Origin of the sequence: Streptomyces sp. NPDC004327, assembly GCF_042873935.1 — a bacterium.
Lineage (GTDB): Bacteria > Actinomycetota > Actinomycetes > Streptomycetales > Streptomycetaceae > Streptomyces.
On the sequence record NZ_JBIAME010000008.1, the window covers coordinates 1 to 56,031 of the forward strand.

Below are 56,031 nucleotides of genomic sequence, written 5' to 3' on the forward strand. Positions count from 1 at the left end.
TGTACCGACCCTCGCGGGCTTTCCTCCGGGCGCTTCCTTCGTTTCCGACTCTATCAGATCTTTCCGATCCGATTTCCTCGGTGCTTTCCGGTCCCGATTCCTGGCATTTGCCTTTCGGGCCCTTCGGCGGGGTCAAACACTACCAGGCTTTTTCGCTCCCCCCGACCACGTCCTCCGCGAGCATGCAGAGGTGTAGACCACTGGGGTTAGGATCTGGCTTGATAGGTGCTGCCGACCCACGACTCAAAGCCGCGTTGGGGTCAGGCAGGAGTACGACAGTACATCCCACCGCCAGTAGAGGCAAATCGTTTCGGGTAGTCCCCAGGTCCGCGAACTGGTACGTCTCATGCGGAACCTGGACTTCCTATGACATAGGCTTCTGAACCAGTACGCCGTCCAGGACAGGTAGTGACGGCGCAACACATCTCCGCCCCTGGGAGGCATCCCATGACCACTGTGACGTCGCCACTCGCTGGACGCGCCATCGGTCTCGCCGCAGTACCCGACCCCGTCTTCTCCGGCGCGATGGTCGGTCCCGGCACCGCCATCGACCCCGTCCGTGAGCCCGGCGAGGCGGTCTCGCCCGTCGACGGCGTCATCGTCTCTCTGCACCCGCACGCGTTCGTCGTCGTGGACGACGAGGGCCACGGTGTGCTGACGCACCTCGGCATCGACACCGTTCAGCTCAATGGGGAGGGCTTCGAGCTCCTCGTCAACAAGGGCGACACCGTGACCCGCGGACAGGCGGTCGTGCGGTGGAACCCGGCCGCGGTCGAGGAGGCCGGCAAGTCCCCCATCTGTCCCGTCGTGGCACTCGAGGCCACTGCCGACTCCCTCGGTTCGGTCCGTGAGGACGGCGACGTGAAGGCCGGCGACGAGCTCTTCAGCTGGCAGTGACCGCCGGCTCGTTCTTCCGACGAGCGCGCACGGGACATTGAACGACGCGGCGGCCCGGCCGCCGCTCTATCGGAGACGGTGAGATGGAGACAACGCTGCGAGGCGTCGGTGTCAGCCATGGGGTGGCCATCGGCGAGGTCCGGCACATGGGCACGGCGGTCCTGGAACCGCCGGCCAAGCAGATTCCGGCCGATGAGGCGGAGCGCGAACAGGGGCGCGCCCGTCAGGCCGTGGAGGCTGTGGCGGCCGACCTGATCGCTCGGGGCAACCTGGCCGGTGGCGAGGCCCAGGCAGTGCTCGAGGCCCAGGCGATGATCGCCCAGGACCCGGAGCTGATCGCCGACGTCGACCGCAGGATCGCGGTCGGCAGCACCGCCGAGCGCGGTATCTACGACGCGTTCTCGCACTACCGGGAACTGCTCGCGGGCGCCGGCGAGTACATGGCCGGCCGGGTGGCCGACCTGGACGACGTGCGGAACCGGATCGTGGCGCGCCTGCTCGGCGTGCCGATGCCGGGTGTGCCGGACAGCGACGAGCCGTACGTGCTGATCGCCCGGGACCTGGCGCCGGCCGACACCGCGCTCCTCGACCCGGCGCTCGTGCTCGGTTTCGTGACCGAGGAGGGCGGGCCGACCAGCCACAGCGCGATCCTCGCGCGAGCCCTTGGCGTACCGGCCGTGGTGGCGCTGCCGGGTGCGGGCGAGCTGGCCGAGGGCACGGTCATCGCGGTGGACGGTTCCACCGGCGAGATCTTCGTGGACCCGAGCGAGGAGAAGAAGGACGCGCTGACCCGCGCGGCCGAGGCGCGCAAGGCCGCGCTGGCCTCCTCCAGCGGTCCGGGTGCGACCTCGGACGGGCACAAGGTGCCGCTGCTCGCGAACGTGGGCGGTCCGGCGGACGTTCCGGCGGCGGTCGAGGCCGGTGCCGAGGGCGTGGGCCTGTTCCGTACCGAGTTCCTGTTCCTTGACGACAGCGCGAAGGCGCCGTCCGAGGAGAAGCAGATCGAGGCGTACCGCAAGGTTCTGGAGGCGTTCCCGGAGGGCCGGGTGGTCGTGCGCGTGCTCGACGCGGGCGCGGACAAGCCGCTGGACTTCCTGACCCCGGCGGACGAGCCGAACCCGGCGCTGGGCGTGCGGGGTCTGCGGACGCTGCTCGACCACCCCGAGGTGCTGCGGACGCAGCTGACGGCGCTGGCGAAGGCCGCCGAGGGACTGCCGGTGTACCTGGAGGTCATGGCGCCGATGGTGGCCGACCGCACGGATGCGAAGGCGTTCGCCGACGCGTGCCGTGAGGCGGGACTGCGGGCCAAGTTCGGGGCGATGGTGGAGATTCCGTCCGCCGCGCTGCGGGCGCGCTCGATCCTGCAGGAGGTCGAGTTCCTGTCCCTGGGCACGAACGACCTGGCGCAGTACACCTTCGCCGCCGACCGTCAGGTGGGTGCGGTGTCGCGGCTGCAGGATCCGTGGCAGCCGGCTCTGCTCGATCTGGTGGCGCTGTCCGCGGAGGCCGCCAAGGCCGAGGGCAAGAGCTGTGGTGTGTGTGGTGAGGCCGCGTCGGATCCGCTGCTCGCGTGTGTGCTGACGGGTCTGGGTGTCACCTCCCTGTCGATGGGTGCGGCGTCGATCCCGTATGTGCGGGCGACGCTGGCGAAGTACACGCTGGCGCAGTGCGAGCGTGCGGCGGCCGCGGCGCGTGCCGCGGACACGGCGCACGACGCGCGGATGGCCGCGCAGGCGGTCCTGTCCGGGGAGTGATCCCCGGCGGACCGTGACCGGTCGTCGAAGGTGAAGGGGCTTCCCGCCACGAGGTGGCGGGGAGCCCCTTCGTCGTCAGTGGGGGTGGTGGGTGGGATCGTCGGGGGTGAGGGGGAAGCCGGCGCGGTAGTCGACGTGGGGTTCGGGGGCGATGGGTTCGCCGGTGCGGGCGTCGGTGCAGTAGGCGTCGAAGACCTCGGCCTCGGTGAGCGGGACGAGCCGGCCGTGGTGGAGGCGCCAGCCGTGGAGACGGTCCGGGGCGCCGCGGGTGCTGGTGCGCAGGACGAGTCCGCCGGGGGCCAGGAGGGCGATGCCGGCGGCGAGGACGGTGACGAACTCGGCGCTTTCGGCGCTGTCGAGGCGGGCCGGGCCGTTGGTGTCGCGGGTGGTGTGGAGGAGGGCGATCAGCTGGTCGCTCTCGGCGGGGACGCTGCAGACGAGGTGGTGCGTGCCGGGCCCCGCCGCGTCGAGGAGGCTCAGCAGGAGCTGGGAGGCGCGGTCGAAGGAGGCGCGGCCGATGTCCTGTCCGCAGTCGGCGCAGCTGCCGGCGTCGGTGAGGAGCAGGGTGGCGTACTCCCAGGTGGCGCGGCGGACGGCGATGTCGACGAGGAGGGGGACGAGGGCGTCGAGGGACTGCCCGGTATAGGTGACGCGGGGGCCGGTGGCGGCGCGTTCGGCGGTGTAGCGGCTGCGGCTGGTGGGGCGGTCGGGGTCGAGGCCGGTGTCGGCGCAGTAGTCGGCGTAGTCCTCGGGGTCGAAGAGGGCGACGGTGGTGTGGCCGCCCTGGCGGGCGAGGGCTTCGAGGAGTTCTTCGACGTGGGCGAGGTAGCGGCCGTGGTCGTCGAAGGCGAAGGTCTCGTACTGCAGCATGGCGGTGAAGTCCTCCTCGTCGGTGAGGAGGGCGACGGTGCCGGCGGTCTCGCGGCGCAGGGCGCGGCGGAGCGCGGCCGTCGTGGTCCGGGTCCTGCCGGTTGCGCCGGGTGTGCGGTGGTGCTGGTTCATCTCTCCCCCTGGGTGTGAGCACGGTCGATCAGTGCTCACTCACCGTAATCGCCGGCACTGACAGTGACGTCTGCTCGGCGTTCTGGGCGGTCTCGGCGGTCTCGGTCGGCTCGGCCCGTTCGACGCGGTCGCGGATCAGCCGGTACTGGGCGGCCCCGACGCCGACGAGGGCGAGGCCGAGCAGGGGCCAGGCGAGGGCGCCGGCGGTCATGACGCCGGTGATGAGGAGGGGGCCGCCGAAGCGCTGGGTGGACTGGGCGAGTCCGTGCACGCCGAGGTAGGCGCCCTGGGCCTCGGCGGGGGCGAGGGCGACGGAGAGTTCCCAGGAGGAGATCGCGTGGAGGATCTCGGCGAAGGTCAGGGCGATGACGGCGACGGCCAGGGCCGTGATCGCGAGGGCGCGGCCGCCGGCCGCGGAGGCGGCGAGGGCCAGGGTGCCGACGACGAAGAGGACGGCCAGGGGGACGAGCAGGCGGCGGGCGGCGCGGGTGGTAGCGCCGAAGCGGGCGAGCGGGACCTGGAACGCGACGACGAGGACGGTGTTGAGGACCAGGAGCAGCGGGGCGAGGCCGACCGGGGCGGCGGTGGCGTGGACGATCCAGAGGGGGATGGCGACCTGGAGGATCGTGTCGTCGAGGAAGAGGGCGGCCTCGGTGGCGGTGTAGGCGAGGAAGGTGCGGTCGCGCCAGGGGTTGGCGGGGCGGACCTGCTTCGGGCCGTCGGCCGTGGTCGCGGTGGCGGTGGCGGTGGCGGTGGCGACGACGCGGGTGGGGGCCGGGGGTTCGGCGCAGCGCAGGGTGAGGGCGGCGATGACGAGGTAGGTGACGACGTTGCCGACGAGGAGGAGGCCGTAGGCCCGGGTGCTGCCGGTGGCGAGCGCGGCGGCGGCGCCGAGGCCGCCGAGGGACCAGCCGATGTTGACGGTGGTGCGCTGGATGGCCTGGTAGCGGACGCGGTCGGAGCCGGCGAGCCGGGCGGCGTACAGCTTGATGAGCACGCTGCCGGCGCGGTCGGGCAGCGCGCCGAGGGCGGAGTAGAGGGTGAGGAGGAAGAAGTTGTCCGTGGTGAGGAGGGCCAGGAGGGCGGCGCCGCGCATGAGTTGGGCGGCGGCGATGACCCGGACGAGGGGGAAGCGGTCGGCGAGGCGGCCGGCGAGCGGGGCTCCGGCGATGCCGATGCCTCCGGAGACGGTCATGAGGAGGCCGACCTGGCCGAGGCCGAGGCCGGAGACGTAGGTGAAGTAGAGCGCGGTGCAGCCGGCCCAGAGGCCGGTGCCGGTCTTGTCGATGATGCTGACGAGGAGCATGCGGCGGCCGTCGCGGCCTCCGGGTATGCGGTCGAGAGCGGTGCGGTGCCACGCGGTCGGACGGCTCACTCGGTTCCCCCATTGACTTCGAGCTTGTGACGACGAGCTTGACGCGAACTTTGTATTGATACATAGTTCAGTACGTGGCAACACAATATGCGATCACAGGGACGACGGCCAAGGGCATTGCCGCGTCCGTCGAGCGCGGCGTGGCCGAGGGCGAGCTCGCGCCGGGCGACGCGCTGCCTCCCGTACGGCGGCTCGCCGACGAGCTCGGCGTGAGTCCGGGCACGGTGGCGACGGCGTACAAGGAGCTGCGGCAGCGCGGTCTGGTCGTCACGCGCGGCCGGGGCGGCACGGTGGTGGCGGAGGCGCCCTCGGTGGCGTCCCGGCGGCCGCCGCGGGTCCCGCCGGGCCTCGTGGACCTGGCCACCGGCCTGCCCGACCCCGCCTTCCTGCCGGTGCTCCGGCCGCCCGCCGAGGTGCGCCCGGCGTTCGGCTCGCACCGCGCCGCGCCCCGGCTCACGGCCCTCGAGGAGCTGACCCGCGCCTGGTTCGCGCGCGACGGCGTGCCCGCGGAGCGGGTGACGTTCGCGCACGGGGCGCTCGACTGCATCGCCCGGCTGCTGTCCGTGGAGCTGCGACCCGGGGACGCGGTGGCCGTGGAGGATCCCGGCTTCCACCATGTCCTGGACCTGGTGCCGGCCCTGGGCCTGCGCACGGTGCCGGTGAGCGTGGACCGCGAGGGGATGGTGCCCGAGGCGCTGCGGACGGCGCTGCGGGCCGGGGTGCGGGCGGTGGTCGTGACCCCGCGCGCGCAGTGCCCCACCGGGGCGTCCTTCTCCCCCGCCCGGCGGGACGAACTCGTGGCGCTGCTGCGGGAGTACCCCGAGGTGCTCGTCGTCGAGGACGACTACACCGCGGAGATCGAGGGAGCGCCCGCCTCCACGCTGGCCGCCGCCGGTCTGGAGCGGTGGGCCCAGGTGCGGACCGTCTCCAAGCGGCTCGGCGTCGACCTGCGGTGGGCCGGGGTCGCGGGCGATCCGGTGACGCTCGCGCGGCACGACGGCCGGATGGTGATGACGTCCGGCTGGGTCAGCCACATCCTTCAGGAGACGGTCGCCGGGCTGCTGGCCGACCCGGCGGTGACCCGCCTGGTGGCGGCCGGCGAAGCCGCGTACACGGAGCGGCGGCGGGCCCTGACCGGTGCGCTCGGCTCGTACGGCATCCGCGCGCTCGGGGAGAGCGGGCTGAACGTGTGGGTGCCGGTCCGCGACGAGTCGGCGGTCGTGAACGGGCTGCGGACGCACGGCTGGTGGGTGGCGGCGGGCGCCCGGTTCCGGATCGCCGCGCCCACGGCCGTACGGATCACGACGGCGACGCTGCGGCCGGACCAGGCCGAGCGGCTGGCCGCGGACTTCGCGGCGGTGCTCGGCGACGTACAGGCGACGTACGGGGGCTGATGCAGGGGGGGTTGATGGCGGGAGTTGATGCGCGGGAGTTGATGCGCGGGAGTTGATGCGCGGCGGTTGATGCGCCGGGGTTGATCCCGGAGAGCGCGAAGGGCCCCGCGCGGGTGCGCGGGGCCCTTCGGCGGGTGGCTACCGGGCCTTGCGGGTGCGGGCCAGCTCCTCGTAGAAGCTCAGCAGGCCGATATTGTCGACCGAACCCGGGTTGACCGCCTTGGCCATCGGGGTGCCCTGGAGGAGGCGCTTGACCGGGACCTCGATGCGCTTGCCGGTGAGGGTGTGCGGGACGGCCGGGACCTCGATGATGTCGTCGGGCACGTGCCGCGGGGAGAGTTCGCTGCGGATCGTGCTCTTGATGCGGCCGATCAGCTCCTCGTCGAGGGTGGCGCCGTCGGCGAGGTGGACGAAGAGCGGCATCCAGTAGCCGCCGTCCGGCTCCTCCAGGCCGATGACGAGGGACTCGCGGATCTCCGGGAGGCGTTCGACGGCCTCATAGATATCGGCGCTGCCCATCCGGACGCCCTGCCGGTTCAGGGTGGAGTCGGAACGGCCGTGGATGATCACCGAGCCGTGGTCGGTGATCGTGATCCAGTCGCCGTGCCGCCACACGCCCGGGAACATCTCGAAGTAGCTGTCGCGGTAACGGCTGCCGTCGGGGTCGTTCCAGAAGCGGATCGGCATGGACGGCATCGGGTTGGTGACGACGAGCTCGCCGACCTCGCCGACGAGCGGCTTGCCCGAGGGGTCCCAGGACTGCAGGTCGGTGCCGAGGCAGGCGGCCTGGAGCTCGCCGATGTGGACCGGGAGCGTCGGTACGGCTCCGGCGAAGCAGGAGCAGACGTCGGTGCCGCCGCTGACGGAGGCGATCCACAGGTCCTCGCGGACCTCGTCGTGCAGCCAGCGGAAACCGTCGGGCGGCAGCGGGGAGCCGGTGGTGGCCACGCACTTCACCCGGGACAGGTCGAAGTCCCGGCCGGGGTGCACGTCGGCCTTGGCGCAGGCCATCACGTACGCGGCGGAGGTGCCGTACAGGGTCGCGCCGGTGCGCTCGGCGACGCGCCACTGGGCGCCGGTGTCCGGGTAGCCGGGGCTGCCGTCGTACAGGACCACGGTGGTGCCGGTGAGCAGGCCGGAGACGAGGAAGTTCCACATCATCCAGCCGGTGGAGGTGTACCAGAAGAACACGTCGTCCGGGCCGAGGTCGCAGTGCAGGCCCAGCTGCTTGACGTGCTCGGTGAGGATGCCGCCCTGGGACTGCACGATCGCCTTGGGCAGGCCGGTCGTGCCGGAGGAGTACAGCACCCACAGCGGGTGGGAGAACGGGACGTGCTCGAAGACCGGCTCGGTGTCGGCGGCGGTCAGCGCGGACCACTCCAAGGTGCCCTCGGGGGCCGGGGTGCCGAGCAGCGGGATGTGCACGACCGCGCGCAGCGACGGCAGTTCGGCGCGCAGCTCGGCGACGGTGTCGCGGCGGTCGTGCTCCTTGCCGCCGTAGCGGTAGCCGTCGACGGTGAACAGGACGACGGGCTCGACCTGCTGGAAGCGGTCGAGGACGCTGCGGGCGCCGAAGTCGGGGGCGCAGGAGGTCCACACGGCGCCGACGGCGGCGGTGGCGAGGAGGGCGACGACCGCCTCCGGGATGTTGGGCAGGTAGCCGCTGACCCGGTCGCCGGGCCGGACGCCGAGGTCGCGCAGCTCGGCGGCGAGGGAGCCGACCTGGCGGCGCAGCTCGGCCCAGGTGACCGGCGTGGGCTCGTGTGTCTCGTCCACATGGAGCAGGGCCGTGTCGTGGGGGCGCTGCTCGGCGGCGCGCAGGGCGTGCTCGGCGTAGTTGAGGGTGGCGCCGGGGAACCAGTCGGCGCCGGGCATAGCGCGGTCCCCGAGGACGCGCTCGTACGGGGTGGCGAAGCGGAGGTCGAACCACTCGGCGACGGCCGCCCAGAAGGCTTCGAGTTCCTCGACGGACCAGCGGTGCAGGGCCGCGTAGCCGCCGTCGGCGGGCGCTCCGTGGCGCTCGGCCGCCCATGCCTGGAAGCGGGTGACGGCGGCCGCGGCGACGCGGTCCTCGTCGGGCTGCCAAAGCGGCTCGGTCTGCGCTGATGTCATGTGGGTCGGCTCCCTGGCTGTACGCGGGGTCTGCGTGTGTCGCGCGCACGTGCGGGGTGTGCGCGTGACGCGGCTGACAGGGACGATGCCATGTGATCCTCTTTCGCACCAGGGTTCCCCGCCCATGGTCCGGCAGCTGAACATGTGCTCCCACCACGGGTGAACGGCAGTTGAACGGAGCTCGTGCAGCCCATCGCGGGTGGCAGGGTGAGCCGCATGGACGGTCGTGAGCTGGTGCGTTCGGTACGGGGGCTGGGTTCGGTGCAGGGATTGCGGGCGGTGCGGTCGGCGTGGCGGCGGCGCCGTGCGGACGCGCGGGCGCTGCCGCCGCGGGGTGCGGAGCGGGCCCGGGTGCCGGGTGCGGTGGCGGGCGCGGAGCCGCTCGCGGGCGGCGGGATCGTCCGGTTCGCCCGTTCCGAGCTGCGGGTTTCGGTGTCGGCGAGCGGCACCGTGTTCTGGGGCTGGGACGGGGCGGAGCCGCTGCCGTCGTACGCGCTGGCCGGCGAGCCGCCCGAGCCCGACCCGCGGGCCGTCCTGGAGCCGGACACCGACGGCGGCTGGCGGGTGGTGTCGGAGCGGGTGACGGTCGCGGTGTCCCGGCACGGGGCGGTGGAGGTGCGCACGCCGGGCGGGGTGGTGCTGCGCCGCGATCTGCCGCCGCGCTGGTGGGAGCCGGTGCGCGAGGGCTCCATACGGGGCGGGGAGGCGCGCTGGGTGCAGCGCAGCGAGGTGCCGGCGGACGCGCGGTTCTTCGGGCTCGGCGGGCGGGCCGCCGGGCCTCGGCTGCGCGACGGTTCGTACCGGCTGTGGAACACCGACCCCAAGGGCCACTTCTCTCCCGGGGACGACCCGCTGTACATCACGATGCCGGTGCAGCTGGTGGTCGCGGACGCCGGCACGCACCTGGCCTTCTACGACAGCACCTGGGACGGGCGCGTGGTCCTCGCCGAGGGCGAGGAGGGCGCCGGGTCCGGGCACGACCGGCCGGGCACCAGCGAGGTGCGGATGGAGGGCGGCCCGCTGCGCTGCTGGGTGGTGGTGGGGCCGCCGGCACGGGTGCTGCACGGCTGGGCGGCGCTGACCGGTGCGCCCGCGCTGCCGCCGGCGTGGGCGCTCGGGCCGCAGCACGCGCGCTGGGGTTTCGGCAGCGAGCGGGAGGTGCGGCGGGTGGTGGACGGCTACCGGGACCACGGCCTGCCGCTGTCGGTGCTGCACCTGGACATCGACCACTACGACGCCCACCGGGTGTTCACCGTGGACCGGGAGCGGTTTCCCGATCTGCCGGGGCTCGCGGCGGAGCTGCGCGAGCGCGGGGTGCGGCTCGTGTCGATCGTCGACCCGGCGGTGAAGGCGGAGCCGGGCGATCCGGTGTACGACGGCGGGCGGGCCGCCGGGGCGTTCGTCCGGGACGACCGGGGCGACGAGGTGCACGGCGTGGTGTGGCCGGGCGAGTGCGCCTATCCGGACTTCACGGATCCGCAGGCGCGCAAGTGGTGGGGCGCGCTGTACGAGGAGCGGCTGCGGCAGGGCTTCTCCGGGGTGTGGCACGACATGAACGAGCCGGTCTCCTTCGCGCCGTTCGGCGACCAGACGCTGCCCCGCTCCGCCCGGCACAGCCTGGAGGGCCGGGGCGGCGACCACCGCGAGGCGCACAACGTGTACGGGCTGACCATGGCCCGGGCCGGGTACGAGGGGCTGCGCCGGCTGCGGCCGGACGAGCGTCCGTTCCTCTTCTCGCGCTCCGGGTGGGCGGGGATGCAGCGCTACGGCGGCACCTGGTCGGGCGACGTGTCGACGGGCTGGCCGGGGCTGCGGGCCTCGCTGGCGCTCGTCCTGGGGCTAGGGCTCTGCGGAGTGCCGTACTCGGGTCCCGACGTGGGCGGCTTCGACGGCAGCCCGACGCCGGAGCTGTTCCTGCGCTGGTACCAGCTGGGGGCGTGGCTGCCGCTGTTCCGTACGCACGCGGCGATCGGCGCGGGGCGCCGGGAGCCGTGGGAGTTCGGGCCGGAGGTCCTGGAGCACGCCCGCGCGGCACTGGCCGAGCGCGAGCGGATGCGGCCGTACTTCGTCACCCTGGCGCGGCTGGCGCGGATGACGGGCGCGCCGTACGTGCGTCCGGTGTGGTGGGGCACGCCGGAGGACCGGGCGCTGCGGGACTGCGAGGACGCCTTCCTGCTCGGCGACTCGCTCCTCGTCGCCCCGGTGCTGTCGCGGGGCACGGACCGGCGTGCGGTGCGGCTGCCGCGCGGACGCTGGTACGACACGGCGACCGGCCGGTCGTACGAGGGCCCCGGCCAGGTCCTGCTCGACGCGCCGCTGTCCCGGGTGCCCGTCCTCGCCCGGGCCGGCGCGGTGATCCCGGTGCGGGGCGAGGACGAGGAGCTGGTCCTGGAGGTGTGGGCGCCGGCGGCGGGCCGCACGGGCGGCGGCCTCGTGGTGCGGGACACCGGTGACGGCTGGGAGCCGGCGGAGATCGAGCGGTACCAGTCGCGGCTGGTGGACGGGCGGGTCGTGGTGGAGAGGGTGACGGACGAGGGGACAAAGGAGGCGGGGCTGCCGGTACGGGTGCGGGGTCAGTCGTAGACGCCCGCGAAGAAGCGCCGCACCGCCTCCGTGTGCAGCGGGAACGCCAGCTCCTCCGGGCCGTGGAGCAGATGGTGTCCGCTCGTCTCGTTCGTCGCGACCGACGGCGGGAGGGTGGCCGCCGGGCGTGGCGGCAGGAGGCCGAAGAGGAGGAGGTGGCCGGGCGGGGAGCTGAGGGCGTCGGCGAGGCGGACGTCGGCGGCCGCGGCCTCGATGCCGGTCTCCTCCCACAGTTCGCGGGCCACGGCCTCCTGCCAGTGCTCGCCGTGGTCGACGAAGCCGCCGGGCAGGGCGACGCGGCCGATGTGGGGCCTGATCGCGCGCGTGATGACGACGAGGGCGGCGCCGCGCGGGGTGGTGACGGGGAGCAGGGCGATGGCGACCGGGAGCGGGTTGCGGTAGGCGATGGTGCCGCAGGCGGGGCAGGTGCGGGGCCAGGCGGCGTCGGCCGGGTAGCGCGCGCCGCACGCGGAGCAGTGCGAGAGGGGCTGCGGGGATTCGGTCACGGGGCCGACGGTATGCGATCGCCCTTTCCCGGCGCTGCCGGAACTGGTAGACGGGGCGCATGACTCGACTGACCCGATTCGCCTCCGCCGTCCGCGCGCTCGGCGCGCTCGCCGTCGCGGGGCTGCTCGCCGCCACCGCCGCCGTACCGTCCGCGAGTGCCGCGCCCGTCGCGGGGCCGGAGCCCAAGGCTCCGCCGGAGTTCGTGGCGCTGGACCGGGTGGACCGGACGATCGTTCAGGAGATGCGCTACACCACGGCGCACAACTTCGTCGGGGAGCCGGTCGACGGCTACCGGCAGCCGGTGTGCATCCTGACCCGGCCGGCCGCCGAGGCGCTGCACCGGGCGCAGGTGCGGCTGCTGGCCCGTGGCTACACGCTGAAGGTGTACGACTGCTACCGGCCGCAGCGGGCGGTGGACCACTTCGTGCGGTGGGCGAAGGACCTGGCGGACGAGCGGATGAAGCGGGAGTTCTATCCGCTGGTGGACAAGTCGCGGCTGTTCGCGGACGGTTACATCGCCGAGAAGTCCGGGCACAGCCGCGGTTCGACGGTGGACCTGACGATCGTGCGGCTGCCGGCCCTGCCGACGCGCCCCTATGTGCCGGGCGAGCCCCAGGTGGAGTGTTTCAGGCCGCAGGCGGAGCGGTTCCCGGACAACTCGGTGGACATGGGCACCGGATTCGACTGCTTCGACACGCTCTCGCACACCGACGATCCCCGGGTCCAGGGCGCGCAGCGCGCCAACCGGGACCTGCTGCGCGGCGCGCTCACCGAGCAGGGCTTCGTCAATCTGCCCGAGGAGTGGTGGCACTTCACGTTCAAGCCGGAGCCGTTCCCGTCGACGTTCTTCGACTTCCCGGTGGCGCGGCGGTCGGTCGCGGGCCACTGAAGGCACCGACGGCATTGACGGCATTGACGGCATTGACGGCACCGAAGCCACTGATGGCGCCGACGCCTTCCCCCTCCCGTGCGGCCGTGGCAGACTTCTGACGCTTCGTCAGATATCTGATTGCGGGAGGGGTTCCCGGATGGCACGCGAGCGCAGGCCGGTGGTGGCCGGCTGGTTCACCGACGACGGCGTCCCGGACAACGAGTTCCGGCTGCTCGGCACCCGCTGCACCGCCTGCGCGGCGGTGTTCTTCCCGCGCGCGGACGAGTGGTGCCGCAACCCGCGCTGTCCCGGCGGGGGCGAGCTGGTCGAGGCGCCGCTGTCGAGGCGCGGCACGATCTGGTCGTACACCGACGGCCGCTACCGCCCGCCCGCGCCGTACGTCTCGGACCCGGACGCGCCCTGGGTGCCGTACACCCTGATCGCGGTGGAGCTGGCGGCCGAGGCCATGGTGGTGCTCGGGCAGGCGGCGCCGGGCGTGCGGACGGCGGACCTGGCGGTGGGCGCGGAGGTCGAGCTGGTGCCGGGGGTGCTCGACGAGGACGACGAGCACACCTGGACCACCTGGCACTGGCGGCCCGTGGCGGCGGCGGAAGGGGACCGGACGTGAACGACATCGCCGTGCTGGGTGCCGGGATGCACCCGTGGGGCAAGTGGGGGCGGAGCTTCGTCTCGTACGGCACGGCCGCCGCCCGGGCCGCGCTCGCCGACGCCGGTCTCGACTGGTCCGAGGTCGCCTCGGTCGTCGGCGCCGACACCGTGCGCGGCGGCTATCCCGGTTACGTGGCCGGGGCCACCTTCGCGCAGGCGCTCGGCTGGCAGGGCGCGCGGGTGACGAGCGTGTACGCGGCCTGCGCGTCCGGGGCGCAGGCGATCGGCACGGCCCGGGCGCAGATCCTCGCGGGGCTCGCGGACGTGGTGCTCGTGGTGGGCGCGGACGCGGCGCCGAAGGGCTTCTTCGCGCCGGCGGGCGGCGACCGGCCGGACGACCCGGACTGGCTTCGCTTCCGTGTCCTGGGCGCGACGAACCCCGCGTACTTCGCGCTCTACGCCCGGCGTCGGATGGCCCTGTACGGGGACACGCCGGAGGATTTCGCGCTGGTGAAGGTGAAGAACGCGGCGGCGGGCGCGCTCAATCCACTGGCCCGGTACCGCAAGGCGGTGAGCGCGGCGGAAGTGGCGGCGTCGGCGGTGGTCGCCGATCCGCTGCGACTGCTCGACATCTGCGCGACCTCGGACGGCGGCGCCGCGCTGGTCCTGTCGAGCATGGAGTTCGCGCGGCGGCACGGGACGCCGGACCCGGTGCGGATCCGGGCGGTGTCCACGGTGACTCCCACCTATCCGAGGACGGTCCTCGACCTCCCCGACATCGCCACCGACTCGGCCGTGGCCGTCTCCCCCGCGCCGCACGGCTTCCGGGCGTCGATCGCCCGTGCCGCGTACGAGGAGGCGGGGCTCGGCCCGGAGGACCTGTCGCTCGCGGAGGTGTACGACCTGTCCACGGCCCTGGAGCTGGAGTGGTACGAGGACATCGGGCTGTGCGGGGCGGGCGAGGGCGCCAAGCTGGTGCGGGACGGGGTCACCGCGCTCGGCGGGCGCGTCCCGGTCAACGCGAGCGGCGGCCTCGCCTCCTTCGGCGAGGCGGTGCCCGCGCAGGCCATCGCGCAGGTCTGCGAGCTGACCTGGCAGCTGCGGGGCGCGGCCGGCGACCGGCAGGTGCCGGGGGCGCGGGCCGGGATCACCGCGAACCAGGGCCTGTTCGGCCATGGTTCGGCGGTGGTGGCGGTCCGGTAGGACGTACTTGCGGCGGCTGCCTGCCCGGTGGATCAGGGCCGGACGGGCCCTAGCGGGTCCCGGCGGGCGTGGGGTGCTCGGCCAGGACCAGGGCGTGCTCGACGACGGCGACGAGGATGTTCTTGACGGACTCGCGGTCGCGGGCGTCGCACATCACCAGTTCGACCTCGGGGTCGAGGTCCAGGGCGCCGCGGACGGCCTCGGCCGGGAAGCGGCGGGCGCCCTCGAAGCAGTTGACCGCGACGGTGAAGGGGATGCCGCGGCGTTCGAAGTAGTCGATGGCCGCGAAGCTGTCCTCCAGGCGCCGGGTGTCGGCGAGGACGATCGCGCCGAGCGCGCCCTGCGCGAGCTCGTCCCACAGGAACCAGAAGCGGTCCTGGCCGGGCGTGCCGAACAGGTAGAGCACGAGGTCGTCGCGGAGCGTGATCCGGCCGAAGTCCATGGCGACGGTGGTCGTGGACTTGTTCTCGATGCCGTGCAGGTCGTCGACCGGCCGGCCCGCCTCCGTGAGGACCTCCTCGGTCCGCAGCGGCCGGATCTCGCTGACCGCGCCCACCAGCGTGGTCTTGCCGACCCCGAACCCGCCCGCGACGAGGATCTTCAGGGTCGTCGGCTCGACCGGCGGGTGGGTGCGGCTGCTAGAGCGCCCGAAGGCCATTGATCACCTCGCGAAGGATGCTCACGTCCGGCAGTTCGGCCGGCGGAACGGGGCGGGTCACGTGGACGAGCTGGTCGTCCACGAGGTCGCCGACGAGGACCCGTACCACCCCTACGGGGAGGTCGAGCCCGGCGGCGAGTTCGGCGATCGACTGCGGCTGCTCGGAGCAGCGCTCGACGATGTCCACGTGCTCGGGGGAGAGTGTCTGGTCGCGGCCCGGGTCGTCGGCCGCCGGTTCGGGCACCACCAGGGCGATCAGGTCGAGCCGGTGCTGACCCGCGTGGCTGGTGCGCCCGCGGGTCATCGCGTACGGGCGGACCACCGGGCCCGCCTCGTCGTCGTACCAGTGGCCGGCCGGGTCCTCGTGGGACCGGTCCGCGCCTCTCATGCCGTCACTCATGCCGTCCCCCTGACTCATCCTCCGGTGGGCAGCCCGGACCGGGGCGCCGTGGCGAGATGGGCACCGACCCGCTTCACCATGAGGGTCATCTCGTACGCGACCTGGCCGACGTCCGAGTCGGCGTCGGCGAGCACCGCGAGGCAGCTGCCGTCGCCGGCGGCGGTGACGAACAGGAAGGCGTCCTCCAGCTCGACGACGGTCTGCCGGACCCGGCCGGCCTCGAAGTGGCGGCCGACGCCCTTCGCCAGGCTGTGGAAGCCGGAGGCGACGGCGGCGAGGTGCTCGCCGTCCTCGCGCGTGAGGTCGGCGGAGGCGCCGGTGGGCAGTCCGTCGCTGGAGAGCACCAGGGCCTTGCGGATGGAGCCGACGCGCTGGACCAGTTCGTCGAGGAGCCAGTTCAGCTCCCCGTTGCCCTGGGCGGAGCTGTGCGTTGCTGCGGCGTTCGGTGCGGTCATCGACCGTCCCCCTCGGGTGTCGTTCCTGGTGCTGTCGATCCTGGAGCTGTCGGGTCGGGCATCGCCGTCTCGGATGCCGACGGGCAGGCAGGTGTGGCCGGTTCGCCGTTGCGGCGCCGGCCGCGCTGCCAGCCGCTCTGCATGGCGGCCATCCGGCTGCGCACCTCCTCGGCGTCGCGCTCGAAGGAGTCGGGCTCGGCGGGGCCGGCGGCCTGGACCGGGTGCTCGCCGGTCCGCTCGCCGCTCTCGCGCAGCTGGGGCGCGAGGCTGGCCTGCCGGACGCGGCGGGGCAGCCCGGCGAACGGGGCCGGTCCCTCCGGTCCGGGTGCGGATCCGGAGCCCGGGCCGGGTACGGGGACGAGCGTGGGCGCGGGGCGGACGCGGGCCAGCTCCATCGTGTCCTCGGCGCGCGAGCCACCGGAGGGGGCCGGCGTGCCGGAGGCGGCTGTTCCGCGGCCACCGTTGCCGGTGTGGGGGCGGCCGCCCGGCTCGTCGAGGCGGCGGCCGTGGTCGACGACGAGCGTCGGCGGGCGGCGGCGGGGCAGCGGCACGGGGTCGTCGGCCGCGTCGTCCGGGGTCTGCTGGTGCTGCTCACCGCGGCGGCGGTGCTCGCGCGCCCGGAACAGGCCGCCGCGCTCGCTTTCGCTGTCGAGCAGGTCACCCGCCCCGCCGAGCAGCTCGTCGAAGGCGTCGCTACCGAAGGGCGGTTCGAGCTCTACGGGCCCGTCGAGCGCCGGGGCCGGCACCTTGGTGAGCGCGGGACGCCGGCTGGGCAGCGTCTCCGGTCCGGTGCCGTGAGCGCTCTCGGCGTCCGCGGGGTTCTTGTGGTCGAGGTTCTTGCGGTCCAGGCGGAAGCCCGCGCCCTGCGTCTCGGGGGCGTCGGTGAGCAGCGCGGCCGGGATGAAGACGACCGCGGTGGTGCCTCCGTACGGCGAGGGCTGGAGCGAGACGCGGACGTTCTGGCGCTGGGCGAGCCGGCTGACCACGAAGAGGCCGAGGCGGTCGGTGTCGGAGAGCTCGAACTCGGGCGTCTCGGCGAGGCGGAGGTTGGCGTCGAGCAGGGCGTCGGGGTTCATGCCGAGGCCGCGGTCGTGGATCTCCAGGGTGAAGCCGTTGGCGACGCGCTCGCCGAGCACCTGCACGGCGGTGTGCGGGGGCGAGAACACGGTGGCGTTCTCGAGGAGTTCGGCGATGAGGTGGGTGAGGTCGGCGACGGCGGGGCCGCCGACGCCGAGCCGGGGCAGCCGGCGGACCTCGATGCGCTCGTAGTCCTCGACCTCGGCGACGGCGGCGCGGACCACGTCCATCAGCTGGACGGGCTTGCGCCACTGGCGGGAGGGCGCGGCGCCGGAGAGGATCACGAGGCCCTCGGCGTGCCGGCGCATGCGGGTGGTGAGGTGGTCGAGCCGGAACAGGTCGGCGAGCTCGTCGGTGTCCTCGGTGCGCCGTTCCATGGTGTCGAGCAGGGTGAGCTGGCGGTGCAGCAGGACCTGGTTGCGGCGGGCAAGGTTGACGAACACCTCGGAGACGCCGCGGCGCATGTCGGCCTGCTTGACGGCGGCCTCGACGGCGGCGCGCTGGAGGGTGTTGAGGGCCTGGCCGACCTGGCCGACCTCGTCGTCCTCGTAGCGCAGGTGCGGCACCTCGGTCTCGACGTCGACGGGTTCGCCGGCGGCGAGGCGGCGCATGACGCTGGGCAGCCGCACGCCGGAGACCTCCTGGGCCTCCTTGCGCAGCCGGCGCAGGTCGCGGACGAGGTCGCGGCCGATGCGGACGGAGACGATGACGGAGACGAGCAGGGCGACGAAGCCGAGGACGCCGGCGATGCCGACCTTGATCAGCACGTTGTACGCGACGGGCTGGACGCGCTCCTGGTAGCGGTCGCCGGCCGCGGTGTTGGCGCGGGCGAGCTCGTCGAGGACCGGGGTGGCCTGCTGCTGCCAGCGTTCGGCGGTGACGGCGCGCGGGTGGTCGGTGGCGCCGCCCGTGATGAGCGACTCCTCCGCCTTGCGCAGCGGCGCGGTGTCGGCGCCGGCCCAGTACTTCTCGAAGCGGTCGCGCTCGGAGGTCGGCAGGATCTCCAGGTTGGTCTCGTAGAGCACCTTGCGGCCGGCGACGAGGTCGCCGAGGGTGCGGGCCTCTTCGGTGGTGACGCGTTCGGCGATGAGCGCGGAGACGGCGAGGGCGTCCTCGCGGGAGAGGAGTTCGCGGGCGCGGGTGACGCCGACGAGGGCGCGGCCCTGCTTGTCCATCTCCACGTTCTCCAGCGCGTGGAGGCTGAGCAGGAGGCCGTAGCAGGGGTCGACGAGGCGGCTGTAGAAGTCGAGGGCCTGCATCCGGCCGATGCTGCGGTTCTCGACGGAGCGGCGCAGCGCGGAGAGCCCGTCGAGGCCGTCGAGGACGGCGGCCAGCCGCTGGGCGGTGATCGGCTCCATGTCGCCCTGGACGCCGGGTTCGGCGGCGTTGCGGCGGATGAGGGCGATCTGCCGGTCGGTGGCCTCGCGTTGCTCGCGCAGCCGGGTCATGGCCTCGGCGGCGCGGGGGTCGGCGAGGTAGACGAGGGACTGCCGGCGTTCCTTCTGGATGACGCGGGCGGTGTCCTCGATCGGGTAGCCGATCTTCTTGACGATGTACCCGACGTCGAGGAGCTGACGCGCTTCCCGGCCGGTGAGCACCGTCGCGAAGCCCCACAGGCCGGTGAGCGAGACGAGTGGCACGAGCAGCAGTGCCACGATCTTCCGGCGGATGGACTTCCCGCGAAAGCGCATGGCCTCCCCCAGCTCGGCCTCCGCGGCCGCGGAGGCTCCTCACATCGTCGCGACCGGCGTCAACACGTGAGGTCAACACGCGGCGTCAATCTTCGGCTTCAACAAACGGCGGCGCGAGCCTACTACTGCATCACAGCCATCTCGAAGACGCGTCCGGACGATTTTCAGCCGGTCGAGTGAACGTTGATCATGAGATGTCCCGGTATTCGGGGAGTTGGGTTCCGTCAGTGTGGCGGAGGACACCTGACAGTCCGGTGACAGTCCGGCATTTTCCGTCTCCTGACGGATGGCTGGAACTGTTCGTTCCGCTCGTGAGTGTCGCCCGGTTAACAGGGCCCCGACGAAACCTTTTCCCACCCTCGTGCGTCATTCTGTACCGGGGAGGGCTGTCTCCGCGTAAAGCGGCGGAAGACGGGCAGCCACCCTGGAGACGTCGGTGGGTGGGGAGTGACAGCGCGATGGAGCACGAGGCGCGGCCGGTGCGGCAGTTGTGGGTGGACGACGAGAGGGGCCGGCGCCGGATGCCCGACCCCGTGCGGACGGCCGCGGTACGGGCGGTGCTGCTGACGTCGGTGACGCTGATACTGGCGACGGTCGCGTTCCTCTTCTCGGTGACCCGTTCGTGGATCGCGTTCCCGGCGACCGTCGCGGCCGTGGCGAGCACGGTGGTGACGACCTGGGGCGTGCTCGACGTGTGGATCACCCGCCAGGTGTGGCGGCAGCGCAACGGGGTCGTGTCGGAGCCGAGCAGCGCGGAGCGCGGGCCGCGGCGCGAGCGGCGCAAGGCGGAGCGGGCCGCGAAGCAGGCCGGGCGGAGCGAGCAGGCCGGACGGGCCGCCGACGCGGGGGCGCTGTCGGAGGCCGCCTGATCTCGCCTGACGCGGGCGTCGAGCAGGCCGCCGCGGACTCATCTCCCGTCCCGCCCCGGACTCATCTCCCGTCGCGCGCCGGGCCGTTCTCCAGGTACGCGAGGACCGCGCGGACGCGGCGGTTGGTGTTGTCGTCGTCGGTGACGCCGAGCTTGCCGAAGAGCGAGGTCGTGTACTTGCCGACGGATCCCTCACTGAGGAAGAGCCGGCGGGCGATGGCCTGGTTGGACAGGCCCTCGGCCATCAGACCGAGCACGGCGTGCTCGCGCTCGGTCAGCCGCTCCAGGCCCCGGCCCGGCGCGCCGCCGGACAGCAGCTTCGCGATCACGGCCGGGTCCAGGGCGGTCCCGCCGTCCGCGACGCGTTCCAGCGCGCCGATGAACTGGTCGGCGTCGAAGACGCTCTCCTTGAGCAGATAGCCGACGCCGCCGGAGCCGTCGGCGAGCAATTCGCGGGCGTACAGCTGCTCGACGTGCTGGGAGAGGATCAGCACCGGCAGTCCGGGCAGCTCGGCGCGGGCGGTCAGCGCGGCGCGCAGGCCCTCGTCGGTCCGGGTCGGGGGCATGCGGACGTCGATGACGGACACGTCGGGCCGCCGGGTCCGCAGGGCGTCGAGCGTCTCGGGCCCGGTGGCCGCGGTGGCGACCACCTCGTGCCCGAACGCCTCGATCAGGCGGACCAGTCCGTCACGCAGGAGGTAGAGGTCTTCGGCTACGAGTACGCGCATGGCACGGCCATCCTGACACGGGTCGGGCCGCCGGTGGGGCTGGTGATCTCCAGGGTGCCGTCGAAGACCGCGAGGCGGCGGCGCAGTCCGTCGAGCCCGCCGCCGGGCCGCAGGCCGGCGCCGCCGCGGCCGTCGTCCTCGATCTCGGCGACGATGCCCTGGTCGTCCCGGGTCAGGGTGACGCGGGCGCGGGTGGCCCGGCCGTGCTTGACGGCGTTGGTCAGCAGTTCGGCGACGCCGAAGTAGACGGCGGACTCGATCGGCGGCTCCGGGCGCGGTGCGCTCTCCGCGTCCACGGCAGCCGTCTGCGCGGCGGTGACGGTGACGTCGAGGGGCACGTCCAGGGCGAGGGCGCGGACCGCGTCGACGAGTCCCCGCTCGCTCAGGACGGGCGGGCTGATCCCCCGTACCAGCTCGCGCAGTTCGGCGAGCGAGGCGGCGGCGCCGGCCCGCGCGTCCTTCAGCAGCGCCCTGGCCTGCTCGGGACGGGTCTCCATCAGCTTCTCGGCGGTCGCCAGAAAGAGCCCGAGCGCGACGAGCCGGGCCTGGGCGCCGTCGTGCAGGTCCCGCTCGATGCGGCGGAGCTCGGCGGCCTGCGCGACCGTCACGTCGGCGCGCTGGGCGGTCAGTTCGTCGACGCGGTCGGCGAGGGCCATCGCGCGCGAGGGGCGCAGGAAGCGGACCGCGACCGGACGGACGGGCCGCCACGCGTACGGGGCGGAGCCGACGGCGAGCAGCAGGCCGAGCGCCCCGGCGAGCCGGGCCGCGGGCTCCGGCCGGGTCAGAGCGAGGGCGGCCGCGGCGAGTCCGGCGGGCGGGAGGGCGGCGGCCAGGCCCGCGGTGAGGGGCGCGACGGCGGTGAAGCGGAGGTCGCGCCAGAGGGCCGGGTCGCCCAGACGGAGCCGGAGCCGCTGGTCCATGAGGGCGTCGCGGCGGGTGCGCTCGTAGGAGAAGCCGTTCCACCAGTAGCCGGTGGACAGCCGTGTCACCGGCCCCGCCGTCCGGTAACCGGCGGGGACGACGGTGCCGGTCCAGCGGGCGACGAGGAAGCGGACCGCCCGGCACACCGGCCGGGACAGCGCGAAGCTGCCGCCGCACCCGAGGAGCAGCGGCAGCAGCCAGGACCAGGGATTGGCCGCGCCCCAGTGGAGGCCCAGGGCCACCGCGGCGGCCCACACGGCCGGGACGAGCAGCGTCACGACCGCGACGGCCGTGGCCCGTACGAATCCGGTGGCGGCCCGTACCGCCCACCCGCCCAGCCGTCCCGTGAACTCGCCCATGGACTCCCCCGTGCTCTCGTCGGTGCACCCACTGTGCACCGCGCCGAGCCCGCCCGTCGCCCGCCCGCCCGGGGAGTGGGGCCAGACCCACCGGGTCGTGGGTCCAGGCCGATACCGGGGCCGCGGCCCGCTCCGTAGCGTCGCCGGCATGGAAACCCACACGAACAACGTCACCGCCGCGTCCAGCGCCGTGCGCATCGCCGCCGGCTCCCCCGCCGGCACCGCCTTCGCCACCGTCAGGCGCTGCTTCGCGCTCTACGGCGCGCTCGCCGCCGCCGGTCTCGGCACCGTCGTCGTCCTCGCGGGCACCGGTCACCCGGTCAACGCGTTCATGTGGATCAGGGCGGTGCTGCTGCCGCTGGTCGCCGTGGTGCTCCACCGGCAGGCCGTCGCCGCCTCCCGGGGCGCGCGCCGGGCCTACGAGCGGGTGAGCCAGGTCTCCGTGATCCTGCCCGTCGCGATCATCGGCGTGGACCTGATCCCGGGAATCTGCCCGCCCTGGTACGCGGCGACGCAGATCGTCTGCATGCTGCCGGTCACCGCCGTCGCGGTCCTCGCCCGGCGATCCGCGGTGCGTGCCGCCTTCGCCCAGCAGCGCTGAACCCGGGAGAAGCGCCGCGCTCCCGGGAACAGCGGGGCCCGGTCAGTCCTCCGACGCGGTGGCCGCCTCCACCGGAGTACGGCGGAACATCCGGGTCGCCGTGATCTCGCCGTGGATGGTCTCGCCCTCCGCGCTCGGCTGCGGCAGGCCCGGCCGCAGGTGCTCCTCCACGCTGATGTACTTCAGGCCCGCGCGCAGGTCGGCGTCGTTGCGCAGCCGGATGACCAGCGGGAACTCGGCGAGGGCCGTGGTGTCGAACAGGCCGGTCGTGTAGAGCAGCTGGACGCCGAGCGCGTCGGAGACGGCCCGCTGGAGTTCCAGCAGGTACGTGGCGTTGGCGCGGCCGATGGGGTTGTCGAGGAACAGGGTGCCGGCGTGGCGGTGCTTGTCGCGGCCCCGGTCGTTGGAGCGGAGCGCGGCCATCGTGCAGTAGAGCGCGATGGCGGCGGTGAGCAGCTGGCCGCCGGAGAAGACGTCGCCCATCTGGCCGACGGGGACGCGCTCGGCGCGCAGCACCGCGTCCGGCTTGAGGATCTCGACCGCGATGCCGCGCGGTTCGAGCGCCGCCTGGACGCCGCGCAGCAGCAGGGACATGCCGTCGCGGCGCAGGTCGGAGTTCTTCTTCAGGGCGGCGCGGGTTGCCTCGTCGATCACCTCGCCGAGCCGCTCGGTGAGCGTGGCCTGGTCGGGCTCCTCGAAGCGGATGCGCAGGAACTCCTGGCCGGACCACTCGCCGAGGCCCTCGGGCAGCCGGGAGAGCCGCTGGGCGGAGCGGAGCGTGGCGAGCGAGGACTCGACGAGGCCGCGCAGGCGGTCGACGATCGAGTCGCGGTTGCGCTCCAGCTGGGCCAGCTCGTCGGTGAGCACCCGCAGCCGGGGCGCGAACGCCTCGGCCCACTTGGCGGCGTGCTCCGGCAGGGCGGCCGCGGGCAGTTCGCGGATCTGCTGCCGGGCCGGGGTGCGGACCTGCTCGTAGCGGGTGGAGTTGGCGTGCCGGACGAGGATGTCGCCGGCCTCGCGGACGGCGGCGTCGGCGGCCGACAGCTCGGCGGCGCAGCCGCGCAGCGCGCGGCGGGCCTCGGCGGCCGAGTCGCGGGCCTCGGCGAGCGGGCCGGGGTACGGCTCGGGCGCGTCCTGCTCCTCCTCCGCGTGGTCGCGGAGGAGGTCGCGCAGGAGTGCCGCCGCCTCGTCAAAGCCGCCGGCGGCGTCCTCGGCGGCCCGGTGGCCCTGGAGCAGACCGGTGTGCGCGGCGCGCGCGGCCTCCAGGGCGTCGGTGCGGGCGGCGAGTTCGGTGGTGGCCGTGCGGAGCAGGGTCTGGGCGTGCTCGGCGTCGGCCGGGATGAGCTCCTCGGGCAGCTCGGTGTGCGCCTCGGCGTCCTCGGGGGCGAGGCGCTCGGCCTCGCCGCGCAGCCGGCCGAGCTTCTCGCTCGCCTCGGAGGCGCGCGTCTCCAGCTTCTGGACCAGGGCTTCGGCGCGGGCCGCGGCGGCCTGGCGGGACGGGCCGTCGGCGCCGTCGGTGGACTCCAGGAGCTGCTCGGCGCGGGTGCGGACCTTGTTGGTGAGCCGGTCGAGCTCGGCGCGGGCGGCGGACTCGTCGCTCTCGGCGCGGGCCTGCTCGGCGCGCAGGTCGGCGCCGACGCCGACCTTCTCGTACACCTGGGAGGCGGCCCGGTAGGCCTCGCGGAGGGTGGGGAGCGCGGCGCGCGGGGCGGCGGCGTCCTCCTCGGGGAGCTGCTCGGGGGCGCCGGCGATCTCGGCGCGTTCGGCGCGCAGCGCGCGGGCGGTGCGGTGGGCGTCGTCGGCGGCGCGCTGGGCGGCGCGGCGGTCCTCGTCGGCGGCGCGGGCGCGCTCCAGGCAGGTCTGCGCGCGGGCCTCGGACTCGGCGGCCTCGTCGGCGAGTTCGCGCAGCCTGACCTGCCAGGCGGAGCGCTCGCGCAGCCGGAACGCGAGGCCGGCGAGGGCGTCGGCGGCGCGGCGGGCGCGCTGGGCGGCCTCCTGGCGCTCGTCGCGGACGCGGGTGGCGTCGGCGGCGGCCTCGTCGGCCTCCGCCCGTGCCGTACGGGCCTCGGCGAGCGCGGCGACCGCGGCCTCGGCGGCCGTGCGGGCGGTGGCGGCGACGGCCGCGAGCTCGGCGAGCATGCCGAGCGGGCAGTCGGCGCGCCAGGCGCCGATGCGGGCGGAGAGCGAGCGGTCGCCGGTGAGCCGGGTGGCGAGGGCGCGGATCTCCTCGTCACGGGCGACGGCGCGGGCGCGCAGCGTCTGGCGCTCCTCGTCGGCGGCGTGCTCGTCGTGCATGGCCGGGTTCGGCGGGACGAGGAAGACGTCCGCGTCCTGTCCGGTCTCCGGCGCGGGGACGGGCGCGAGCAGGGCGGCGGCGGTGCCGACGGCGACGGTGGAGCGGGGCAGCAGCGCGGCGCCGCTCAGCACCTCGCGAGCGCGGGTGTACGAGACGGGGTCGGTGATGACGACGCCGTCGACGAGCTCGGGGCGGGCGGCGAGGACGGCCGCGTGGTCGGCCGGGTCGACGGCCTGGGCCAGGTAGCGCCAGCCGGGGAGGGCGGGGATGCCGTGCTCGCCGAGGTACTCGACGGTGGCGAGGACGTCGGGGCCGGGCGGCAGCAGGCCGCCGTCGCCGAGGGCGCCGAGGATGCGGTTGTCGTCGGCGGCGGCGGTGCGCAGGTCGAAGAGCTGGCGCTCGGCGGAGGCGATCGACTGGTCGAGCAGGGCGCGCAGTTCGTCGGCGCCGCGGTCGAACTCGGTGACGGTGAGCGGTCCTTCGGCCGCGCCGGCGGCGGGCGCGGTGCCGGCACCGGCCGTGGTGCCGTGCTCCTCGCCGGACGTGCTGGACCGCTGGCCGGGCAGCGCCGAACCGCCCGCCTCCGGGGTGGCGCCCGGCAGGCTCAGGAGTTCGGCGAGGCGCGGTTCGGCGGCCAGGGACTCGGCGGCGCGGCGCTCGGCGTCGTAGGCGTTCTCGGCGGCCTCGGCGGCGTCGGAGGCGCGGGCGGCGGCGAGTTCGGCGCGGGATTCGGCGGCGGCGGCCTCGCGGGCGCGTTCGGTGGCGGTACGGGCGGCCTCGCGGGCCGCGTCCCAGGCGGCGACGGTGGTCTTCTCGGCGTCGCTGGCGGCGAGCGCGGCGCGGGCCGGGTCGGCGTCGGGCGCGGTGTCGTCGAGCCAGCCGGCCCGGACGGCCTCGGCGGTCTCCTGCTCGACCTCGGCGAGCCGCTGGCGCAGATGGCCGGCCTCGCTGCGGGCGCGCTGGGCCTCGGTGGCGGCGGAGGTGGCGTCGCGGTGTGCGGTCTCGCCGGCCTCCTGGAGGGCGGCGGAGCGCTCCTCCTCCTCGGCGGCCTGCCGTTCGCCCTCCTCGGCGGCGCCGGCGAGCGCCCGCACGAGGTCGGCGGCGGCCTTGGCGCGGGCGGCGAGGGCCGGGGCGGCGTCCCGCTCGGCCTCGCGGATGGCGGCGGCGACGCGCGCGGAGCGGTCGCCGGCGGCGCGGTGCCGGAGCACGGACTCGGCGGCCTGCCAGGCGGCGTGCAGGGTGCGGGCGTCGGTGAGCTCGCGGCGCTGGGCGGCGGCGCCCTTCTCGGCGGCGGCGAGGGCCAGCGAGGCGTGCCGGTAGGCGAGTTCGGCGGCGACGAGGGAGGCGCGGCCGCGGGCGGTCTCGGCGTCGGAGACGGCGTGCGCGGCGGAGGTGACCTGCTGGGCGAGTTCGGCGGCGCGGCCGCGTTCCTCGTCGGCGCGGGCGGAGAGCCGGCGGGCGAGCGTGCGGGTGCGGCGCTCGGCGGCGGCGTGCACGTCACGGGCCCGGGCGCGGGTCTCGGCGGACTCGACGATGCGGGTGAGGAGGTCGACGGAGCCGGCGGTGAAGTCGCGTTCGGCGGTGAGCTCGGCGCGCCGGCCGAGCTTGTTGCCGAAGCCGCTGACGAGGTCGGCGAGGCCGTCGGTGTCGCGGGTGTCGGTGACGGCGCGCAGCAGCAGGTCGGTGAAGTCGGAGTCCTTCTTGACCGCGAAGAGGCCGGCGGCCTCGCCCTCGTCGGCGTTCATCTCGCGCTGGTAGCGGAAGAGTTCGGGGTCGAGCCCGAGGTCGCCGAGGTGCTCGTTCCAGCGGTCGTGGATCTCCTCCCAGGAGACCTCCAGGTGCGGGTACGCCTTGCCGGCCTCGGTGAGGGCGTCGCGGAAGCCCTTCATGGTGCGGCGGCGGCCGGAGGCGCCGGAGGCGCCCTCGACGGGCGGCCGGACGGAGGTGGCCTCGGCGACGGGCAGGTTGTCGAGGCTGAGGCCGGGACCGGGGCGGAAGGAGTACCAGGCCTCGGCGAACTTGCGCGGGTCGTTGGAGACCTGGCGGCCGCGCCACTCGCTGACCTTGCCGACGACGACGAGCTCGCCGGTGAGGGTGTGCTGCCACTCCAGGGCGACGTGGCCGCAGTCGTCGGCGAGCAGGAACTTGCGCAGCACGCCGGAGCTGGCGCCGCCGAGGGTGTTGCGGTGACCCGGGAGCATGACCGAGAAGATCAGCTTCAGCAGGACGGACTTGCCGCCGCCGTTCTCCAGGAAGAGCACGCCTGCGGGGGCGGGACGGCGCGGCGGGCCGACCGGTTCCTCCTCGAAGAACTCCGCCTGGGTGGGCGCGGGATGGGGCACGGGCGCGCCGACCCCGCGCAGGTCGAGGACGGTGTCGGCGTAGCGGGCACCGGCCGGGCCGATGGAGTAGAGGCGGACCCGGGACAGCTCGTACATTGCGGCGGACTCTCGTGCTGGGAGTGGTCGGTTACGCGGGGCGGTGACGCGGGGCGCTGTTACGCGTGGAAGGGCAGGCCGGCGTCGGCGGCGAGCTCCAGGTCGTCGCCCTCGGGCGGCGGCAGGAGGGTCGCGGAGCCGTCGCTGACGGGGACCACGCCCAGTTCGAGGAGTTCGGCCATGGCGGCGCTGCCGGCCATGTCGCGGACCTGGAGCTGGTAGCGGGCGGTGGTGCGGTAGGAGCCGCCGGACTCGTCGCCGGTGCGCTGGAGGAAGCCGGAGTCGGTGAGGAAGGCGACGGCCTTGCCGACGATGCCGGTGGTGGAGCCGGCCAGGCGGCGGGCGTCCTTGGTGGCACCGGTGGCGCTGCGCCGGGCGTAGATCCGCCAGGCGGCCTCCAGGCCGGGGGCGTCGGTCTCGGGGTCGGTGTTGTCGCCCTGCTGCTCGGCGCGCTCCTCCAGGCGGCGGCACGCCTGGCGGACGAAGGCGTCGACGCCGTTGACGGTGAGGCGGCCGATGTAGCCGTCGTCGGCGAGGTCCTCGGGGCGCGGGAAGGCCATGGTGGCGACGGCGAGGTGGGCGAGGCCGTGCAGGAACCGGTCGGCGGAGTCGGTGGAGGCGCGGCGGGCGTAGTCGCCCATGCGTACGGCGAAGACGGAGTCCTCGGCGGCGGTGACGGCCATGCCGGCGCGGGTCGACACCTCCAGGACGACGAGGCCGAGGCCGGTCGCGACGGCGTCGGCGAGCCGGGCGAAGCCGGGGTCCTCGCGGTAGCGGCGGAGCAGCTCGCCGTACTCGGCGTCGCGGGCCGGCAGCAGCTTGGGCTGGAGCCCGAACGCCACGAGCCGGGCGGCGTCGGCCGCGTCGGCGGGGGTGAGCGCCGGTGCGGCCGCGGCCGGTGTCTGCGGGGCCTCCGGCTCGCTCCACGCGTCGGTGTGCTCGACGTGGTGTTCGCTCACGGCTGGGGCTCCTCGGTGCGGCGGTTCGGTGACTCGGTGGCGGGGGCGGGCAGGGGCAGTCGTACGGGCGTCACGGTGACGGGCGGCACCGTGGCGGCGGTCTCGTCCGCGGGCCGCTGGTTGCGCGGCAGCGGTACGGGCCGGACGAACGCCCGCGGGGCGGGCGGGGCCGGGGTGCGGACGTCGACGCCGCGCACCCGGGGTCCGTGCTCGGGCAGCGACACCTCGGCCGCGATGCCCGGGCTGGGCCGGGTCACGGCCACATGGGCCACCCGGGGCCCGGGCACCGGGCGGAGCGCGGCGGACGCGCAGCCGCCAGCGGTGGCCTCGCCGTTCCGAGCCTCGTCCTTCGGAGTGGCGTCCTTCGGAGTCTCGCCGTTCGGAGCCTCGTCCTTCGGCGCCTCGTCCTTCGGGGCGGCGTCGTCCGCGGGCGCGTCCGCGGTGCTGTCGTCCGGGCCGGGCGGGGTCACGTGGCCTCCGTGCGGTCGGCGGCCATGCCCACGGCGTCCAGGAGGGCGGTGCCGACGATGAGGTCGGCGCCGCCGAACTCGTGGTCGTCGAGGGTGGTGCCGTCGTCGACGGCGAAGAGGAGGCGCTCCTCGCCCTGGCGGTAGGCGGTGCCGACCGGCGGGCTGGCCGCGTGCACGGCGAGCAGGGCGACGAGGTAGGGCAGGTCGGGGTCGAGCCGGCGGGCGTCGGCGAGCAGGCCGGAGAGCCGGCGCGGGGCGTCGTGCTCCAGGTCGAGCAGCTCCATCGCGGTGGCCAGCTGCTCCTCGCTGAAGCGGCTGTCGTCGGGGGTGGCGATGAGGTCCGGCTCGGGCATCTCGGCGCCGAGGTGCTGGCGCTCCACGGGCGGGGTGAGGAGCAGGTCGACGAGGTCGGTGACGCGCACGGAGGCAGGGGTGCGCAGTCCGGTGCCGTGGGCGAAGAAGGCGTCGGTGACCTTCGTGGCCTGCTCGACCGGGAGCGGCAGGATCGGGGCGACCAGCTGTCCGTACAGGTCGAGCCCGGTGTAGACGGTGGGGGTGGCGAACGCCTGCCGGTCCTGCTCGGCGCGGAAGAGCGGTCCGGCCTCCAGAAGGCGGGACTGGAGCTGCGTGTGGCGCCGGATGCAGTCCTTGACGATGTCGACGAGCTCGGCGGCGCGGCGCTTGTGTTCCTGGTCTTCGGCCTCGTCGCGGGCCTTGCGGATGTTGGTGAGGATCGCGTTCTCGTGGCGGTAGCGGTCGGCCACGTGGTCGAGCGCCTCGGCGATCATGTCGGGCACGGCGTGGAGCCAGTCGACCGCGCGGACGTTGCGCCGGGTGGCCTCCAGGGTGCGGCGGAGGGTCTCCGCGTACTGCACGGTCCGGTAGCGGGCCTGCTCGGCGGCGAGCTGGGCGTCGGCCAGCCGGCCCCGGCTGATCAGCACCTCCAGCTTGACCTCGGCGGCGATCTGGGCGCTGGTGACGTCGGTGTCGAGGGCGCCGACGAGCACGTTGACGGCCTCGTCGGTGGTGCGCAGATAGACCCCGCCGCCGTAGCCCGGGACCTCTTCGACGAGCTTGAAGTCGTAGTCGCGGCGGGTGTAGACACCGTCGGCGCCGAAGGTGCCGTAGACGGCGCGGAAGCCGCGGTCGACGCTGCCGACGTTGATCAGGTTCTCGAGGACCCAGCGGGCGACCCGCTCGTGCTCCGCGGCGGGGCGCTCGGGGGCCTGGGCGGCGACGCGGGGCAGCAGCCGGGCGATGATCTGCTCGTGGTCGGCGCCGGTGTCGAAGTCCATGTTGAGCGTGACCAGGTCGATCGCGGCGAGGGCGACCTCCGCCATCGCGTAGACCGAGTACTCGCCGGCCAGGTTCGCCTTGCGCACGTCGAGGTCGTGCAGCGGGGCCGTGCACGCGAGCGCGCGGAGCCGCCGCGCGAGCCCTTCGTCGGCGGCCGGACCCTGGGCGGGGCGCGGCCCCGCGCTGAGCTGGGGCGGAGCGAGGTCCGTCGAGGCAGGCGAAGTCACGGTGCACAGATTAGGTCCTCGCACTGACAACGGTCGAAACGGCGTTTATACGGCCCCGGTCCGGGCCGCCGTCCCGTCCCGCCGCCGTGGCCGGTCTCACATGCCCGGCGCACCGGCCGCCCTGGCGTACGCGTCGGTGATCCGCGTGCGGGAGTCGTCGAGGTAGCGGGCGAGGAGCCGCTCGGCCCGGTCGCGTTCACCGGCGCGCAGCGCGTCCAGAATCTCCCGGTTTCGTGCGAGATAGGGCTCGTGGAGTCCGCGGGGGTCGTCCACGGTGTGGAAGGCGAGCCGGAGTTCGGCGAGCACGCCCCGCATCAGCTCGTCGGTGCGGGCGCTGCCGGCCAGGGCGACGAGTGCGCGGTGGAAGTGGATGTTGGCGGTGGAGACGCCGGTCCAGTCCCCGGCCGCGGCCGCGCGCTCGCCCTCGGCGACGGCGGCGGCCAGCGGGGCGGCCGGGTACGGCGGCTCGCCGAGCCCGCGGACCACGGCGCACTCGACGAGCCGCCGGACGCGGAAGATGTCCTCGACGTCCTCCGCCGAGAGGAGGCGGACGAAGACGCCCCGGTTGAGCCGGTGGACGAGCAGCCGTTCGTGGGTGAGCAGCCGGAACGCCTCGCGCAGGGTGTTGCGGGAGACGCCGAGGGCGCCGCCGATGCCGTCCTCGGAGAGGCGGGTGCCGGGCGGGAAGAAGCCCTCGGCGATCCGGGTGCGCAGGATGTCGGCGACCCGCTCCGCCGTGCTGGTGCGGCCGAGCAGGGCGCGGTCGTCCGCGAGTTCGCCGAGTGCGTCCATGGTGCCGTTCGTCCCTCCGTCGTTCGCGGCCGAGTCAACCGCAGGAGCCGTCCGGGAACAAGGACGTGCCGACCCGACTCTTGTCGGATTGTTGAACGATCCCTACATTGAACGACACCGCACACCCCTGACCGACCCTCCCTGGGCCTCCCCCTCCCCGGACCTCCTCCTCTCCTTCTGCGAGGTGCAGATGACCCCGGTCTCGATCGACCTCAACGCCGACCTCGGCGAGGGCTTCGGCCGCTGGACGCTCACCGACGACGAACGGCTGCTCTCGGTGGTGACCAGCGCCAACGTGGCCTGCGGCTTCCACGCCGGCGACGCCGCGACCATGCGGCGCGTCTGCGAGCTGGCGGCGGAGCGGGGAGTACGGATCGGGGCCCAGGTCTCCTACCGCGACCTGGCCGGCTTCGGGAGGCGCGCCATGGACGTGCCGGCGGCCGAGCTGGCGGCGGAAGTGGCGTACCAGATCGGCGCCCTGGAGGTGTTCGCCCGCGCGGCCGGCTCCGCGGTGGCCTACGTGAAGCCGCACGGCGCGCTCTACAACCGGGTGGTGCGCGACGAGGAGCAGGCGGCGGCGGTCGTCGACGGCGTGCTGCTCGCCACGCGCGCGTCCCGTGCCCCCGGCTCCGCCGGGCTTCCCGTGCTCGGGCTGCCCGGCTCGCGGCTCCACGAGGCCGCCGTGAGCGCCGGACTGCCGGTCGTCGGCGAGGCGTTCGGCGACCGCGCCTACCGGGCCGACGGCACCCTGCTGCCCCGGGGGCAGGAGGGCGCCGTGCTGCACGACGCGGACCAGGTCGTCGCACGGTCGGTGGCCATGGCCCGGTCCGGGACGGTCACCGCCCACTGCGGGCGGCCCGTCGCCGTCCGGGCCCGCTCGCTGTGCCTGCACGGCGACACGCCCGGCGCCGTAGACCTGGCCCGGCGGGTGCGCTCGGGCCTTGAGTCCGCCGGGGTCCTGGTGGAGGCGTTCGCGTGAACGCGCGCGAGGTGTTCCGGGTCGGCGAACACGGCCTGCTCGTCGAGCTGGTGAGCGGCGAGGCCACGGAGGCGTTCCACGCGGAGCTGCTGCGGCGCCGGGCGGCCGGCGCGCTGGCCGGCGTACGGGAGATCGTGCCGGCCGCGCGGACCGTGCTCCTGGACGGGGTGGCCGCGCCGGAGCGGCTCGCCGCCGAGCTGCGCTCCTGGGAGGTTCCCGAGGGCCGCGCGCGCGTGGCGGCGTCGGTGGAGCTGCCGGTGCGCTACGACGGGCCGGACCTGGCCGAGGTCGCCGCCCTGTGGGGGGTGTCAACGGAGGCGGCGGCGCGGATCCACGCGGCGACCGAGTTCCGGGTCGCCTTCTGCGGGTTCGCGCCGGGTTTCGGCTATCTCACGGGCCTCGGCGCGCGGTACGAGGTGCCGCGCCGGGCCACTCCGCGCACCGCCGTGCCGGCCGGCTCGGTCGCGCTCGCGGGGCCGTACACGGGCGTGTACCCGCGCTCCTCGCCGGGCGGCTGGCAGCTGATCGGCACCACGGACGCGGCCCTGTGGGACACCGCCCGCGAGCCCGCCGCGCTGCTCTCCCCCGGCACCCGGGTGCGCTTCACGGCGGCCGTCCGATGACCGGCCGTGCCGTCGCCGTCGTACGGGCCGGGGCGCTGACCACCGTGCAGGACCTGGGCCGCGCGGGTCACGCCCATCTCGGGGTGCCGCGCTCGGGCGCCCTCGATCCGGGCGCGGTGCGGCTCGTCAACCGGCTGCTCGGCGACGACGAGGGCCGCGCCGTCCTGGAGACCACGCTCACCGGCTGCGCGGTGCGGCCGCTCGACGCGGTGACCGTGGTGGTGGGCGGGGCGCCGTGCCGGGTCACGGTCGACGGGCGAGCCGCCGCCTGGGGCGCGCCGGTACGGGTCGGGGCGGGGCAGCTGCTCGACGTGGGCCCGGCGGAGCGCGGGCTGCGCTCGTACGTGGGCTTCGCCGGCGGGGTCGCCGTCGCCCCGGTGCTCGGCAGCCGCTCCACCGACCTGCTGTCCGGGCTCGGCCCGGCGCCGCTGGCGGACGGGGTGGTGCTGCCACTGGGAGCGCCCACGGCCGTACGGGCGCCGGCCGACGCTCCGCCCTGGCCGGGCCCGCCGGACGAACTCGTCCTGCGCGTCCGGCTCGGTCCGCGCGACGGCTGGTTCACGCCCGCCGCCCTGAACGCGCTCGCCACGCGCGCGTGGCGGGTGTCCCCGGCGAGCAACCGGATCGGGCTGCGCACCGAGGGCCCGGCCCTGGAGCGGGCCGTCTCGGGCGAACTGCCGAGCGAGGGCATGCCCTTGGGCGCGGTGCAGGTGCCGCCGGACGGGCGCCCGGTGGTGTTCCTCGCCGACCATCCGACGACCGGCGGCTATCCGGTGGTCGCGGTGGTGCGGGAGGACGACCTGGCGCGGGCGGCGCAGGCGGTGCCGGGGACGGTGGTGCGGTTCGTGCCGCGGCGCTGACGGCACGGGGCGCCGGGGCGTCGCTCCATGTGCACCCGTTCGCCTAAAGCACGGTTCACAGCGGCGGCGGGCCGTAGCCGCCGCCGCCGGGCGTGCGCACGACGAGGACGTCGCCGGGGCCCACGTCGGTGGTGTCGACGCCGCCGAGGAGGTCGACTGTGCCGTCGGCGCGCTCCACGCTGTTGGCGCCGAGCGCGCCCGGTTCGCCGCCCGCCATGCCGTACGGGGGGACGCGGCGGTGGCCGGTGAGCAGGGCGACCGTCATGGGCTCCAGGAAGCGGATGCGGCGCTCGGTGCCGGCGCCTCCGTGCCAGCGGCCGCGGCCGCCGCTGTCCGCGCGGACGGCGAAGGAGTCGACGCGGACGGGATGGCGCCACTCCAGGATCTCGGGGTCGGTGAGCCGGGAGTTGGTCATGTGGGTCTGGACGGCGTCGGCGCCGTCGAAGCCCTCGCCGGCGCCGGAGCCGCTGGCGACCGTCTCGTAGTACTGCACGCGGTCGTTGCCGAAGGTGACGTTGTTCATGGTGCCGGAGCCCTCCGCCTGGACGCCGAGGGCCGCGTAGAGGGCTCCGGTGACGGCCTGGGAGGTCTCGACGTTTCCGGCGACGGTGGCGGCGGGGTGGGCCGGAGCGAGCATGGAGCCGGGCGGGACGCGGACGTCGAGGGGTTCCAGGCAGCCGCTGTTGAGCGGGATGTCGTCGGCGACCAGGGTGCGGAAGACGTAGAGCACGGCGGCCATGACGACGGAGGTGGGCGCGTTGGCGTTGCCGGGCTGCTGCGGCGAGGTGCCGGCGAAGTCGAGGACGGCGGAGCGCCGTTCGCGGTCGACGCGGACGGCGACCTGGACGACGGCGCCGGCGTCGGTCTCGTACCGGCAGGAGCCGTCGCGGAGCCCGGCGACGATCCGGCGCACGGACTCCTCGGCGTTGGCCCGCACGTGCCGCATGTAGGCGTGGACGACGTCGAGGCCGAACTGGTCGACGGTCTTGCGGAGTTCCTCGATGCCCTTCTCGTTGGCGGCGATCTGGGCGCGCAGGTCGGCGAGGTTGGTGCCGGGGTCGCGCGAGGGGTACGGGGCCTCGGTGAGCAGCGCCCGCGTCTCGGCCTCGCGGAGCTTTCCGTCGCGGACCAGGAGCCAGTTGTCGAAGAGGACGCCCTCCTCGTCGACGGTGCGGCTGAAGGCGGGCATGGAGCCGGGGGTGATGCCGCCGATCTCGGCGTGGTGGCCGCGGGAGGCGACGAGGAAGCGCAGCTCGCCTCCGCCGCTGTCGGCGGTGTCGCCGAAGACGGGGGTGACGACGGTGACGTCGGGGAGGTGGGTGCCGCCGTGGTACGGGTCGTTGATGGCGTACACGTCGCCGGGGCGCAGCGTGCCGTCGTTGCGGCGCAGCACCTCCTTGATGGACTGGCCCATCGAGCCGAGGTGGACGGGGATGTGGGGGGCGTTGGCGATGAGGTTGCCGTCGGGGTCGAAGAGCGCGCAGGAGAAGTCGAGGCGTTCCTTGATGTTGACGGAGTGGGCGGTGTTCTCCAGGCGGACGCCCATCTGCTCGGCGATCGCCATGAAGAGGTTGTTGAAGACCTCCAGGAGGACGGGGTCGACGTCGGTGCCGGCGGCGGTGCGGGCGGGGCGCGGGGTGACGCGGCGCAGCAGCAGGTGGCCGCCCTCGGCCGCGCTGGCGGCCCAGCCGGGGTCGACGACGGTGGTGGCGTCGGCCTCGGCGAGGATCGCGGGGCCGGTGACGGTGTCGCCGGGGCGGAGGTCCTCGCGGCGGTGCAGCGGTGTGCCGGCGGTCGCTCCGCCGCCGTACATGGTGACGGTGGCGCGGGGGGCGAGATCTCCTTCGCGGCTGCCTTCGGGGACGACGACGGGGCCGTGCGGTCCCGCCGTGCCGACCGCCTCCACGGAGACGGCCTCGACGACGACCGGCACGTCCATGGTGAAGGCGTACCGCTCATGGTGCAGGGCTGTGAACCCGGCTTTCATCTCTTCCGCGGGCGCGAGCGGCACCGGGAGGCTCGCGTCGGTTCCGGCGTACCGCAGCAGCACGCGCGCGCGGGTGGTGATCGCCTCGTCGGGCAGTCCGTCGGCGCGCAGCTCCTCGCGAGTGCGGTCGGCGAGTTCGGCGCAGAGCCGGTCGACGCGCTCGGCGGTGCCGGCGTCGTCGAGTCCGGCCTCCACGGACCGCTCGCGCATGGCGGTGGCGTCGGCGAGCCCGATCCCGTACGCGGAGAGGACACCGGCGAGCGGCGGTACGACGACGGTGTCGATGCCGAGCGCGTCCGCGACGGCGCAGGCGTGCTGGCCGCCGGCGCCGCCGAAGCTGGTGAGGGCGTAGCGGGTGACGTCGTGGCCGCGCTGGACGGAGATCTTCTTGACGGCGTTGGCCATGTTGAGGACGGCGATCTCCAGGAAGCCCGCGGCGACCTGTTCGGGCGTGCGGCCGCCGCCGACCTCGGCCGCGAGGGCGGTGAACTTCTCGCGGACGACGTCGGCGTCGAGCGGCTGGTCGCCGTCGTCGCCGAACACGGCGGGGAAGTGGTCGGGCTGGATCCGGCCGAGCATCACGTTGGCGTCGGTGACGGTCAGCGGGCCGCCGCGCCGGTAGCAGGCGGGCCCGGGGACGGCGCCGGCCGAGTCGGGGCCGACCCGGTAGCGGCTGCCGTCGTAGTGCAGGACGGACCCGCCGCCCGCCGCGACGGTGTGGATGCTCATCATCGGGGCGCGCATCCGCACCCCCGCGACCTGTGTGCCGAGTTCCCGCTCGAACTCGCCCGCGTAGTGCGACACGTCGGTGGACGTGCCGCCCATGTCGAAGCCGATGACCCGGCCGAAGTCCGCCTGTTCGGAGGTGCGGGCCATGCCGACGACGCCGCCGGCCGGCCCGGACAGGACGGCGTCCTTGCCGCGGAAGTGGGCGGCTTCCCGGAGGCCGCCGTTGGACTGCATGAACATCAGGCGGATGCCGGCGAGTTCGCGGGCGACCTCGTCGACGTACCGGCGCAGGATCGGCGACAGATAGGCGTCGACGACGGTGGTGTCGCCGCGCGGGACGAGCTTGATGAGCGGGCTGACCTCGTGGGAGCAGCTGACCTGGGTGAAGCCCGCGGCGCGGGCGAGCGCGGCGACGCGGGTCTCGTGGCCGGGGTGCCGGTAGCCGTGGAGCAGGACGACGGCGGCCGAGCGCAGCCCGTCCTGGTGGGCAGCGGCCAGGGCGGCGGTGACGGCGTCCTCGTCGAGCGGGGTGACGGTCCCGCCGTGGGCGTCGACCCGTTCGGGGACCTCGATCACGCGCGCGTACACCGCCTCGGGCAGCACGATGTGCCGGTCGAAGAGGCGCGGGCGGTTCTGGTAGGCGATGCGCAGCGCGTCGCGGAAGCCGCGGGTGATCAGCAGGACGGTGGGTTCGCCGCGGCGTTCCAGGAGGGCGTTGGTGGCGACGGTGGTGCCCATCTTGACGACGGAGACCCGGTCGGCGGGGACGGCCTCGCCGGGGGCGAGGCCGAGCAGCAGCCGGATGCCGGCGACGGCCGCGTCGTCGCGCCGGGCGGGGTCGTGCGAGAGCAGTTTGCGGGTGACGAGCCGCCCGTCGGGGCGCCGGCCCACGACATCGGTGAAGGTGCCGCCGCGGTCGATCCAGAACTCCCAGCGTCCATTCATGTCCCAATTGTCGCGTTCAGGGCTTCGGTGAGGGCGCGGTCGGCGCGCGCGTCGAGGTGGTCGCGGGTGCCGGTGGCGGAGTGCCGGACCTCGGTGGCGGCGAGCATCAGCAGCTGGGGCAGCAGGTCGCCGCAGCGGCGCACCACCCAGGCGGTGCCGGCCGTCGCCAGCCAGAGCGCGGCGTCGGCGCGGGTGGGCGGCGGCTGCTCGGGCTCGCGGGACGGCGGCGTGCCGTGGGCGAGGCCGCGCTCGCGGAGCAGGGCGTGGAAGGCGGCGGCGATGGTGCGGTGGCCGCGCTCGCCGGGGTGCAGCCGGTCGGCGCTCCACAGGGTGCGGTCGTCGGTCCACAGCGGCGCGTCCAGGTGCAGGTGGACGGTGCCGTAGCGGGCGGACAGGTCGTGCACGACGGCGTTGACGGCCCGCTGCCGGCGGGCGAGCGGCCGGGCCAGCGGCGCGGGCAGGCCGAGCATCCGGCCGGGGTCGGGCAGGCAGGCGGTGAGCAGCACGGTGCCGGCCGCGGTCAGCTCGGCGCAGACCCGGTCGAGGCGGCGGGCGAGCAGCCCGATGTCGAAGGTGCGGCGCAGGGTGTCGTTGACGCCGACGACGACGGAGGCGAGCTGGGGCCGCAGGGCGAGCGCCGCGGGCAGCTGGGTCTCGGCGACGTCCCTGCTCTGCGCCCCGCTGGACGAGAGGTTGCTGAAGGCGACCCGGCCGTGCGCGTCGGCGAGCCCTTCGGCGAGCAGCGCGGCCCAGCCGCGCCAGGCGTCCGCGACGCGGTCGCCGACGCCCTCGCTGAGGGAGTCGCCGAGCGCGACGAAGCGGATGGTCCGGGGGGCGTGCTGCGGCGCGGCCCTCTCCGCCAGGTCCGAGAGGGTCATCGCAGGGCCCCCTGGCGGGCGCCGCCGCGTCGGGGGGCCGGGAGGGCGTCGTGGGCGGCGAGGAAGGCGTCGGTGGCGCGGGGCCAGGAGAAGAGTTCGGCGCGGCCGCGGGCGGTGGCCCGGCGGGCGGGTTCGTCGAGGGCGAGCACGGTACGGACGGCGCGGGCGAAGGAGACCGGGTCGTCGGCGGCGCAGGCGCCCGCGTCGGCGACGACCTCGGGGAGCGCGGAGGAGGCGCTGCAGACGACGGGGGTGCCGCAGGCGAGGGCCTCCAGGGCGGCGAGGCCGAACGTCTCGGCGGGGCCGGGGGCCAGGCACACGTCGGCGGCGGCCTGGAGGTCGGCCAGCTGCTCGCGGTCGCCCACGTGGCCGAGGAACCGCACCGGGAGCCGCTGCTGACGGGCCCGCCGCTCCAGGGCGGGGCGCAGCGGCCCGTCGCCGGCCACCACCAGGGCGGCCCGCAGCCCCTGGGCGCGGAGCACGGCGAGCGCGTCGAGGGCGGTTCCGGGGCGCTTCTCCACGGAGAGCCGGGAGCACATCACGAGCAGCACCCGCTCGCCGTCCGCCCACCTCGCGCGCGGGGCGGTGTCGCGCCGACCGGGCCGGCAGCGGTCCAGGTCGACGCCGAGCGGCGCGCGGACGACGTTGCGGGCCCCGATCCGTACGAACTCCCGCTCGGCCCACTCGGTGGTGCAGACGATCCGGGAGTACACCCAGGCGGTACGGCGGTTGAGCCGGTCGGCCGCGCGGGCCGCGACCGGCGCCGGCAGGCCCCAGGTGCGCAGCACGCCGTCGGCGGTCTCGTGGGAGACCATCACGGACGGCACCCGGGCGCGCCGGGCCCACTCCCCCGTCCAGCGCAGGGTGGTGCGGTCGGAGACCTCCAGGCGGTCGGGGGCGAGTTCCTCCAGGAGGCGGCGCAGGCGGCGGCGGTCGGCGAGGACGCGGTAGCCGCCGGTGCCGGGCAGCTCCGGTCCGGGCAGGGTGATCACCCGGCCCTGCGCGGTCTCGCGGTCGTCCGGCCGGTCGCCGGGGACGACGAGGACGGGTTCGTGGCCGGCGGCCAGATAGCCGCGCCCGAGCTGGTCGAGGGCGGTGCGCAGGCCGCCGGAGGTGGGGGTGACGAAGTTCGCGAGGCGCACGATCCTCAAGGGGCGCCGGGTGCGGTTCTCGGTGCCCGTCACGCCGCCACCGCCGTCCGCTCGCGCAGCACCTCCAGGTAGTGGCCGATCAGCTCGTCGCCGATCGCCTCCCAGGTGCGCTGCTCGACCGCGGCGCGCCCGGCCCTGCCGTACGCGGCCCGTAGCACCGGCGCGGCGGCCAGCGAGGCGACGGCCTCGCGCACCGCGCCGGCGTCCTCGGGCGGGACGAGGAGTCCGGTACGGCGGTGGGCGACCAGGTCGAGGGGCCCGCCGGCGGCGGGCGCGACGACCGGGACGCCGCTGGCCATGGCCTCCTGCACGGTCTGGCAGAACGTCTCGTACGGGCCGGTGTGCGCGAACACGTCGAGCGAGGCGAAGATCCGCGCGAGGTCGTCGCCGGTGCGGCGGCCCAGGAAGACGGCGCCGGGCAGCGCCGCGCGCAGTCCCGGCCCGCTCGGGCCGTCCCCGACGACCACGACCCGCACCCCGGGCAGTGCGCACACCCCCGCGAGCAGGTCCACCCGCTTCTCCGCCGCGAGCCGTCCCACGTACCCGACGAGGGTCTCGCCGCCCGGCGCGAGCTCGCGCCGCAGCGCCTCGTCGCGCAGCTCCGGCCGGAAGCGCGCGGTGTCGACCCCGCGCCGCCAGATCCTGATCCGCCCGATCCCGTGCGCCTCCAGGTCGCGCGCGGCGGCCGTCGACGGCGCCAGCGTCCGGTCGGCCGCGCCGTGCACGGCCCGCAGCCGGCGCCAGGCGGCGGACTCGCCACCGCCCACGTACGTGCGCGCGTAGCCGGCGAGATCGGTCTGGTACACGGCGACGGCGGGCAGCCCGAGCCGGGCCGCGGCCGTCATGCCGCGCACGCCGAGCACGAACGGACTGGCCAGGTGCACGAGGTCCGCGCGGTGCGCGGCGATCGTGTGCGCGACCCGGCGGCTGGGCAGCGCCACCCGCACCTGCGGATAGCCGGGCAGCGGCACCGACGGCACCCGTACGACGGGGCACGGCGCGCCCGCGTCCGGATCCGTGGCGGCGGCGGGGACGGCCGGGGCGACCACGAGCGGCTCGTGTCCGCGGCGGACGAGGTGGCGGGCGGTCTGCAGGGCGGTGTGGGCCACGCCGTTGACATCGGGCGGGAAGGACTCGGTGACGATGACGACACGCATACGGGTGTTCTCGTCGCGCTCGGCGTGTCCCCGTCAAAGTGGATCTGGACGGACGGGGAACGTCCCATGAGCGTTTGCCCCGGGAGCGGGGGCCCGGGGGCTGCCGGCGGCACGCGGCGCGGGGGTGGCCGCAGACGGCCACCCCCTGCGTACCGCGGGAAGCGGGGTGCTCGGACCCGTCAGACCTGGCGGTCGAGGTCCGGGCCCGTCCCTATCCGGCTGCGCACGGCCGTCTGTACCTCCGCCTCCTCGGCGGGGTCGGCGGCGAGCCGGCGCAGGCGCTCGGCCACGCGCACGTCACCGGTCTCGGCGTGCAGGGCGGCGACCTCGCGGGTGGTCTCCTCGCAGTCCCAGAGGCACTCGACGGCGAAGCCGGTGGGGAAGCCGGCGTCCGTGGCGGCGAGGGCGCGGGCGGTGCGGCCGCGCAGCTCGGAGGAGGAGGTCTCGCGGTAGACGTGGCGCAGTACGGGCGCGGCGCAGGCGATGCCGAGCCGGCCGGCGCCGTCGACGAGGGGGTAGAGCGCGGGGGCGTCGGGGCCCTGGGAGCGGATCGTCTCGCGGAGGGCACCGAGGACGAGGGGGGAGTCCTCGGAGCCGCCGCGGCAGGCGAGCGTCCCGGCGGCGGCGGCGCCGAGCGCGTCGGGGCGGTGGATCCAGCCGCGGGCGCGGTCGACGGCGGCCTCGCCGGTCATCCGCCGGTACGCGGCGACGGCGGCGTCCGCGACGACGCGCGGGCCGTCGTTGACGGCGAGTTCGACGAGGTCGAGGACGGCGGGGTCCCGGGCCTCGGCGAGGTAGTGCAGGGCGGCGCCGCGGGCGCCGTCGGGGCCGCTGCGGGCCGCGTCGAGGATCGCCGCGCGGTCTTCGGGGGCGGCGACGGCGGCCAGGCAGCGGGCGGCGGGCAGATGCAGTTCGGCGCCGCGCTCGTGGCCCTCCTGGGCCCAGTCGAGGACGGCCCGGACGCTCCAGCCGGGGCGCGGCCCGGTGGGGGTCAGCTGTCGCTGCCAGCGGTCGAAGGAGCCCTGTTCGCGGGCGGCCCGGATGCGGGCGCCGACGGACTCGCGCGGGTCCTCGGCCCACAGCCGCCAGGGCCGCGGCTCGTAGGCGTCGCGGATCGTGGCGCCGAGCTCGGCCTCGCCCTCGGCTGTGGCCGGGAAGCGGGCGAGCACGGGCAGGGCGAGGGCGCGCAGGCCCGCGTCGTCGTCGCGCAGCGCGAGCTCGTCCAGGGCCCAGGCCCAGTTGGTCCCGGTGGCGGCGTAGCGCCGCAGGAGCAACAGGGCGTCCTGGCGCCCGTACGAGGCCAGGTGGCCGAGGACGGACAGCGCGAGCCCGGTCCTGGACTCCTCGTCGTCGAGGTGGTCCTCGGCGCCGAAGAGGTGCGCCTCGATCTCCTCCAGACCTCCGGCGAGGTCCAGGAAGAGCCGGGCGTAGTAGAGGGAGCGGTTCTCGACCCGCCAGTCCTGGCGGGGATCGTCGAGCACGCAGTGGTTGAGGGCCGCGAGGGCCTCGGCACGTGGCGCGGCGAGCGCGTGGAGGGTGCCGTCGCCGCGGCCCCGCTGCAGCAGACCGAGCAGGGTGCCGCTCGGCGCTATGACTGGATCGAACATGGAAGACGCCTCACATCAAGCTGTCGACACGACCGGGGGGTATCCGGGATGAACCGGGTCAGGCTGTTCGCCTAGGCCGTGCGGCAACATGTCGGGCCGCCCGTCGTCCTGCGCTTGCCAGTGATCATCTTCCTCTGCCTCTCGTCGGTGGCCCCGTGCGGGCCCGACGTCATGATGACCCACCCATTTCGCCACCGCGACCACATTTACGGCACCGTCTCACCTGGGGTTCAGCCCGCGTTCACCGGGCTCCGAACAGCTCCAGGAGTTCGGTCTTGCCGAACATCCTCGCGGTGTCCACGGCGGACGGAGTCCCGGCTTCCGGATTCGCCCCGCCGGACAGCAGGGCGCGGACGACGGCGTCCTCGCCCTTGAAGACGGCACCGGCGAGCGGGGTCTGACCGCGGTCGTTGGCGCGGTCGGCGTCGGCGCCGCGGGTCAGCAGGGCGGTGACCGCCGCGGCGTGGCCGTGGTAGGCGGCGAGCATGACGAGCGAGTCGCCCTTCTCGTTGCTGAGGTTGGCCGGAACGCCGGCGTCCAGATAGGCGGCGAGGGTCACCGCGTCCCCGGCGCGCGCGAGGTCGAAGACCTTGGAGGCCAGCTCGACGACCTCGGGGTCCGGGGTCTCGTTCTCGCTCATCGTTCACAACCGCCCTTCGTGCTTGACCTGCGCACGGCAAGCGCGGCCGTACGAGTGAATCGACAGGGTACTGCCCGCGACACGACATGAGGGGGCGCGTCCGTGGCAAGGATGGTCGCGGTCCGCGATGACCGGACGCCTTACCTCAAACGATGCGTTTCGCCACCCGGAAAGGACCCCGATGTCGGCCGGTCAAGTGAAAAGGCGAGCAATTCACCCATTTGCACCTTTAGTCATATAGATACTTGCCGTGAACCTGGAAGGACTCATCGTGACTGTCCCCCTCAACCAGGAGAACCGCTCATGATCCTGTCCTTCTCAGTCGTCGTCCTGCTCGGCATCGTCTCCTTCCTGTTCTTCAAGAAGGACGGCCTCAAGGTCAGCCACGCGCTCGTGTGCTCCCTCTTCGGGTTCTACCTGGCGGGCACCGCCATCGCGCCGAGCATCACCGCCGGCGGCCAGAGCCTCGCCAGCCTCCTCGGCGGGATCAAGTTCTGACGCCTCTCCACCCCTTCCACCACTCCAGGAGTACGACGTGGCCCGGCGACCACTCCCCCGCATTCTGAGCAGCGGCACCGCACAGATCGCTCGCAGCCGAGAGATCGCGCGCACGGCCGCCGACAGCGCCACCGACGTGCTCCATCCGCTGATCACCATCTCGCGTGGTCTGCGGAAGCTGGCCGCGACCGCGCGCGCCAAGTGGGCCGCGACCCCCAAGGAGCGGCGCGGTCCCACGCTGTTCCTGGTCGCGGCCTGCGTCCTGGTCGTCGCCCTCGTGCCGTACGGACCGCTCCTCGCGCTCGTCGCGCTGATGGGCGCGGCCGCCTGGCAGGGACGTGAGCGCCCGATCGTCAAGACCGGGCCGGACGACGCCGAGATCGCCCGGCTCAAGGGCCTCTACGAGGCCCTGGTGCCGTACCTGTCGCTGCCCGAGGACCCCGATCCGCTCTTCTCGCACGGCGGCGACTGGGCCGCCGCGTTCGACGACCACGCCTTCGACGAGGACGGCCGGCTGACCCGGCTGCGCATCTCCTACCCCCCGTACTTCACCGACGGCGAGCCCGCCGCCCGGGCCCGCGTCGAACAGCTGCTGCACGCCAAGTCGGGGCGCGGCCGCGAGTACCTCTTCGACTGGGACGAGGAGGGCAACCGGCTCACCATGCGCGTGCTGCCCGCCCTGCCCACCACGATCGCCGCCCAGCGCTTCGTCACGGTGCCGGGCGAGACCGTGCTCGGCTTCACCGACGCCGACGCCGTGCAGCGGACCGTGCCGGTACGGGCCTTCGACGGCACCGAGGACGCGCCGGCCGTCGTCTGGCGCACCGGCCCCCGCTCCACCGAGCCGCACCTGCTCGCCGTCGGCCAGCCCGGCAGCGGCACCACCTCCCTGCTCCGCTCGATCGCCCTGCAGGCGCTGCCGCACGGCGACGTCCTCGTCATCGAGGGCGGCGGCACCGGCGAGTACGCGTGCCTGGTCGGCCGGGACGGCGTGCTCGCCGTCGAGTGCGGCCTCTCCGGCGCCCTCGCCAGCCTGGAGTGGGCCGCCCACGAGACCGAACGCCGGCTGATCGCCGCCAACCGGGCCCGTCAGTCCGGCCACCCGGCCCCCGAGGACACCCGCCGCCCGCTGTGGCTCCTCCTCGACCGCCCGAGCGTCCTCGGCGACCTCGCCGCCGCCGACGGCCGCCCCGACCCGCAGGAACTGCTCCAGCTGCCGCTCCGGCACGGGCGCGCCGCGCAGGTCACCGTCGTGGTCGCGGAGCAGTTCGACAGCGTGGGCGCGCTCACCGAGACGGTGCGCAGCCACACCCGCGCCCGCGTCGTGCTCGGCCCCGCCGCCCCCGACCAGATCACCGCGGTCCTGGGCACAGGCCCGCACACCACCCCGGTCCCCGACGTCCCGCCCGGCCGCGGCTACGCCCGCCTCGGCACCGGTCCCGTCCTCCGCCTCCAGGTCCCGGCCACCCCGGACCCCTACGACGACGCCACGAGCGAGGCACACCGGCAGGCGGTCCTGGAGCTGCTGCCCGAGCGGCGGACGGCAACGATCGCGACGGCGCCGGAGCCCGACCTCGACGCGGACCTGGACACGGACACGACGCCGACGCTGCGCAAGGAGCCGGGGGCCGCGGTGCCGTCGCCGGTGCCGGCGGAGGGCTGAGGTGGATCGGATATCGGATCCGAGCTGCTGGATCCAACATCCTGGATCCACGACCTTGGATCCAGGATCCCGGATCCAGGATCCCGGATCCCGGATGTCGGATGTCGGATATCCGGTCCCGGACACGGGATATCGGATCCACGATCAGGCATAGCGGATACGGGATACGAAATCCCGGATCCCGGACACGGAAGAGGGCGGCCGCACCACGATCGGTGCGGCCGCCCTCTTCGTACGACGCGACGCGTGCGCCGCCGTCAGGCCACGAAGGAGCGGGGGCTCTCGACGCCCGCTCCGGCGCCCGACTCGACCAGGCGGGCCGCGGCGGCGAGACGGGCGGCGGCCTCCTCGGCGACCGGGCCGCCCACCGTGAACGGCAGCCGCACATAGCCCTCGAAGGCGCCGTCGACGCCGAAGCGCGGGCCCGAGGGGACCCGGACGCCGACCCGCTCGCCGACCTCGGCGAGCCGCGAGCCGGAAAGGCCCCCGGTGCGCACCCAGAGCGTCAGGCCGCCGCGCGGCACCTCGAACTCCCAGTCCGGCAGCTCCTTGCGGACCGCGGCGACCAGGGCGTCACGGTTCTCGCGGGCCTGGTGGCGGCGCAGGGCCACGGCCTGCTCCCAGCCGCCGGTGCGCATCAGCCAGTTGACGCCGAGCTGCTCCAGGACGGGGGTGCCGAGGTCCGCGTAGGCGCGGGCGGCGACGAGCGAGCGGATCACGTCGGGCGCGGCCCGCACCCAGCCGATCCGCATGCCCGCCCAGAACGCCTTGCTCGCCGAGCCCACGGTCAGCACGGTGGCGCCGGCCGGGTCGAAGGCGCAGACGCGGCGGGGCATCCGCACGTCGTCGTCGAGGAACAGCTCGGTCATCGTCTCGTCGACCACGAGCACGGTGCCGGCCGAGCGGGCGGCCTCCACCAGCTGGCGCCGCTGGTCCTCGTCGGCGAGGGCGCCGGTGGGGTTGTGGAAGTCGGCGACGACGTACGCGAGTCGGGGCGCGGCGTCGCGCAGCACCTGCCGCCAGCGGCCGAGGTCCCAGCCGCTGAGCCCCTCGGCCATGGCGACGGGCACGAGCCGGGCGCCGGTCTCCCGCATGAGCTGGAGGATGTTCGCGTACGAGGGGGACTCCACGGCGATCCGCTCGCCGCGGCCCGCGAAGAGATGGCAGATCGCGTCGATGGCGCCCATCGCGCCCGTGGTGACCATGATCTGCTCGGGCATGGTGGGGATGCCGCGCTCGGTGTAGCGGTCGGCGAGCATCTGGCGCAGCGCGGGCAGTCCGGCCGGGTAGTCGCCGTGGGTGTGCGCGTACGGCGGCAGTTCCTCCAGGGCGCCCTGGACGGAGCGGGTGAGCCACGGCTCGGGCGCGGGCAGGGCGGCGCAGCCGAGGTCGATGAGGGAGCCGAGGGACTCGGGCGGCAGCGGTTCCAGGCCGCGGGCGGGCAGCGGGTTGCCGGCCGGGACGGCGGTCCAGCTGCCGGCGCCGCGCCGGGACTCCAGGAAGCCTTCGGTGCGCAGCGCCTCGTAGGCGGCGGCTACGGTGGTACGGCTGACGGTGAGGGCGAGCGCGAGCTCGCGCTCGGCGGGCAGCCGGGCGGCGACCGGGACGCGTCCTTCCAGGACGAGCAGCCGGATGCCGTCGGCGAGGGCGCGGTAGGCGGGCGGCTTGCGGGCGCCGGGCGTGGCGGGCCTGTCCTGCTGGGCCTGGAGCTGCCGGGCGAGCTGCGCCGCACCCACGGCCGAAGTCCACTGGGCCATGGAAATCAGTCCACCTTCCGCGAATTGGCCATGGTTGGCGTGATGCCTCCCGCCACAGAGTGGCACGGGCCAGTCCACCCGCACCACCCGGGTCCTCACCCACGTCACGATTCACACCATCGCCCAAGGGGGCATTTCCTTGTCCATCGCCTCCGGTCTCCACGGCCGGCACCTCTCCCGCCGGCTCGTCCAGCTCTACGCCGGCCTCGCCCTGTACGGGGTCAGTTCGGCGCTGCTGGTCCGCGGCGGCCTCGGCCTGGAGCCCTGGGGCGTCCTCCATCAGGGCATCGCCGAGCGCACCGGGCTCAGCATCGGCGTCGTCTCGATCATCGTCGGCGCGATCGTGCTGCTGCTGTGGATACCCATCCGGCAGAAGCCGGGCCTCGGCACGGTCTCCAACGTCTTCGTCATCGGCCTGGCCATGGACGGCACGCTCGCGCTCCTGCCGGAGGCGGACGGCCTGCCGGCCGGGATCGCCCTGATGGTGCTCGGCATCGTCCTCAACGGCGTCGCGACCGGCCTGTACATCGCGGCCCGCTTCGGTCCCGGCCCGCGCGACGGCCTGATGACCGGACTGCACCGGCTGACGGGGCGGTCGATCCGGCTGGTCCGGACGGCGATCGAGGTGGCGGTGGTCGCGACCGGCTTCCTGCTCGGCGGTTCGGTGGGCGTGGGGACGGTGGTGTACGCGCTGGCGATCGGCCCGCTGGCGCAGTTCTTCCTGAAGCTGTTCGCCGTGGCGGAGCCGGATCCTGGATCCGATGTCCAGGAGGTTGGATCCGGAAGCCAGGACGCTGGATCCAATGTCCAGGAGCTTGGATCCGAGATCCAGAACCTCGGATCCGATGCCCAGAACTCTGGATCCAGTGTTCAGGAGCCTGGATCCAGTGTTCAGGTTCCCGAGCTCAAAGCATCTACCGCCGAGTAACCCGGGCACGCCATACTGCGCCCGTGACACGCGAACGCCACCCCTATCTCGACCACCCGGCACCCGTCCTCCCCTTCGCCCACCGCGGCGGCACGGCGGACGGCCTGGAGAACACCGCGGCCGCCTTCCGGCGGGCCGCCGCCGCCGGATACCGCTATTTCGAGACCGATGTGCACACCACGGCGGACGGCCGGCTCGTCGCGTTCCACGATTCGACGCTCGACCGGGTCACCGACACCGGGGGCAAGATCCGGGATCTGCCGTGGTCGGAGATCCAGCAGGTGCGGGTGGCGGGCAAGGAGCCGCTGCCGCTGTTCGCGGACCTCCTCGACGAGTTCCCGGACGCGCGCTGGAACGTGGACCTGAAGGCCGAGTCGGCGCTGGTGCCGCTGATCGAGCTGATCCGCAAGGCCGACGCCTGGGACCGGGTCTGCGTGGGTTCCTTCACGGAGTCGCGGATCGCCCGGGCGCAGAAGCTGGCCGGGCCGCGGCTCGCGACCTCGTACGGCGTGGCCGGTGTCCTCGGCCTCCGGCTGCGCTCGCTCGGCATCCCGGCGGCGCTGCGCGCCGGCGCGGTCGCCGCGCAGGTGCCGGAGCGGCAGGCGGGCCTCCCGGTGGTGGACCGCCGCTTCGTGCGGGAGGCGCACGCGCGGGGCCTGCAGGTCCACGTGTGGACCGTGAACGAACCGCAACGTATGCACGCCCTTCTGGACCTTGGCGTGGACGGCATCATGACCGATCATCTGGAGACGCTGCGCGCCGTCCTCACCGACCGGGGTCTGTGGTTCTGAGCGTGCGCACCGCAACGGGGACCCACGGGGACGAGCGAAAGGGCGCGGCCTTGACCGACGTCGACACCACCGGCCGGCAGGACGACGGCCAGGCCGCCGATCCGGCCGAACGCCGCCGCGAGCAGCGCGGCTGGTACTTCTACGACTTCGCCTGCTCGGTCTACTCGACCAGCGTCGTGACGGTCTTCCTGGGCCCGTACCTGACCGCGATCGCCAAGGCGGCGGCCGACGCGGACGGCTTCGTCCACCCGCTCGGCATACCGGTGCGGGCCGGTTCCCTCTTCGCGTACACCGTCTCGGTCTCCATCGTCGTCGCGGTGCTCGCGATGCCGCTGGTGGGCGCGGCGGCGGACCGTACGGGCCGGAAGAAGCCGCTGCTCGCGGCCTCGGCGTACGTGGGCGCGGCGGCCACCACGGGGATGTTCTTCCTGGACGGCCACCGCTATCTGCTCGGTGCGTTCCTGCTGATCCTGGCGAACGCGTCGCTGTCGGTCTCGATGGTGCTCTACAACGCCTACCTGCCGCAGATCGCCGAGCCGGACGAGCGGGACGCGGTCTCCTCGCGCGGCTGGGCGTTCGGCTACACCTCGGGCGCGCTGGTGCTGGTGCTCAACCTCGTCCTGTTCTCCGGGCACGACTCCTTCGGCCTCTCCGAGAGCATGGCGGTGCGGATCTGTCTGGCCTCGGCCGGGCTGTGGTGGGGCGCGTTCACGCTGGTGCCGCTCCGCCGGCTGCGCGACCGGCGGACCGAGCGGACGGGTGACACGCACGGCGAGGGCGCGGTGGGCAGCGGCTGGAAGCAGCTGCTCGCGACGCTGCGGGACATGCGCAGGCATCCGCTGACGCTGTCGTTCCTGCTCGCGTACCTGATCTACAACGACGGCATCCAGACAGTGATCTCCCAGGCGTCGGTGTACGGCTCCGAGGAGCTGGGCCTGGACCAGACGACGCTGATCACGGCGGTGCTGCTGGTGCAGATCCTCGCGGTGGCGGGCGCGCTCGCCATGGGGCGGCTCGCCCGCTCGTACGGGGCGAAGCGGACCATCCTGGGCTCGCTGGGCGTATGGACGACGATCCTGGCGGCCGGCTACTTCCTGCCCGCCGGGGCTCCGGTGGCCTTCTTCTGCCTGGCGTCGGCGATCGGCCTGGTCCTGGGCGGCAGCCAGGCGCTGTCGCGGTCGCTCTTCTCACATCTGGTGCCGCGCGGCAAGGAGGCGGAGTACTTCTCGGCCTACGAGATGAGCGACCGGGGACTGAGCTGGCTGGGTCCGTTGGTGTTCGGTCTCGCGTATCAGCTGACCGGGAGCTACCGGGATGCCATCATCTCCCTGGTGATCTTCTTCGTCGTCGGTTCCGTGCTGCTCGCGCGGGTGCCGGTGAGGCGTGCGGTGGCGGAGGCGGGCAACCCGGTACCGGCCCGGATTTAGACGCGGAACTGATTGGGCGGTAGTGTACGCCTTTGGCCTGCCAGGCGGACCGTTACTGCGTGCTGACTTAGTGAAGACGTTAGGTGACATCTGCTGCCAGATGTGACAAAACGGGCGATGGCGGGTACAAAAACGGGCGGCACGACGGGCGACGCATGACCGGGAACGGGAATCTTTACCGCCGACCGGACGTTGACCGGATGACGACGACAGCGACACCTGTCCTGTGGGCGACAAGCCCGGGAGGCACGATTCATGAGTGAGCGAGCTCTTCGCGGCACGCGCCTCGTGGTGACCAGCTACGAGACGGACCGCGGCATCGATCTGGCCCCGCGCCAGGCCGTGGAGTACGCATGCGAGAAGGGCCATCGTTTCGAGATGCCCTTCTCGGTGGAGGCGGAGATTCCGCCGGAGTGGGAGTGCAAGGTCTGCGGGATCCAGGCGCTCCTGGTGGACGGAGACGGCCCGGAAGAGAAGAAGGCCAAGCCTGCGCGTACGCACTGGGACATGCTCATGGAGCGGCGTACCCGCGAGGAGCTGGAGGAGGTGCTGGCCGAACGGCTGGCGGTCCTTCGGTCCGGCGCCATGAACATCGCCGTGCATCCGCGCGACAGCCGGAAGTCCGCCTGACGGACCCCGCCTGACGGCAGTCCGCCCCAGGATTGCCGGCACGGCCACGACAGATGACGCCGCGGGGCCCGGTACACGATCCGTGTACCGGGCCCCGCGGCGTGTCCGTGTCCGCGTTCGCGCGTGACCGCGTACGGGACCAGGCACTGCGTACGTACGACACCGGCCGGCGCCGACGAGCCCGAGCGCGAACCCGAGTGCCCGCCGACGAGCCCGAGCGGGGCCGGGCCCGGGAAGCCCGGGCCCGGCCTCGCATCGGCGAAGAACTCAGGGGACGCAGAACTCAGGGCATCAGCGGCGGACGCGGGTCGCGGGGCTCACGCGGCGCCTGGGGCGCGTCCTCGCGGATGACCTCACCCTGCACGACCTTGCCGTCCGGCCGGTGAATGCGGGCCTGCTGGAAGGCGTCCTGGAGGCTTCCCGGCGGCGCGGCGCTCATCCGCCGCTCGACGCGCTTCTCCGCGTACCGCCCGACGGCCGCACGGACCTGCGGGATCAGGAGCAGCAGGCCGGCCGCGTCCGAGAGCAGGCCGGGGATCATCAGGAGCAGGCCGCCGAGCATCAGGAAGCCGTTGCGGTCCTCCGCACCGGCCCGGTCGTCGGCCTGGGGCATCTCACCGCGCCGCGCCGCCTCCTGGGCCCGCTGGAAGGTCCCGGTGAGGTTGGCGAAGGCGCGCCGGCCGGCCCGCTTGATCACGGTCGCGCCGAGCACGGCGCCGGCCACGAGCAGCAGGAAGACGGTGAGGCCGCCCGCCGCGTTCGCCACGACGGTGAGCAGCCAGATCTCCAGGACCAGCCAGGCGGCGATGCCCAGGGGAAGGAAGGTGCGCGCCCGGGAGCGCTGGGGGGCGAGGGGAGCAGATGCGCCGGTCGTCATGGTCCCCAGTGTGCCTGGGCGCCCGCAGGAACGTCGTAAAGGACGGATCAGTACGGGCGCGGAGCCCGCGGCGGGCGCGGAGCGCACGGCGGGGCGGGCGGGGCCTGCGCGCCCCGCTCGCCCCGCCGTGTCCCGCGGAAACCTCAGGAGGACTTGCGGCCGAGCAGCTTGCCGACCTTCTCGGCCCGGGCGCTGAGGCCCCAGCCCGTGACCCGCCACAGCGCCTCGACGACGATGTTCCGGCTCATCTTGGAGTCGCCGATCTCGCGCTCCACGAAGGTGATGGGGACCTCCACGACGTGGAAGCCGGCGGCGACGGCGCGGCGGGCGAGGTCGACCTGGAAGCAGTAGCCGGCCGAGGCCACGTCGTCGAGGCCGAGGCCCTCCAGGGTCTCCTTGCGGAAGGCCCGGTAGCCGCCGGTGACGTCGCGGAGGGGGACGTCGAGCATGATGCGGGAGTAGAGGCTGCCGCCGCGGGAGATGAACTCGCGGGACTTGGGCCAGTTCACGATCCGGCCGCCGGGCACCCAGCGGGAGCCGAGCACCAGGTCGGCGCCCTTGAGGGCGGTGAGCAGCCGGGGCAGCTCCTCGGGCTGGTGGGAGCCGTCGGCGTCCATCTCGACGAGGACGCCGTAGCCGTTGTCCATGCCCCAGCGGAAGCCGGCCAGGTAGGCGGCGCCGAGGCCCTCCTTGCCCTTGCGGTGCAGGACGTGGACGTGATCGTCCTCGGCGGCGATCTCGTCGGCGAACTTGCCCGTCCCGTCGGGGCTGTTGTCGTCGGCGACGAGGACGTGGGCCTCGGGCACCGCCTTCCGCACGCGCGCGACGATCGGCCCGATGTTCTCCGCCTCGTTGTACGTGGGGATGATCACCAAAGCCTTGCCGAGCGGGCCGTAACGCCTCTGGCCACCGTCGTTCACTACTGCCCCTTCGGGATACGTACGCGAGCCCCCACCATAGCGAGCCCCACGCACAGAGTGCGGGATCGGGGCCCGGCGTCCTTCGGGCCGACCCGGGACCCGCTGGCTGCGGATCGGCCGAGGCCGTTGTCTACTGAACGCCGGTACCCCACCCGGGTCGCACCCTCCGCCGGAAAAACCTTCCCTCGCCCCCGAGGCGCGGGCGGCGTTCGGTGCCTGCGTGGAGGTCTGCAACCGGTCGGACGTCCGTGGTGGACGCGCCGAACCTACCGGCCGCCGACGGCCTGCTGTCAACACCCGTTTGACCTGCGGCGATGACCGGTCTCCGCCGATATGCCGGGAAGATCCGCAGGTCAATGGGCGAGCCCGGAAACAGCCGTGCGGCGGTACGGAACGGCCTTACATCACTCGTTCGGCCGGGCGAACACGGTCTGTCCGGAGACGACGGTGCGGAGGCAGACCGGCAGCTCGGAGCCGGGGGACAGATCGGGCAGGCCGGGCGTGCCGGAGCGCGGGTCGGTCGACCAGCGGGCCACCCGGTCGTCCGGCGCCTGCACCAGCAGCTCGCCGGTGCGCCAGATCGCGTAGTCGGCGGGCGCGCCGGGCACCAGGGTGCCGGCGTCGTCCCGGCCGACCGCGCGCCAGCCGCCGCGGGTGTGCGCGGTGAAGGCGGCACGGACGGAGATCCGGTGCTCGGGCGTGCGGTGGAAGGCGGCGGCGCGCACGGTGCCCCACGGGTCGAGCGGGGTGACCGGGCTGTCCGAGCCGAAGGCGAGCGGCACGCCGGCGCGCAGCAGCGCGGCGTACGGGTTGAGCGCGCGGGCCCGCTCGACGCCGAGGCGGTCGGCGTACATGCCCTCGTCGCCGCCCCAGTACGCGTCGAAGGCCGGCTGCACGGAGGCGGTGAGGCCCAGCTCGGCGAAGGCGGCGATCGACTCGGGGCTGAGCATCTCGGCGTGCTCGACGCGGTGCCGGGCGGCGCGGATGCGGGCCAGGCCCAGCTTCTCGGAGGCGGCACGGACGCCCTCGACGACCGCGTCGACGGCGGCGTCGCCGATGGCGTGGAAGCCGGCCTGGAGCCCGGCCTCGGTGCAGGCGACGACATGGGCGGCGATCGCCGCGGCGTCGAGATGGGACACGCCGGCGCCGGTGCGGTCGGCGTACGGCTCGTGCAGGCAGGCGGTGTGGGAGCCGAGCGAGCCGTCGGCGAACAGGTCGCCGGCGGCGCCGAGGGCGCCGAGCGCGCGGGCCCGGTCGATGTCGAGGTCGGCCCAGTAGCCGACGATCCGGGGGCCGGGCTCGCTGCGGGCGAGGTCCATCAGGCCGGTGAAGTCGTCCTCGGAGGAGATCTCCGGGCCGCCGCACTCGTGCAGGGTGCCGATGCCGAGCGAGGCGGCGTGCTCCCGGGCGGCGCGCTGGGCCTCGGTGCGCTGCCGCGGGGAGAGCGCGGCGTAGGCGGCGGCGCGGGCGGCGTGGTGGGCGTCGCCGGTGAGCGGCTGCTGCCCGTCGTGGAAGCCGTCGAGCGCGCGGATCCCGGGGACGAGGTCGAGCAGGGCGGTGGTGACGACGGCCGAGTGGACGTCGATCCGGGTGAGGTAGAGGGGGCGGCCGCCGGTGAGTGCGTCGAGCTCGTCGCGGGTCAGCGGGCGGCGCTCGGGCCAGCGGGCGGCGTCCCAGCCGTGGCCGATGAGGATCCGGTCGGCCGGGCGGGCCTCGGCGTACGCGCGGATCCGCTCGGCAGCCTCGGCGAGCGAGGCGGCGGCGGACAGGTCGAGGCCGGTGAGGGCCAGGCCGGTCGCGGTGGTGTGCACATGGGCGTCGACGAAGGCGGGGGTGACGAGCGCGCCCTGAAGGTCGACCACCTCGTCCACGCCGGTGGCGAAGGCGTCGGCGGCGCCCTCCGAGCCCACCCAGGCGACGTGCCCGCGCTCCACCACCATGGCGGTGGCGAAGGGGTCGGCGGGGCTGTGGACTTCTCCACCGCGCAGCAGCACGGTGCGGTGTTCGTACGCGCTCATCCCACCAGGCTAGGACCTGATGGGACCCGCTTTGTCCGCCGGGCCCCGCGTTCCGGGCCGGCGCACCCCAGGACATCGGGTCGGCGCACCCCGGAACATCGGGCCGGCGCACCCCGGACACCAGGCCCGCGGGCCCCGGACACCGGGCCGCCGGGGCTCAGATGCGGGGCGGCCTGGCCTCGTACGGGGTGGACAGGACGACGGTGGTGCGGCTGGAGACATGGGCCTGGGAGCGGATGCGGCTGAGCAGGTGCTCCAGTTCCAGCGGGGTGGCGACGCGCACCTTGAGGATGTAGTTCTCCTCGCCCGCGACGCTGTGACAGGCCTCGATCTCGGGGATGTCGGCGAGCCGGTCCGGAGTGTCGTCGGGGGCGCTGGGGTCGAAGGGTTTCACCGAGATGAAGGCGGTGAGCGGCAGGCCGACGGCCTCCGGGTCGACGACGGCGGCATAGCCGCGGATGACTCCGCGCTGCTCGAGCCGGCGAACGCGCTGATGCACGGCCGAGGTGGACAGGCCAGTGGCCTTGCCCAGGTCGGTGTAGCTCATGCGTCCGTCCTTGACGAGCAACTCGACGATCTGACGATCCAGCTCCTCCATGCGGTGACCCTATTGCCCCGGAGGGGCCGGGGGACAGCCGGGGGCTGCTTGTATGCCACGGATCGGACATCCGTGAGGCACCTGCGAGCGGCATGTGACGAAGGACACAGGCTTCGCGGGGTCTCGGAGAGGGCCTCACGGTTATGCGGCCGCCCGCATGGGAATTGGTTGCTGTGGTCGAGGCCGATCAGATCCGGCCGACCCGTTCGAGGGGGAGATTCTCCATGCAGGAGCCTGTTGATTCCGTCGACACGTCCGACGACCTGTCCGGCGAGATGCCCGGCGAGCTCGACGCGTACGACACCTTTGAGATGTTCCGGGTGATCTGCCCGGACTGCGAGCAGCCGATCGCGCTGCTCGCGGACGAGGACGTCCTGCCGGAGCACGCGCTCTGCCCGACGCCGTGGAACCCCTTCGTCCTCACCGTCTGCTCCGGTACGGGCCGGCCCGCCGCCGACCTCAGCCCGGCGGACGAGACCCTGGAGGTCCAGGAGCAGGACACCGCGCTGCTCCTGACGCTGCCCCAGGGCCTGGACTGGCGGATGCAGCCGTTCTCGCACGTCGGCGGCCCGGGCTCGCGCCCGATCAAGCGGGCCTCGCTGCGCCGCGCGGCCTGAGCCCCGCGGCGCCCGGCCCTCACCAGTAGCGTCCCCGCACCATCGCCGCGAGCGTGGCGTGGTGCAGGATCAGGCCGTCGGGGTTCTCCGGCACCTCCACTTCTCCGAAGTACGCCTGGCGGTACGCGATCCTGAGCATGACGATCGCGTGCCGCAGCGCGGCATAGAGAGTGTGGAACTCCATGTCCCGGGGCGCGTGCCCGGTGAGTTCGGCGTACCGCCGCTCGATCGCGTCGCGGCGCAGGAAGTCCGGCAGGCCGGGCTGGCCGAAGCTCACCGTGAGGTCCTGGAAGAAGCGGTGCAGATAGACCGTCCAGCCCAGGTCGACCTCGCGCGGGGCGAGGGCGGCCATCTCCCAGTCGAGGACGGCCGCGGGCGTGAAGCCGTCGTAGACGATGTTCCCGATGCGGGCGTCGCCCCAGGTCAGCACGGCCGGTCCCTCGTCCGCGGGCCAGTGCGCCTCCAGCCAGTCGAAGGCCGACTCGATGAGCGGTGAGGGGGCGAGTCCGTCCACCACCCAGGCGTAGTAGGCGCGTTGGGCCTCGACGTGCCGCCGCAGCGGGCTCCCGGAGCCCCCCGGGCCGTCCGGCAGCAGGAACTCCGCCTCCTTCGCCGGGAACTGCTCGTGCAGCCGGGCCAGGACCGCGACCGACTCGGCCTCCAGGGCGGCCCGTTCGGCGTCGCTCGCGGCGTGCAGCCAGTTCCCCTCGTACGTGTAGGGCATCACGTCCGGCGGCACCCGCCCCTCAGCCCGCGCCATCACGAAGAAGGGCGCGCCGAGCGGCCCGGGATCCCGCTCCAGCCACAGCACGCGCGGCACGGGTACGTCGGTGTGCTCGGCGACCAGTCGCATCACGCGGTGCTGGCGGGCCATGTCGTACACGGGGAAGACGGTGTACGCGGCGGGGTCGGCGGCCAGCCGCAGCGCGCAGCCGCGGACCGGGGCGTCCGGGTGCTCCAGGTCGAAGAGCAGCGTATCGCTGGACATGCCGTTGGAGCCGGGGACGGCGAGACCGGCCACCCGCGCGCCGGGCAGGCGCCCGTCGAGCCAGGCGGTGAGGCGGCGGCCGAGCTCCTCGGGGTCGCGGGTGGTGGTGCGGGGACGGGGCGCTGACGTCATCGGGGCTCCTTACGGCGCTGTCGAGGTGTGGTCGGCGAAGCCGCTGGGGTCGTGGCGGCCGAAGGAGCCGTGCTCGAAGATGCCGTAG

Annotated in this window: 47 protein-coding genes (1 of these 47 only partly in view); 19 read left to right on the top strand and 28 right to left on the bottom strand. The window is 74.4% G+C overall.

Features of this window, described 5'->3' with window-relative positions; genetic code table 11:
- Positions 1–447: 447 nt before the first annotated feature.
- Together ACFYU9_RS26105 and ptsP are read left to right on the top strand one after the other, a co-directional pair.
- A complete protein-coding gene (locus tag ACFYU9_RS26105; protein WP_389213088.1) occupies positions 448–897 on the top strand; it encodes a PTS glucose transporter subunit IIA in 450 nt (149 codons plus the stop codon).
- An 83-nt stretch (positions 898–980) separates the two neighbouring features.
- Complete coding sequence (ptsP, locus tag ACFYU9_RS26110) at positions 981–2,651, top strand: phosphoenolpyruvate--protein phosphotransferase (protein WP_389213086.1); 1,671 nt, start codon at positions 981–983, stop codon at positions 2,649–2,651.
- A 75-nt stretch (positions 2,652–2,726) separates the two neighbouring features.
- Here the strand turns inward: ptsP and ACFYU9_RS26115 are convergent, their stop codons facing one another.
- Both ACFYU9_RS26115 and ACFYU9_RS26120 read right to left on the bottom strand, forming a co-directional pair.
- Entirely contained in the window at positions 2,727–3,653 is a 927-nt protein-coding gene (locus tag ACFYU9_RS26115) for a hypothetical protein (protein ID WP_389346247.1), read from the bottom strand.
- Positions 3,654–3,681: 28 nt separating this feature from the next.
- Positions 3,682–5,028 carry an MFS transporter gene (locus tag ACFYU9_RS26120; RefSeq protein WP_389346248.1) on the bottom strand — a complete coding sequence of 449 codons (1,347 nt, stop codon included), beginning with the start codon at positions 5,026–5,028 and terminating at the stop codon, positions 3,682–3,684.
- Between the two features lie 74 nt (positions 5,029–5,102).
- Between ACFYU9_RS26120 and ACFYU9_RS26125 the strand changes: the two genes are divergently transcribed.
- Positions 5,103–6,422, top strand: coding sequence for an aminotransferase class I/II-fold pyridoxal phosphate-dependent enzyme (locus tag ACFYU9_RS26125; protein ID WP_389346249.1), 1,320 nt, complete (start codon positions 5,103–5,105; stop codon positions 6,420–6,422).
- Between the two features lie 138 nt (positions 6,423–6,560).
- Here ACFYU9_RS26125 and ACFYU9_RS26130 read toward each other — a convergent pair whose 3' ends face one another.
- Entirely contained in the window at positions 6,561–8,534 is a 1,974-nt protein-coding gene (locus tag ACFYU9_RS26130; RefSeq protein WP_389346250.1) for an acetoacetate--CoA ligase, read from the bottom strand.
- A 216-nt stretch (positions 8,535–8,750) separates the two neighbouring features.
- Between ACFYU9_RS26130 and ACFYU9_RS26135 the strand changes: the two genes are divergently transcribed.
- A complete protein-coding gene (locus ACFYU9_RS26135) occupies positions 8,751–11,117 on the top strand; it encodes a glycoside hydrolase family 31 protein (protein ID WP_389346251.1) in 2,367 nt (788 codons plus the stop codon).
- On the opposite strand, the gene ACFYU9_RS26140 is transcribed toward ACFYU9_RS26135, so the two are convergent.
- The gene (locus ACFYU9_RS26140) at positions 11,108–11,623 is read right to left on the bottom strand and encodes an NUDIX domain-containing protein (protein ID WP_389346252.1); all 516 of its coding nucleotides are present in this window, start codon (positions 11,621–11,623) and stop codon (positions 11,108–11,110) included. The two genes, ACFYU9_RS26135 and ACFYU9_RS26140, sit on opposite strands and share 10 nt — an antisense overlap.
- A gap of 59 nt (positions 11,624–11,682) precedes the next feature.
- Here ACFYU9_RS26140 and ACFYU9_RS26145 point away from each other — a divergent pair, with 59 nt between their 5' ends.
- The 3 genes from ACFYU9_RS26145 (at position 11,683) to ACFYU9_RS26155 (ending at position 14,307) form a co-directional block, all read left to right on the top strand.
- The gene (locus ACFYU9_RS26145) at positions 11,683–12,513 is read left to right on the top strand and encodes a M15 family metallopeptidase (protein WP_389213072.1); all 831 of its coding nucleotides are present in this window, start codon (positions 11,683–11,685) and stop codon (positions 12,511–12,513) included.
- 139 nt (positions 12,514–12,652) lie between these two features.
- The gene (locus ACFYU9_RS26150) at positions 12,653–13,123 is read left to right on the top strand and encodes a Zn-ribbon domain-containing OB-fold protein (protein ID WP_389346253.1); all 471 of its coding nucleotides are present in this window, start codon (positions 12,653–12,655) and stop codon (positions 13,121–13,123) included.
- The gene (locus ACFYU9_RS26155; protein WP_389346254.1) at positions 13,120–14,307 is read left to right on the top strand and encodes a lipid-transfer protein; all 1,188 of its coding nucleotides are present in this window, start codon (positions 13,120–13,122) and stop codon (positions 14,305–14,307) included. The genes ACFYU9_RS26150 and ACFYU9_RS26155 overlap by 4 nt, the downstream gene beginning before the upstream one ends.
- 49 nt (positions 14,308–14,356) lie before the next feature.
- Here ACFYU9_RS26155 and ACFYU9_RS26160 read toward each other — a convergent pair whose 3' ends face one another.
- Genes ACFYU9_RS26160 through ACFYU9_RS26175 form a run of 4 tightly spaced genes read right to left on the bottom strand, consistent with a single transcriptional unit; the run spans position 14,357 to position 18,588 of the window.
- Positions 14,357–14,965: an ATP/GTP-binding protein gene (locus ACFYU9_RS26160; protein WP_389213066.1), complete on the bottom strand. Its 609-nt coding sequence runs from the start codon at positions 14,963–14,965 to the stop codon at positions 14,357–14,359.
- Positions 14,946–15,365, bottom strand: a complete 420-nt coding sequence (locus tag ACFYU9_RS26165) for a DUF742 domain-containing protein (protein ID WP_389213064.1) — start codon at positions 15,363–15,365, stop codon at positions 14,946–14,948. The genes ACFYU9_RS26160 and ACFYU9_RS26165 overlap by 20 nt, the downstream gene beginning before the upstream one ends.
- Before the next feature lie 14 nt (positions 15,366–15,379).
- The gene (locus tag ACFYU9_RS26170) at positions 15,380–15,820 is read right to left on the bottom strand and encodes a roadblock/LC7 domain-containing protein (RefSeq protein WP_389213062.1); all 441 of its coding nucleotides are present in this window, start codon (positions 15,818–15,820) and stop codon (positions 15,380–15,382) included.
- Positions 15,817–18,588 carry a nitrate- and nitrite sensing domain-containing protein gene (locus ACFYU9_RS26175; RefSeq protein WP_389346255.1) on the bottom strand — a complete coding sequence of 924 codons (2,772 nt, stop codon included), beginning with the start codon at positions 18,586–18,588 and terminating at the stop codon, positions 15,817–15,819. The genes ACFYU9_RS26170 and ACFYU9_RS26175 overlap by 4 nt, the downstream gene beginning before the upstream one ends.
- Positions 18,589–19,028: 440 nt before the next feature.
- Here ACFYU9_RS26175 and ACFYU9_RS26180 point away from each other — a divergent pair, with 440 nt between their 5' ends.
- The gene (locus ACFYU9_RS26180) at positions 19,029–19,457 is read left to right on the top strand and encodes a hypothetical protein (RefSeq protein WP_389346256.1); all 429 of its coding nucleotides are present in this window, start codon (positions 19,029–19,031) and stop codon (positions 19,455–19,457) included.
- A 61-nt stretch (positions 19,458–19,518) separates the two neighbouring features.
- On the opposite strand, the gene ACFYU9_RS26185 is transcribed toward ACFYU9_RS26180, so the two are convergent.
- Both ACFYU9_RS26185 and ACFYU9_RS26190 read right to left on the bottom strand, forming a co-directional pair.
- On the bottom strand, positions 19,519–20,184 hold the full coding sequence (locus ACFYU9_RS26185) for a response regulator (protein ID WP_389213056.1): 666 nt from the start codon (positions 20,182–20,184) through the stop codon (positions 19,519–19,521).
- A complete protein-coding gene (locus tag ACFYU9_RS26190; protein ID WP_389346257.1) occupies positions 20,169–21,464 on the bottom strand; it encodes a sensor histidine kinase in 1,296 nt (431 codons plus the stop codon). Before ACFYU9_RS26190 ends, ACFYU9_RS26185 begins: the two co-directional genes overlap by 16 nt.
- Positions 21,465–21,612: 148 nt before the next feature.
- Between ACFYU9_RS26190 and ACFYU9_RS26195 the strand changes: the two genes are divergently transcribed.
- Positions 21,613–22,065, top strand: coding sequence for a hypothetical protein (locus tag ACFYU9_RS26195; protein WP_389346258.1), 453 nt, complete (start codon positions 21,613–21,615; stop codon positions 22,063–22,065).
- Between the two features lie 42 nt (positions 22,066–22,107).
- On the opposite strand, the gene ACFYU9_RS26200 is transcribed toward ACFYU9_RS26195, so the two are convergent.
- The 5 genes from ACFYU9_RS26200 to ACFYU9_RS26220 form a co-directional block, all read right to left on the bottom strand.
- A complete protein-coding gene (locus tag ACFYU9_RS26200; protein WP_389346259.1) occupies positions 22,108–26,799 on the bottom strand; it encodes a hypothetical protein in 4,692 nt (1,563 codons plus the stop codon).
- Positions 26,800–26,858: 59 nt separating this feature from the next.
- Positions 26,859–27,758: a hypothetical protein gene (locus tag ACFYU9_RS26205; RefSeq protein WP_389213048.1), complete on the bottom strand. Its 900-nt coding sequence runs from the start codon at positions 27,756–27,758 to the stop codon at positions 26,859–26,861.
- Positions 27,755–28,228 (bottom strand): hypothetical protein, encoded by a 474-nt coding sequence (locus tag ACFYU9_RS26210; RefSeq protein ID WP_389346260.1) that lies wholly within the window; start codon positions 28,226–28,228, stop codon positions 27,755–27,757. Before ACFYU9_RS26210 ends, ACFYU9_RS26205 begins: the two co-directional genes overlap by 4 nt.
- Complete coding sequence (locus ACFYU9_RS26215) at positions 28,225–29,751, bottom strand: hypothetical protein (RefSeq protein ID WP_389213044.1); 1,527 nt, start codon at positions 29,749–29,751, stop codon at positions 28,225–28,227. The genes ACFYU9_RS26210 and ACFYU9_RS26215 overlap by 4 nt, the downstream gene beginning before the upstream one ends.
- Before the next feature lie 96 nt (positions 29,752–29,847).
- A complete protein-coding gene (locus ACFYU9_RS26220; protein ID WP_389346261.1) occupies positions 29,848–30,543 on the bottom strand; it encodes a GntR family transcriptional regulator in 696 nt (231 codons plus the stop codon).
- Positions 30,544–30,733: 190 nt separating this feature from the next.
- Between ACFYU9_RS26220 and ACFYU9_RS26225 the strand changes: the two genes are divergently transcribed.
- The 3 genes from ACFYU9_RS26225 to ACFYU9_RS26235 are packed head-to-tail and all read left to right on the top strand — an operon-like array spanning position 30,734 to position 33,005.
- Positions 30,734–31,522, top strand: a complete 789-nt coding sequence (locus ACFYU9_RS26225) for a LamB/YcsF family protein (protein WP_389213040.1) — start codon at positions 30,734–30,736, stop codon at positions 31,520–31,522.
- On the top strand, positions 31,519–32,145 hold the full coding sequence (locus ACFYU9_RS26230; RefSeq protein WP_389346262.1) for an allophanate hydrolase subunit 1: 627 nt from the start codon (positions 31,519–31,521) through the stop codon (positions 32,143–32,145). Before ACFYU9_RS26225 ends, ACFYU9_RS26230 begins: the two co-directional genes overlap by 4 nt.
- A complete protein-coding gene (locus ACFYU9_RS26235) occupies positions 32,142–33,005 on the top strand; it encodes a biotin-dependent carboxyltransferase family protein (RefSeq protein WP_389346263.1) in 864 nt (287 codons plus the stop codon). Before ACFYU9_RS26230 ends, ACFYU9_RS26235 begins: the two co-directional genes overlap by 4 nt.
- Positions 33,006–33,060: 55 nt before the next feature.
- Here the strand turns inward: ACFYU9_RS26235 and ACFYU9_RS26240 are convergent, their stop codons facing one another.
- From ACFYU9_RS26240 to ACFYU9_RS26265, 6 genes are all read right to left on the bottom strand, one after another.
- Positions 33,061–36,666 (bottom strand): hydantoinase B/oxoprolinase family protein, encoded by a 3,606-nt coding sequence (locus tag ACFYU9_RS26240; protein ID WP_389346264.1) that lies wholly within the window; start codon positions 36,664–36,666, stop codon positions 33,061–33,063.
- Complete coding sequence (locus ACFYU9_RS26245) at positions 36,663–37,544, bottom strand: SGNH/GDSL hydrolase family protein (protein ID WP_389346265.1); 882 nt, start codon at positions 37,542–37,544, stop codon at positions 36,663–36,665. Before ACFYU9_RS26245 ends, ACFYU9_RS26240 begins: the two co-directional genes overlap by 4 nt.
- Positions 37,541–38,728: a glycosyltransferase gene (locus ACFYU9_RS26250; RefSeq protein ID WP_389346267.1), complete on the bottom strand. Its 1,188-nt coding sequence runs from the start codon at positions 38,726–38,728 to the stop codon at positions 37,541–37,543. Before ACFYU9_RS26250 ends, ACFYU9_RS26245 begins: the two co-directional genes overlap by 4 nt.
- Positions 38,725–39,852 (bottom strand): glycosyltransferase family 4 protein, encoded by a 1,128-nt coding sequence (locus ACFYU9_RS26255; protein ID WP_389346268.1) that lies wholly within the window; start codon positions 39,850–39,852, stop codon positions 38,725–38,727. The genes ACFYU9_RS26250 and ACFYU9_RS26255 overlap by 4 nt, the downstream gene beginning before the upstream one ends.
- 179 nt (positions 39,853–40,031) lie before the next feature.
- A complete protein-coding gene (locus ACFYU9_RS26260) occupies positions 40,032–41,459 on the bottom strand; it encodes a HEAT repeat domain-containing protein (protein ID WP_389213026.1) in 1,428 nt (475 codons plus the stop codon).
- 241 nt (positions 41,460–41,700) lie between these two features.
- On the bottom strand, positions 41,701–42,099 hold the full coding sequence (locus ACFYU9_RS26265) for an ankyrin repeat domain-containing protein (RefSeq protein ID WP_389213024.1): 399 nt from the start codon (positions 42,097–42,099) through the stop codon (positions 41,701–41,703).
- 303 nt (positions 42,100–42,402) lie between these two features.
- On the opposite strand from ACFYU9_RS26265, the gene ACFYU9_RS26270 reads away from it, so the two are divergent.
- On the top strand, positions 42,403–42,597 hold the full coding sequence (locus ACFYU9_RS26270; RefSeq protein WP_389213023.1) for a hypothetical protein: 195 nt from the start codon (positions 42,403–42,405) through the stop codon (positions 42,595–42,597).
- Positions 42,598–42,634: 37 nt separating this feature from the next.
- Positions 42,635–44,260 (top strand): hypothetical protein, encoded by a 1,626-nt coding sequence (locus ACFYU9_RS26275; RefSeq protein ID WP_389346269.1) that lies wholly within the window; start codon positions 42,635–42,637, stop codon positions 44,258–44,260.
- 257 nt (positions 44,261–44,517) lie between these two features.
- On the opposite strand, the gene ACFYU9_RS26280 is transcribed toward ACFYU9_RS26275, so the two are convergent.
- Complete coding sequence (locus ACFYU9_RS26280; protein WP_389213019.1) at positions 44,518–46,017, bottom strand: PLP-dependent aminotransferase family protein; 1,500 nt, start codon at positions 46,015–46,017, stop codon at positions 44,518–44,520.
- A gap of 139 nt (positions 46,018–46,156) precedes the next feature.
- Here ACFYU9_RS26280 and ACFYU9_RS26285 point away from each other — a divergent pair, with 139 nt between their 5' ends.
- The 4 genes from ACFYU9_RS26285 (at position 46,157) to ACFYU9_RS26300 (ending at position 49,793) form a co-directional block, all read left to right on the top strand.
- Complete coding sequence (locus ACFYU9_RS26285) at positions 46,157–46,945, top strand: YitT family protein (protein WP_389346270.1); 789 nt, start codon at positions 46,157–46,159, stop codon at positions 46,943–46,945.
- Positions 46,946–46,968: 23 nt separating this feature from the next.
- The gene (locus ACFYU9_RS26290) at positions 46,969–47,736 is read left to right on the top strand and encodes a glycerophosphodiester phosphodiesterase (RefSeq protein WP_389346271.1); all 768 of its coding nucleotides are present in this window, start codon (positions 46,969–46,971) and stop codon (positions 47,734–47,736) included.
- Between the two features lie 50 nt (positions 47,737–47,786).
- Positions 47,787–49,163 (top strand): MFS transporter, encoded by a 1,377-nt coding sequence (locus ACFYU9_RS26295; RefSeq protein ID WP_389213015.1) that lies wholly within the window; start codon positions 47,787–47,789, stop codon positions 49,161–49,163.
- Positions 49,164–49,418: 255 nt separating this feature from the next.
- Positions 49,419–49,793 (top strand): RNA polymerase-binding protein RbpA, encoded by a 375-nt coding sequence (locus ACFYU9_RS26300; protein ID WP_389213013.1) that lies wholly within the window; start codon positions 49,419–49,421, stop codon positions 49,791–49,793.
- 283 nt (positions 49,794–50,076) lie between these two features.
- On the opposite strand, the gene fxsA is transcribed toward ACFYU9_RS26300, so the two are convergent.
- The 4 genes from fxsA to ACFYU9_RS26320 form a co-directional block, all read right to left on the bottom strand.
- Positions 50,077–50,670 carry an FxsA family membrane protein gene (gene fxsA, locus ACFYU9_RS26305; RefSeq protein ID WP_389346272.1) on the bottom strand — a complete coding sequence of 198 codons (594 nt, stop codon included), beginning with the start codon at positions 50,668–50,670 and terminating at the stop codon, positions 50,077–50,079.
- Between the two features lie 143 nt (positions 50,671–50,813).
- The gene (locus ACFYU9_RS26310; RefSeq protein WP_389213009.1) at positions 50,814–51,590 is read right to left on the bottom strand and encodes a polyprenol monophosphomannose synthase; all 777 of its coding nucleotides are present in this window, start codon (positions 51,588–51,590) and stop codon (positions 50,814–50,816) included.
- Positions 51,591–51,994: 404 nt separating this feature from the next.
- Complete coding sequence (locus ACFYU9_RS26315; protein ID WP_389213007.1) at positions 51,995–53,608, bottom strand: amidohydrolase; 1,614 nt, start codon at positions 53,606–53,608, stop codon at positions 51,995–51,997.
- Positions 53,609–53,765: 157 nt separating this feature from the next.
- Positions 53,766–54,206 (bottom strand): Lrp/AsnC family transcriptional regulator, encoded by a 441-nt coding sequence (locus ACFYU9_RS26320; RefSeq protein WP_189976755.1) that lies wholly within the window; start codon positions 54,204–54,206, stop codon positions 53,766–53,768.
- Between the two features lie 224 nt (positions 54,207–54,430).
- Here ACFYU9_RS26320 and ACFYU9_RS26325 point away from each other — a divergent pair, with 224 nt between their 5' ends.
- Entirely contained in the window at positions 54,431–54,823 is a 393-nt protein-coding gene (locus ACFYU9_RS26325; protein WP_389213005.1) for a hypothetical protein, read from the top strand.
- 19 nt (positions 54,824–54,842) lie between these two features.
- Here the strand turns inward: ACFYU9_RS26325 and ACFYU9_RS26330 are convergent, their stop codons facing one another.
- Together ACFYU9_RS26330 and ACFYU9_RS26335 are read right to left on the bottom strand one after the other, a co-directional pair.
- Positions 54,843–55,943 (bottom strand): phosphotransferase family protein, encoded by a 1,101-nt coding sequence (locus ACFYU9_RS26330; protein ID WP_389346273.1) that lies wholly within the window; start codon positions 55,941–55,943, stop codon positions 54,843–54,845.
- 9 nt (positions 55,944–55,952) lie between these two features.
- Positions 55,953–56,031 carry the 3' portion of a hypothetical protein gene (locus tag ACFYU9_RS26335; RefSeq protein ID WP_389346275.1) on the bottom strand. 1,061 nt of this gene lie beyond the right edge of the window, so only the last 79 of its 1,140 coding nucleotides appear in the window; its start codon lies off the right edge, out of view; its stop codon occupies positions 55,953–55,955.

Excerpts from the sequence above, each read along its gene's own strand:
- ACFYU9_RS26105 (WP_389213088.1), top strand. The coding sequence starts at position 448 with ATGACCACTGTGACGTCGCCACTCGCTGGACGCGCCATCGGTCTCGCC.
- ptsP (WP_389213086.1), top strand. The coding sequence starts at position 981 with ATGGAGACAACGCTGCGAGGCGTCGGTGTCAGCCATGGGGTGGCCATC.
- ACFYU9_RS26115 (WP_389346247.1), bottom strand. The coding sequence starts at position 3,653 with ATGAACCAGCACCACCGCACACCCGGCGCAACCGGCAGGACCCGGACC.
- ACFYU9_RS26130 (WP_389346250.1), bottom strand. The coding sequence starts at position 8,534 with ATGACATCAGCGCAGACCGAGCCGCTTTGGCAGCCCGACGAGGACCGC.
- ACFYU9_RS26135 (WP_389346251.1), top strand. The coding sequence starts at position 8,751 with ATGGACGGTCGTGAGCTGGTGCGTTCGGTACGGGGGCTGGGTTCGGTG.
- ACFYU9_RS26145 (WP_389213072.1), top strand. The coding sequence starts at position 11,683 with ATGACTCGACTGACCCGATTCGCCTCCGCCGTCCGCGCGCTCGGCGCG.
- ACFYU9_RS26150 (WP_389346253.1), top strand. The coding sequence starts at position 12,653 with ATGGCACGCGAGCGCAGGCCGGTGGTGGCCGGCTGGTTCACCGACGAC.
- ACFYU9_RS26160 (WP_389213066.1), bottom strand. The coding sequence starts at position 14,965 with ATGGCCTTCGGGCGCTCTAGCAGCCGCACCCACCCGCCGGTCGAGCCG.
- ACFYU9_RS26165 (WP_389213064.1), bottom strand. The coding sequence starts at position 15,365 with ATGAGTGACGGCATGAGAGGCGCGGACCGGTCCCACGAGGACCCGGCC.
- ACFYU9_RS26170 (WP_389213062.1), bottom strand. The coding sequence starts at position 15,820 with ATGACCGCACCGAACGCCGCAGCAACGCACAGCTCCGCCCAGGGCAAC.
- ACFYU9_RS26175 (WP_389346255.1), bottom strand. The coding sequence starts at position 18,588 with ATGCGCTTTCGCGGGAAGTCCATCCGCCGGAAGATCGTGGCACTGCTG.
- ACFYU9_RS26185 (WP_389213056.1), bottom strand. The coding sequence starts at position 20,184 with ATGCGCGTACTCGTAGCCGAAGACCTCTACCTCCTGCGTGACGGACTG.
- ACFYU9_RS26190 (WP_389346257.1), bottom strand. The coding sequence starts at position 21,464 with ATGGGCGAGTTCACGGGACGGCTGGGCGGGTGGGCGGTACGGGCCGCC.
- ACFYU9_RS26195 (WP_389346258.1), top strand. The coding sequence starts at position 21,613 with ATGGAAACCCACACGAACAACGTCACCGCCGCGTCCAGCGCCGTGCGC.
- ACFYU9_RS26200 (WP_389346259.1), bottom strand. The coding sequence starts at position 26,799 with ATGTACGAGCTGTCCCGGGTCCGCCTCTACTCCATCGGCCCGGCCGGT.
- ACFYU9_RS26220 (WP_389346261.1), bottom strand. The coding sequence starts at position 30,543 with ATGGACGCACTCGGCGAACTCGCGGACGACCGCGCCCTGCTCGGCCGC.
- ACFYU9_RS26225 (WP_389213040.1), top strand. The coding sequence starts at position 30,734 with ATGACCCCGGTCTCGATCGACCTCAACGCCGACCTCGGCGAGGGCTTC.
- ACFYU9_RS26235 (WP_389346263.1), top strand. The coding sequence starts at position 32,142 with ATGACCGGCCGTGCCGTCGCCGTCGTACGGGCCGGGGCGCTGACCACC.
- ACFYU9_RS26240 (WP_389346264.1), bottom strand. The coding sequence starts at position 36,666 with ATGAATGGACGCTGGGAGTTCTGGATCGACCGCGGCGGCACCTTCACC.
- ACFYU9_RS26245 (WP_389346265.1), bottom strand. The coding sequence starts at position 37,544 with ATGACCCTCTCGGACCTGGCGGAGAGGGCCGCGCCGCAGCACGCCCCC.
- ACFYU9_RS26255 (WP_389346268.1), bottom strand. The coding sequence starts at position 39,852 with ATGCGTGTCGTCATCGTCACCGAGTCCTTCCCGCCCGATGTCAACGGC.
- ACFYU9_RS26260 (WP_389213026.1), bottom strand. The coding sequence starts at position 41,459 with ATGTTCGATCCAGTCATAGCGCCGAGCGGCACCCTGCTCGGTCTGCTG.
- ACFYU9_RS26265 (WP_389213024.1), bottom strand. The coding sequence starts at position 42,099 with ATGAGCGAGAACGAGACCCCGGACCCCGAGGTCGTCGAGCTGGCCTCC.
- ACFYU9_RS26270 (WP_389213023.1), top strand. The coding sequence starts at position 42,403 with ATGATCCTGTCCTTCTCAGTCGTCGTCCTGCTCGGCATCGTCTCCTTC.
- ACFYU9_RS26280 (WP_389213019.1), bottom strand. The coding sequence starts at position 46,017 with ATGGCCCAGTGGACTTCGGCCGTGGGTGCGGCGCAGCTCGCCCGGCAG.
- ACFYU9_RS26300 (WP_389213013.1), top strand. The coding sequence starts at position 49,419 with ATGAGTGAGCGAGCTCTTCGCGGCACGCGCCTCGTGGTGACCAGCTAC.
- fxsA (WP_389346272.1), bottom strand. The coding sequence starts at position 50,670 with ATGACGACCGGCGCATCTGCTCCCCTCGCCCCCCAGCGCTCCCGGGCG.
- ACFYU9_RS26315 (WP_389213007.1), bottom strand. The coding sequence starts at position 53,608 with ATGAGCGCGTACGAACACCGCACCGTGCTGCTGCGCGGTGGAGAAGTC.
- ACFYU9_RS26320 (WP_189976755.1), bottom strand. The coding sequence starts at position 54,206 with ATGGAGGAGCTGGATCGTCAGATCGTCGAGTTGCTCGTCAAGGACGGA.
- ACFYU9_RS26325 (WP_389213005.1), top strand. The coding sequence starts at position 54,431 with ATGCAGGAGCCTGTTGATTCCGTCGACACGTCCGACGACCTGTCCGGC.
- ACFYU9_RS26330 (WP_389346273.1), bottom strand. The coding sequence starts at position 55,943 with ATGACGTCAGCGCCCCGTCCCCGCACCACCACCCGCGACCCCGAGGAG.